Here is a 55,224-nt window from a genome sequence, read left to right as displayed (position 1 = left end):
GGATAGCTTTCCGACGATGCCATAGGGCGTCCTCCGGTTGATAGGGGCGGTCTCTTCAGAAAACCGTGTTCAGGGAACCGTGCTCAGGAAACCGTGCTCAAGAGGCGTTCGCCGTGAGCTTCTTGGGGTCGACGACCTCCCCCGCGGGCGGGGCCGTGGCCTTCACCTTCTTGTTGTAGTCGGAGAAGCGCACGGTGGACGGGGCATCGCCACCGCTCTGCACCGCTTTGAGGATGTACGGCTTGCCGTGGGTGGCGACGTACAGCGTGTTCGTCTCGCCGCTGCCCGTCTTGTTCTTGAGGACGGCGGCCTCCTGGCCGTCGACCGTGGCGTCGCCCTGCCGGGACATGTTCTTCCGCTCGGACTTGTCCTGGTCCATGCCCGCCATGAACGCCTGCTTGTTGCAGATGTTCTGCACACTGCTGTTCTGGGCGGGCACCTTCACCCAGTGCCCCTGCAGGGCCTTGGCCGTCTTGTCCGCGTCGGCGCCCGGCTGGGCCTTCGCGGCCCCCTTCCAGTAGGGGCCGTTGCCCTTGAGGTAGATGACCTTGCCGGTCTGCACGATGTCGGCGCGGGCGTCCTTCGAGGTGAGCCGGCCCGTACACACGCCACTGCCGTCCACGGCGAAGTCCAGGTCGGTGACCTTCCCCTGCCCGGACATCCGGCCGCGCACCCGCAGCGCGGTCGCGGACTTCGTCGCCGCCACTCCCTTGTCGGCGATCTTGTCCGCGCTCATCCCCTTGAACGCGTCGGAAGACGACGAACCGCCGCCGCCGGAACAGGCCACCAGGCCGGCGGCGCTGAGCGCACACACGGCGGTCACGGTGACGGATCTGCGTAAGAAGGTCATGGTCTTCCCCCTCGTTCCGCGAACCTGCCGCGGAAATCGGCTCCCCAGGTGATCAGTGATTCACCGCGTACCCCGAATCTCCACACATGCTCATGCCGAGGGGGTGCCGACTGCCGATGGCCGATTCCATACGCACGCGCACCGGCTCAGGGACGACCGCAAGTGCGGGCAGCCGGAGAAAATGAACTCGCCGATGTCCAGGCGGTGATACCCGGCGATACGGCCCGGCGACCTCGTCGGGCCGGTGCGTGTGCGGTGGTGGAGAAGAGGGTGGGGGGCGCCGGCCCCGTCACGGTCCGCTCCGCGGCGGACGGGGCCGGCAGGCACTCAACCGGCGACCGCCAGGCTCGGAGTGCGGTCCAGAGCGGTGGAGAACTGGTCGACGACCTGCTCCAGCGCGAGGGCGCTGGCCGGATCGACGGTCACCGTGTCGTCGGGTGCGACGCTGATGTGCCGGTCCAGCACGAACCAGCCCTGCACTATGTGCCCGGCTCCCATCGAGGAGAGCACCGGGCGCAGCGCGTAGTCGATGGCGAGCACGTGCGCCGTCGTGCCGCCGGTGGCCAGCGGCAGGACGGTCTTCCCGGTCAGTGCGTACTGGGGCAGCAGGTCGAGAAGGGACTTGAGCAGACCCGAGTAGGCGGCCTTGTAGACAGGGGTGCCGATCACCACACCGTCCGCCGACGCGAACAGTTCGGTGGCGCGGACGATGTCCGGGTGCGAGAAGTCGGCGCCCAGCAGGGCATCCGCGGGCAGGGTGCGCACATCGAGGGGTACGACGGTGTGGCCCTGGGCGGTGAGCCGGGCGTCGAGGTGTCGCAGCAGGCGGGCGGTACGGGACGTGGCGGAAGGACTTCCCGAGACGGACAGGACGGTGGCCATGGGCCCTCATTTCCGGGTACGACGTGGGTGGCGGTGCGGCCGGTGGTCAGGTCGGGCCGCCGTGGACGTCGAGGACGCGGAACCGGTCGACCGCCTGTTCATGGCCGCAGCGAAGAGCGCGCGACGAACGGACGGAGGGAGACAGCCGGACGCTTCGGGCGGCAGACGACGCATGGCAGCACGGCGGGCCCGAAAGGGCGCCCGGGACCGCAGGGTTCAGGCCCGGCCACAAGGCGGGCAGCGCGCGAAGGGGGGAGGTCTCCTCAGGCTTCGCGGCGACAGAAGGCACTGGAGACGCGGGCGAGGTCGATATGGCGGCGCTTGGTCAGACAGCTCATGCCGATCGCTCCTCTCGCGTTTCCGGGGTGTGCGTTCCAGGGCTCACAGTACGGCCGCCCCGGCGTCGCGGTCGAGTGGGCGACCACACACCGGACACCCGGCCCGCCCCGACCCTTCAACACAGCGCCTCCGGTGGGCAGAAGCCCTCAGGTCCGGGAGCAGGCCGAGAACAGCGTTCACGTGGGGCGGCCCCTGCGGGTATTTTGTGGGCAACTGTATGTGCGGACGGCATGACCGAGCGTCATGGGCGGGTGGAGGCAGACGTGCGCGGTGATCGGTCAGGATCTGACGGCCACCTACCGCGCACACCTCCCGGAAGGTGTGTCCCTGGCCCCGGACGAACGGCTGGTCGTCATCCCCGGCAACATGCTCATCGCGGCAAAGGCGGACATTCCCGATGCTTGACCTGCATGCCCCGGCGCTCCCGCCCGGCCTGGGGGAACGGCTCCCCCGCGAAGTCTACAAACGCGATTTCCGGCAGCGCGACGCCGAAATCCGCAACGGCAACTCATGGAAGCTGGAGCGTCGGCAGCACTTCGTGGAACAGGGCAGCGCCAGCTGGGAGGCGCTCTGCCGAGGTGACTGGGACGAGGCGCTGAGGCTGTTCGAAGAGCGGCGCGACACGCTGCGCAGGTCCGGCCTCGACGACCAGCAGCGCGGGTCCGCGTTCCATCGCGTACGCGTGGTCGAGCAGCCACTGACGCCCTACCTCCAGTGGGAGCTGCACTCACTCCGGCAACGCGCCCAATACGGGGAGCGCGTCCGCGTCGTGAGCGCGGAAACCGTCGCGCCTTACGAAGCACGCGAGAGGCTCCCGGAGTTGACCATCCTCGATGAGCGCACCCTCTACCGCGTCCTCTACACCGAGGCGGGCGTACCGGAAGGCGCTGTGCGCTACACCGATCCCATCGTCGTCAGCGACTGGGTGACCTATCTGCGGGGACTCCACGCAGCGGGCGAGGACGTGGCCTCCTACGTCGAACGCGAGGTGGCGCATCTGCCCCCGCCCGAGATCATCCCGTCCCGACCGGCCCGCTCGGAGTAACCCCATCAGAAATCCCGGAGAGCACCAAGAGCACGAAGAGCACCCCAGCAGCTCCCATGCCGAGCTGTCCGGGTCGTCCAATGAGGTCCTGCAGGCGCACAACATCCGGGGGGACATCCACTTTCACCAGCGCCCCGAGCCGGACCGAACCGGCCCGGCTCAGGTGAGGCCGCAGCAACTGCCCGCCGACACGCACGCCTTCGCCAACCGCACGGACGAACTGGGCAGGCTGGGCGCGGTCCTCACCGACCGGGCCGGGGATCCCGTCCTCGTCTCCGTGTACGTGATCGCCGGGACCGCCGGTGCCGGGAAGACCTCGCTGGCCCTGCGCTGGGCCCACCAGGTCAAGGACCAGTTCCCCGACGGTCAGCTGTACGTCAATCAGCGCTCGCCTGGCACGGCGCGGGCACCACGTACCGGCAGCTGCACCGGCATGCCGAGTCCGCCGACTTCCACCGAAGGGCCGCCACGGTCCACCGGGAGCTCGGTGACAGCTGGAACGAAGCCCTTGCCCTGGAGGGCCTGGGGCTCGCGCTGTGTCCCGAGGAGCCGCAGACGGCTCACCGTCACTGGACCGAGGCGTTGGGCCGGATCGCCGACTACCAGGACCTCCGGGCCCTGGGGGTACGCACGCGGCTCGAAGCCCGGCTCGCCGCAGCGGGCTGAACCTCGTCAGCAGGGCCCGCACGCGCTGCCCAGGACCGGGATCAGTGACCCACCGTCGACGCGGAATTCGAGGTACGGGCGCACGGACCACTCGGTCCACCGGCCACGGTGACTCAGCGAGAACCCGCACGCTTCACCCCGGTGCAGCGCGCCGATCGCACCGACGCAGCCACCGCCGTCCACCCAGCTCAGCGCGCGGTGGCGCTCGATGGGCGGAAGGGCGTGCGCCAGTTCGCGTACGTCCGCACGGATGCGCCGGATCGCTTCGGCCGGGGCGCTGACCGCGTACCGCGCCACGTCCGCCACGTCGTCGGCGTCCATCGTGCGGTAGGTGATCCGCTCGCACCAGAAGGCGCGGGTGGGGTGCGGGACACGCATGGTGGGGCCTCCTGACACGAGGGTCGGGGCCGCCCCTGCCCACTGCCGGCGTGACGAGCTGCGGGCGGAGGCGGCCCCTCTGCACCCCCTCAATCGGCGCAGAGTGAGGGGGAGTTGTTACGCCAGGACATGAACGCGCAGTAGGACCCGCACGGTTGGCGGCACACAGTGAAGCTAGCGCTTAATCCAGTCGCGCATCAAGTGTTGTACGTCTAACGAGTGAGGTATAGCGCTCCAACGAGTCGCGCACAGCGAAACGGGCGGCCTCCACCTGCGCCGGTGGAGACCGCCCGAGGGCCGGATCGTGGCGCGTCACGCCAGATCGTCGAACTCGCCTTCCTTGGCGCCACCGAGGAAGGCGCGCAGCTTGGCCCGACTGGTCCGGATGACCACGTCCGGGTTGTCACTCTCGCGCATCAGAATCTCGCCTCCGTGTTCGGCGAGCTCCAGGCAGTCAGAGCCTTCGGCATTGGACGACTTCGAGGACTTTCGCCACTGAATTTCCATCATTCTCACGCCTTCATACTTGTTGAGCTATTTTGCGGATGAAGTCCCGCGAGCTCTCCGGATCGAGCGCCTTCTCCTCGGTCCGCTCCAGAGCGACTCGCCAGTTCTCCAGGCTGGTCTCAGAGTCCAGGAAACCTGATCCGGTCGCCGTGTCCGTCTGCACCGTGTCGAGTTGCGGAACGACACCCCGCACGTAGTGTGCCGAACTGCCGGCATGAGGGAACCCACCCGCCGCGAACGGAATCGCACGGATCGTGACGTTGTCGCGGTCCGACTGCTTCAGCAAGTTTTCGAGCTGACTGCGGGCAACCGAGGGGCCGCCGAACGTCATCCGCAGCGCGGCCTCGTGAATGAGGAAGGTGCAGTCAACCAACTCCGGCCGGTCGAGGACATCACGCCGCTTCAGCCGATGGGAGAGCTGGCGCCGCTGGCGGGCAGGACTCGGCTGCGGAACGCTCTCCGCGAAAACGGCACGTGCGTAGTCCTCGGTCTGGAGCAGCCCAGGCATATACATGATCTGCACCGACCGGAAACCCACGGCATGGTGCTCCAGCTCGGCCAGATCGAGCGCCCCGCTGGTGAGGTGCCCCCGATAATCTTCCCACCAGCCGTTTATGCGCTCCGTCGCCATGCCGGCGAGGGCCTCGACGTACGCCTCGTCCGGGCACCCGTAGTGGCCGGACCACGTGCGCACCCGCTCCGCGCTCACACCGAACCGTCCCGATTCGATGTTGCTGATGGTGGTGCGATCCGTGCCGAGCATGGCCGCAGCCGCGGTGAGCGACAAGCCCGTGTGCTCGCGAATCCTGCGCAACTCGGTACCCAAGCGGCGCTGGCGCGCCGTGGGCGCCTTCCTCGATGGCATGGACCTCTCCTCTTGTCGGGTCCCAGTGTGGCCCGCTGTCCGGCACGGGTCCAGCACGTACATGACTTCGCACATTTATGTCTAACGCGTGAGGCGATGCGCTAGCGTGGCCTCAGCACCGCGCACCAGGTAGCCGGGTCCGAAGTTCAGCCAGCTCGCCGCGCGTTGAAAGACGCGCCGTGACACGGCCATCGCCACGGAACAACGAGCGGCGCCCCCGTTTCGGATCGCATCGCGTAGGGAGAACCACATGACCCCCGCCGCACCACGCCCCCCGCAGGGCGGCGAGCTGTACCGCATCGCCCTGCCCAACACCGCCAACGCACCCCGCATCGCGCGGGACTTCGTCGCCTCGGTGCTCACCGTCAGTCGTCACGGTGGCCTCGCCGACGACGCGCGGCTCTGCGTCGCCGAGGTGGTGACCAACGCCCACCGCCACACCCGCACACCCCGGATCCAGCTCTGCGCGACCGTCAACCGCAAGCAGGTCACCGTCTCCGTCGCGGACAACGCGCCCTGGTTCCTGCCCGTACTGGCCCCCGTGGGTGCCTACGATGAACTGGAGTGTGGACGGGGGCTGTTACTGCTCGACCGGGTGGCCCACGCCTGGGGCTGGACCATCCTCGGCGGGTGCACTCCCGACCGTAAGGCCGTGTGGTTCACGCTCGGCCGCGAAGGTACGTGACGGGGGACAGCCATGAACGGGTACGCCACTCTTGCCGGTCTTGCCCTGCCGGTTGCCGTGGTCCTCGCCCCCAGAAAGGGGCGGGGGCGGGGAAAGGTGCTGATCACTCTCGCCCTGCTGGTGACGGGGCTCCTCTCGCTACTCCTCGGCGAGGCGCCCGACGTGCTGCTGTTCGCCGCGACGGCGCTCGCCGGGGGGCTGCTCCTGCTGACGGAGATGACCGCCGCCGCCCGCTCCGCGCTCTCGGTGGCCTGGATCAGCTGCGCGGCCCTGCTCGCTGTGCTCAACTTGTTCCACGGCGAAGTGACGCGGTGGATGGCGGCCGAGCGGCTCTGGCTGGTGACCGCGGGCTGCGTCGCGGCGGGCGTCCTGACAGTGCTGGCCCGGCGTACCGCGCTCACCGCGCGGGACCGGTACGGCGGGATGGGGGTGTGATCCGGTGGGGCATGCGCCGTCGACCGTGATGCAGGTGATGCTGGTCGTCCTCGTGGTCCTTCCGGGCATCACCTACCAGTTCCTCCGGGAGCGCAGCCGCGGCCCCGTGCCCGGTGAACGCGACCTCGGGGAACGAGTGTTGCGGGCCGTGGGGGCCTCGCTCCTCCTCGACGCGCTGTACCTGCTCGTTGCCGGATCCCAACTGGTGCGCTGGGCGAGGGAGTCCGCGACCGGTGGCTGGGACGGCTTCGGACATCAGCCCAGGCAGGCGGCGCTTCTTGGCCTCGTGCTGCTGGTCGGTGTGCCGGCTGCGGCCGCCGCAGCCGTCTCCTGGTGGGAACGCGGGCGGCGGCCCGCTGTCCGCTACCGCAGCACCCCCACGGCATGGGACCGGATGTTCCACGGCCGGGGCTCCTGCTTCGTACGGATGAGGATGCGGGACGGGAGCTGGGTGGGCGGTTGGTACGGGTCCCGCTCCTTCGTGACCTCCTATCCCCAGCCCCCAGAGGTCTACTTGGAGTCGGCCTGGCTGATGCGCCCGGACGGCAGCTTCGTCCGGCCGATCGCGGGGAGCGCGGGGCTGCACGTCCGCGCGGCGGAGACCGACCTGCTCGAACTGCTCCTGCCGCCGTCCGTCCCCGAACCGGACCCGGGTCCCGGCGACCCGGACGGCCGGACCCCAGCCCCGCACACCCCAGCCCCGCACACCCCCGGATCGGAGCCGTCATGAAGAAGCCGCGCAAGGCCCAGCCCGAACTGACCCCCGCCGAAAGGGCACTGCTCGCCGATCCGGGAGAGCCGAGGGGCGGCTACATGCCGCACGACGGGATCCCCGAACCCGCACAGGGTCCCTCCGAGCCCGCCGCCGTCTCTGCGGTACCCGGTACGCCGGTGCGGGAGACACCGGAGGCCCCGGCCGAGGAGTGATCAGGCCTGACGTGCACCTGTGATCAGGGTCCGACGTGCACGTGACTCGCCCAGAGTCCCGGGAGATTCGGGTACAGGGCACGAGCGTTCAGCGTCGCCCGGTGCACAGCGGTGGCCGATGCCATCCCGCCGCCGTCCTGCGCGAGCTGCCCGTACACGTCGGTGGCGAAGGCCAGGGCGAATCGGTCGAAGACGGGCCAGAGGGTGGCGATCACATGGGAGAACCCCGCGAGCTGGAAGGACGAGGCGAGATGGATCGCCTCATCCGCATGACGCAGACCCGTCTGCGCGGAGCCACAGGCCGACAGATAGGCGAGCTCGGGACGGCCCAGGTCGAGCCCCGAGACATCCGCGAGGGTGAACGGGTGCAGCCGGTGGTCGTGGAGCAGCAGCCGCCCCCGTGACGGTGACTCCTGGTCGGTCACGGCGTGGCAGGCGAAGTGCGCCCATGTGTGCCGTGGCAGCTCCTCGACGAGCCGCTCCCGCGTCGCCCCGTCGTCGGCCAGGACCAGCGAGCCGGGGAACAGCCTGCGCACCGCCTCGGCCTCGGCCCCGGCCTGCCGCAACGGTTGGGCCCCCGGTGTCCGCGACATCGCGACGACCAGCGGGCGGGGCGGGACCGCCGGTTTCCGCCGCGCGCGGGCCGCGGTGAGGGCCCGAAGTGTCGGAGCGTACGACGGGACGGCCCGGTCGAGGAGCGAGCGGGCGCCGGTGCGGGCACCGGGACCGTGGTGCCCGGCGGCGTGAATCGGCAGCAGGGCCAGCGGCCCCGTGGGCACCCACCAGATGCGGGGCAGCGGCTCGCCGGGGGCCGGGACGCGCAGATCGAGGCAGTCCACCACCGGCTCGACGAGGGCGTCCCAGAGCCAGGCCAGCACCTGGTGGACGGGTTTCTGCAGGGCCGGGTCGAGGATGCGGTCCGGGTGCAGCGCGTCGAGCAGCTTCCGGGTCTGGCGGGTGGCTTCGTCCGGCCGGACATCGAGCGGCACCGTGCGGATCCGGCCGGCCTCCAGGATGATCGCGTCGGAGCGGAGTTCGCTGACGTTGAGGAACACGACGGGCCCCCGGTCTCCGTGGCCCGGCGTCGTCCGTCCGGACGTCGGCAGATCGGGCAGCGGCGCGCCCCCGAAACCGGCGAAGCCGTCCTGCGCGCGGATCTCCTCCAGCAGTTCATCCCAGCGCTCACTGAGCTCGCGCCTCGCGGCACGTCGCCGGTCCTCGTCGCCGCGCGTGGCGGCGGAGGGGCCCGTACCGAATCCTGTCGAGGTGGCGGCCGGCCCGTCGAGGGCCTCGCGCACCTCCTCGAACCTGGCGGCCAGAGAAGGGTGTTCGGCCCGCAGCGGGGTGAGGTCGGTCCGGACGTCGAGCGCCCGGGACAGAAGGACGCCCCGCCCCTGCTCCAGCAGGGTCACCGCCTTCTCCGGCTCTCCCGCCGCGAGGGCGCACGCGGCGGCGGCCACCGCGATGCCGGTCCACCGCCCGAGCCGGAACTCCTGGTCGGTGCGGCGCAGTTCGCGTGCGGCGAGCTGCGGGAGCAGCCCGATCACGTTCTCGAAGGACCGTACGGCCTGCGCGTACTGGCCGGCCGTGGCCGCCATGTCGCTCCGGGCGAGGCCCGCCTTGACGCGGGTCGGCAGATCCGCCGTGGGGTGGCGGGCCGCCTCGTCCAGCGCTGCCAGCGCCCGGTCGAGGTCCACCGCGTACTGATGACGGTCGTACCGGTAGCGGCAGTGCAGGGCGAGGGCGAGACCGAGCTGATAGCCGGCCCGTTCCGGGGCGTCGGCGGGTACCGCGCCCACGGCCCGGTGAGCCAGCCCGATCGCCTCGTCCAGGTCGGCGGTCGGGGCGCGGAGGCGGTACGGGTGGGGGCCGCCGCCCTCCTGGAGCCCCCCGGTGCGCTCCTCCACGCGCTGTCGCAGCTCCCAACGGGTGCGCAGCGCGAGGGCGAGGTTGTTCTGGCACAGCTCGAAGGCTCCCCGGCCGGGGGCGGTCTGTCCCAGAGCCGAGCGCCCGGCCTCGACAGCCGCGTCCAGGTCCGCCGTGCTCCCGCACGAATCCCCCCGCCGGGACAGGAGATGGCAGAAGGTGGCCAGGTCCGCCGTGCGTTCGTAGCCACGGCGCCGGGCGGCCTCAAGTGCCCTCCTCAGCTGTGTGACCGCACGATCGAGGTACGGCACCTCCTTCGTCCGCTCGTACTGGCTGTGCAGTACGGCCGCGAACTCGGCTCTGCAGAGGGGGAAGTGCACGCTGGTGTCCCGGATCAGCAGGACCGCTTCACCGCCCAGCTCCGCCGCTTCGTCCAGATCGGCCACGGCACCGAGATGGTCGTACCGCAGGCGAAGACACCCGCTCAGCAGGGACAGCAACCGGCCGCGTTCCAGGCTGCGCCTCCGGTCGCGCCTCCCATCGCGCCTCCCGTCGCGTTCGGGGCCGCCGCGTGTCCCGTCGTGTGTCCGGTCGCCGGGGAGCCCCGCGGCCACGCCCCGGCGCCCGGCGGTGACCGCCTCGTCCAGATCGGTCAGCGAGCGCGTCCGTTCGTAGCGCAGCCTCAACCCCCTGATCAGAGCGAGGACATGACCGGCGTGCCGGGGGTCGCCCACCGTCCCCCCGGCGGCGCTCCTCAATTCCTCGACCGCCCGGTCCAGCGCGGCCACGTCGCCCTGGCGCAGATAGCGGCGCAGCAGTCCTTTCCCCGAGGCCGACCGTTCGGCGGCGCTGTCGGGGGCGTACGCCGGGTCGGCGCGCTGCCGCCGTCGCAGGTCGGCGAGGCCCAGCAGGCGGCCGAGACCGGCCGCCGTCAGAGCGGAGGCGCCGATGACGGTGAACCACTGCGGGCGCGCGCTCCCCTCTGTGCCGGCCGGACCGGCCATCAGGACCCAGAGCAGGAAGCCGACGGCGAACCCCGGCGTGCGGTACCTGGCGACGAACGGCAGGCGCGTGTTGCTGCCCCAGAAGACGAACACGAGGAGCGCGCCGAACAGACCCACCGCTTCCCGCCACAGGGCCACGGGTCAGACCGGCCGCGGCGTGCGGACGTCGTCCCGGATCGCCAGGGCGGCGCCGAGGGCCGCCTCATGACCGGACGCCGCGTCGCGCAGAGCCGAGCAGAGCAGGACGCCCTCGTGCGCCAGTTTCCGCACCTCGGCATCACGGCCCAGACCGACGCAACTGGGGAGGACGCCATGGCGGTACTTCCTCCGGAACTGGAGGAACCCGTCGCGGCCGTCGCTTCCGACCGGCCACATCCCCTTCCTGTTCTTGTCGGCGAAGTCCGGGTGCCGCCACATCAGCCGCGCGAGAGTCAGCCGCGCGTCCGCGGCCCCCGCGATCCTGACCTCCGCCGTCAGCGGTCCGTCCCCGATGAGATCGAACGCGGCCAGAGAGCCCGGTGCGCCGCTCAGCGCGCCCCCGACACCCGCCGGATCGCCGCCGACGGGATCCGCCAGGTGCGAGGCGGCCAGAGCGACCCGGGCATGGTTCATCGCATGGGCCGGCGTCCGCACTCCCTCGATCACCGGGACGGCCTCACGCGCGGCGGTGCCCACGGCGTGGAACACCTTGACGCTTTCCGTCGTTCGCGCCGAGGTCCACCCCATGAGCTGGATGTACAGAAGCAGATGGCTGACGCCTCGCTGATAGGTGAGACCGGCCTGAACCTGCCGGCCCTTCTCCGCGCATTTCCGCGCCTCCTCCCAACAGGAGAGCCCTGCCTGGAGCCGTTCGTCCGCCCTGCCCACTACCGGACTCCCGACGGCCGGATTCCCGACGGCCGGGATCCTGACCTCATACCGGCGAGGTCCTTCTCGGCCCGCCGCGCGTCCGCCTCGTACTCCGGTGCGAACCGGCTCAACGCACGGTAGAGAAGAGCACTTTCGGCGGCCAGCTGCAGCATCTCGGCGTGGTCGTCCAGGCCGACGCAACTGGGCGACACCGCCTGAATGTACGGCTCCACCGCGCGAAACCCGCGCTCCCAGTCCCCGCTGTCGACCGGCCAGCCCGCCCTCTTCCTGGCCCTGACCTTGGGGTACTTCCGCAGCAGTCCCGCCAGGAGCGCACGTGCCTCGGCGCCCCCCGCGACCCGGACCGCGGGGGCGAGGAGCGGCCCCTGTCCCCCGCCCAGGACACGCTGGTGGACCGGCGCGGCGCGGGTGGCGTTCAGCACGCCCGGGATGCGCTGGGGGTCGCCCCCCGCCGGGTCGCCCAAGTGAGAGGCGACGAGGGCCATGCGGCCGTACTCCAGCGACTTCCGCTGCGCACCGGCGCGGTCGAGTTGCTGTGTCATCTCGCGGGCCATGGCGCCGAAGGCGTAGTAGATGGCCGCGGTGTCAAGAGAATGCACCGATCTGCGGTATCCGAGAAACCTGGTCAGCCCGCGACGGTAGGCGCTGATCGCTTTGTAGGGGCGTCCGGCGGCTTCGTGCGCGCGCGCCTCCTCCCAGGCGGCCAGTGCGGCCCGCACGAGACTCTCGGCGTCGAACGCCATCTCCCCCGCCCTTCCGCGCCGCCGGAACCGTCGGCCCCGTGATGCGTCAACTCCTTTGACCAGCAGTTCACTTCAACTTTGCGGCACGCTGGAGAGCGCCTGCAACCGCATTGGGGAAAGCCGACACCTACGGAAGGGAAGCTCAGCGCTTTGCCCACTTTCGGTAATCATTCGGATACTTTCGGCTACGAAACGGCCGTACGGACGGCCGTGCTTCCCGGAAGGATCTCTGCGCCCATGCGACGCGTCACCAAGATCGGCCTGCTGGCTTCGGCCCTGATGCTCACCCTCACCGGTGCCGCGACCGGCACGGCCGCCGCCCAGCCGGACAGCGCCACGACCCGCGCCGCAGCGGACGGGGCCGCCTACTTCGAGGTGGCGGACGGCCGGGACTACCGCAACACCTGGGTCATCAAGCTGACCAAGCCCGAGGACATCCAGCACGCCCGTGACCTCGCAAGCGGCAAGACGGACGAGAGGCCCCACGTCCTCGGGCGCATCGAGAAGAGGCCGCAGCCCTACAACCCCCGTTGGAGCTACAACCTCCGCCCGGACACCATCGGCTTCTTCGACGTGGCCATCGAGGTCTGCGACGCGACCCCCAGTTACACCGAGGACTATCTGGACGAGGCGGGCGGTCCGTTCCTGCCCGGCCTGGTCTGGTGCCCGTGGTCCTCGCACATCACCAAGGAAGTCCCCGCGCCCTGACCGCAGCCGTCAGCCACATGGCTGTGGCCCCCGTCCGCCGAGCGGGCAGGGGCCACAGCCATCGAGCGTGTGGAGACGGCTACTTGACGACCGTGATCCGGTCCGCCGCAGGCGTCGGGATCGGTGCGGAGGCCGAGGAGTTCGCCGCCAGGTAGGCGTTGAACACATCCAGGTCCGACGCGCCGACGAGCTTGTTCTTGCCCTGGCCCAGGGCCGTGAAGCCGTCGCCGCCGCCCGCGAGGAACTCGTTCATCGCGACACGGTAGGTCTTGGCCGGGTCGATCGCCGTGCCGTTCAGCTCGACCGTGTTCGCGACCACGCGGTCCGCGCCCGACTTCGTCAGGTCGAGGGTGTACGTGAGCCCCTTGGACACCTGAAGGATCTTCGGGGACGCCTCGTTGGGCCCGCTGACCTGCTGCTGGAGCGCGGTCAGGAGCTGCGCGCCGGTCAGGTCGACCACGTTCATCATGTTGGTGAACGGCTGCACGGTGAACGCTTCGCCGTACGTCACCACGCCGTCGCCCTCACTGCCGCTCGCCTTGTACACCAGGTCGGACCTGATGCCGCCCGGGTTCATCAGGGCCAGCTGGGCGCCGCCCTTGTCCGCCGGGGCGAGCCCGGCGAGCTGCCCGTCGGCGATCAGATCGCCGAGTTTGGTCTCCGGGGACGTGTCGCCGCGCCCGTTGATGTCCGCGGAGATGAAGCCCTGCGGCTTGTTGGCGATGGGGGCGGCCAGCGCGTTCCAGCGGGTGATCAGCGAGGTGATGTCCTGCGCCTTGGGCTGGTCGCGGCTGACGACGTGGTTGACGGGGCGCACGGGCGTGACCGGCCTGCCGTGCCCGCCCTTCGCACCGGTCGCGCCGGCCGCCGTCCGCACGATGTCGTGGGTCTTCAGGTCGTACGTGAGGGTGCTGTCCGTGTAGAGCCGCCCGAAGGACGCGGCCGACGTCACCATGCGCGGGTTGCCCGCGGGGTCCGGGATGTCACACACGTACGACTGGTGGGTGTGCCCGGTGACCAGCGCGTCCACCTTCGGCGAGATGCCCTTGGCGATGTCGACGATGGGGCCGGAGATCCCGTCGCCCGCACCCGGCGCGTCACAGTCGTAGTTGTACGAAGTGCCCGCGGGCATACCGCCCTCGTGGATCAGCGCCACGATCGACTTGACGCCCTGGCGGTCCAGTTCCCTGGCGTACTTGTTGACCGTCTCGATCTCGTCGTGGAACGTGAGGCCCTTGACGCCGTTCGCGGTGACGACGTCGGGTGTGCCCTCCAGCGTCACACCGATGAAGCCGATCTTGACGCCGTTCTTCTTCCAGACCGTGTACGGCTTGAGGATCGGCTTCCCGGTCTTCTCACTGGTCACGTTGGCGGCCAGGTAGGGGAAGTCCGCGCCCTTGAACTTCTTGCCCTTCTCGAAACAGCCGTCGGCCGGGTGACAGCCGCCGTTCTGCATCCGGGCCAGCTCGGTCGCGCCCTCGTCGAACTCGTGGTTGCCGACGGAGGTGACGTCGAGCTTGATGTCGTTGAGCGCCTCGATGGTCGGCTCGTCGTGGAAGAGCCCCGACAGCATCGGGCTGGCCCCGATCATGTCGCCGCCCGCCGCGGTGACCGAGTACGGGTGCCCCTTGCGGGCGGCCCGCAGCGAACTCGCCAGATACTCCGCGCCACCGGCCGGTATCGACTTCACCGTGCCGTCGGGCTGCGTCTCGGCGACGGTGCCCGAGGAACCGGCCGGGGGCTCCAGGTTCCCGTGCAGGTCGTTGAAGGACAGCATCTGCACATCGACGGTGGGGTCGGGCCGGGAGTGGTGCTGCCCGTGGCTCCCGTGCCCGCCATGGCCGTGGCTGTTGTGACCCTGCGCCTGGACCTGCCCCTGCGCCTGGGCCGGCATGGCGGCGACCAGCGCACCGACCGTCGCGAGCCCGGCAGCGGCGGCGAGTACCCGCCGGGTCGCACGGTCGCTCCGACGGCTGAGGGCTCTGTGAGATGTGGCTGACATTCGTCCCCTTGTGAGTTCTGTGTGAAGGGTGAGGGGTAGCGATCGGCAGCCTAGAGTCAACGCGCGTAGCGCGACAGGGGGGTGGGGTGACGAGGTGGGCAGCCGCCACGCAATCGCCGACTCCCGGCCGCAGCCCCGCCACTCACCCGATGACCCCCGTACGCTCGTCCGCATGACGAATGCGCCCGCATCCCCCGCACCCGGCCGGCAGATCCAGACCCTCGACACGCTCACCGCCGACCAGGAGCAAGCCGTGCGCGCGCTGCTCGCGGAGGCCGCGCGGACCGATGGGCAGCAGGCCGTCTCCGAGCAGGGACGGCTCCAGCTGCACGGCGAGCCACGCGAAGGGGTTCAGCACTTCCTGGTCGGCGTCGGCGACACGCTCACCGGGTACGCCCAGCTGGAGGCGGCCGACCCCGTCGAGGCGCCCGCCGCCGAGCTGGTCGTCCACCCCTCGCACCGGGGGCAGGGCCACGGCCGCGCGCTCGGTTCCGCGCTGATGGCCGCCTCCGGGCGGCGGCTGCGCGTCTGGGCGCACGGCGGACACGCGGCGGCCCGCCATCTCGCGCAGGTGCTCGGCCTGGCCATGTTCCGTGAACTGCGCCAGCTGCGGCGGCCGTTGGCCCCGCTGGACATCCCCGAGCCGGTGTACCCGGAGGGCGTCACCGTACGGACCTTCGTACCCGGTCAGGACGATGCGGCCTGGCTCGCCGTGAACGCCGCGGCCTTCGCCCACCACCCCGAGCAGGGGTCGCTGAACCAGCGCGACCTGGACGACCGGAAGGCGGAGTCCTGGTTCGACCCGAAGGGGTTCTTCCTGGCGGTACGGGACACGGGTGCGGACGGCGGCCCCGGCGAGGAGATCATCGGCTTCCACTGGACGAAGGTGCACGCCGACGAGCAGCTGGGCGAGGTGTACGTGGTCGGCATCCGCCCCGACGCCCAGGGCGGCGGCCTCGGCAAGGCGCTGACCGCGACCGGGCTGCGCCACCTCGCGGCCGAGGGGCTGCCCACGGCGATGCTGTACGTGGACGCCGACAACACGGCCGCCGTCACGGTGTACGAGCGGCTCGGTTTCAGCACGCACGAGGTCGACCTGATGTACCGCTCGGAGTCCTGACCTGCCAAAACGCCGCACGCTCCACCGCCCTCCCCGGCCTGCCGGGGAGGGCTTCCGCGATCACGGCGCCGGCACGGCTTGACACTCGGGCACCCGTGTATCACCCTTTCACTACTCAACTAGTGAAAGGGGGTTGGTGGGCACGTGATCGAGTTCCGTATCGACCGGCGCAGCGGCGTCTCGACGTATCTCCAGATCGCCCAGCAGACCAAACGGGCCCTGCGCCTGGGCCTGTTGCAGCCCGGTGACCAGCTGCCCACCGCACGGGCGGTCGTCGAGTCCACCGCCATCAACCCCAACACGGTCCTGAAGGCCTACCGCGAACTGGAACGCGAAGGGCTGGTCGAGGCCCGGCGCGGGATGGGCACCTTCGTCCGTAAGTCGCTCGGGCGGACCCCTCCCGAGCGACTTGCCGATTCCGCGCTGCGGGCCGAGCTGACCGACTGGGCCGCCCGGGCCCGTACCGCCGGACTGGAGAAGGACGACGCGGCAGCGCTCTGTGCCTCCGTACTCGACGACTGCTTCCAGGACACCGCCGGTACCACCGGCACCACCGCCACCACCACCGCAGGCCGCTCCAAGGGGGACACCCTGACATGACAGACACCGCCATCGAAGCCTTCGGGCTCGGCAAGACCTACGGGAGGCGGCACGGCTGGGCGCTGCGGGGCTGCTCCTTCCGGCTTCCCGCCGGGCGGGTCTGCGCACTCGTCGGCCCCAACGGCGCCGGCAAGTCGACGCTGCTCGCCCACACCGCCGGGCTGCTGCGGCCCACCGAGGGCGCCGTCCAGGTGCTCGGGACGTCCCCGGCCGCCGCCCGCGAGCGGATCGCGTTCGTCGCCCAGAGCAAGCCGCTGATCGGGCAGTTGACCGTCGCCGAGACCCTGCGCATGGGGTCCGAGCTGAACCCGGCCCGCTGGGACGCGGCGGCCGCCGACCGGATCGTCGCCGGAGGCAAGCTGAAGCCGGACGACCTCGTCCGCACCCTCTCCGGCGGCCAGCGCACCCGTGTCGCCCTGGCACTCGCCCTCGGCAAGCGGCCCGAACTGATGCTGCTCGACGAGCCGATGGCGGATCTCGACCCGCTCGCCCGGCACGAGCTGATGGGCGCCCTGATGTCCGAGGCCGCCCAGCACGGCACGACGATCGTGATGTCCTCCCACATCCTGGCCGAACTGGACGGCGCCTGCGACTACTTGCTGCTGGTCGACGGCGGCCGGGTCCGGCTGGGCGGCGAGACCGAGGACCTGCTGGCCGCCCACACCCTGCTGACCGGGCCGGTGGCCGCCCTCGACCCGCACACCGTCATCGAATCGCGCACCACCGGACGGCAGATGACCGCGCTGGTACGGCGGGACGGGCCCCTGTCGGGCGACTGGCAGACCATGGAGCCGTCCCTGGAGGAGCTGCTCCTCGCCCATCTGCGGTCACCCGGCGCACCCGCCCTGCTGACACCGAGCGCCGAACACCGTACGGAGGTCCCGGCATGAGCACCCTGCACCAGAACAGCGACACCGACACCAGCACCCGCGACGCGTCGAGCGCGCACTCCGGCGCGCGGACCGGATCACAGCGGCTGCGCGGTCCGTACTGGGTCGCCGCCCGGATGCACCGCTCCACCCTCCGGCGGGCCGCCGGGCTCCTCCTCCTGATCGTGGTCGTGCTGATCGCGATCCGCGTCTGGGGCGGCAGCCTGGCGGGCGGGTACTGGACGGACACCCGGATGGTGGAGAACGCCGCATCGGTGATCGGTCTGCTCCCCTATCTGATCGCCGCCTTCGTGGCCGGACCGGTCGTCGCCCGCGAGCTGGAGTCCGGCACCCACCAGCTGCTGTGGACGCAGTCCGTCTCCCCCGTCCGCTGGTTCGCGGCGAAGCTCGCCGTGCCGACCGCGCTGGCCCTCGTCGGTTCGGTCGTACTCGACGGCCTCTACCGATGGGTGTGGAGCACCAGCCGGCACGAGGACCCGGCTCTGAACTGGTATTCCGACAGCGTCTACCACGCCATCGGCCCCATCGGCATCGCCACCGCCCTGCTCGTGGTCCCGCTCGGCGCCCTGACCGGCTTGCTGATCCGCCGCACCGTGCCCGCCATCGTGACGAGCCTGATCGCCACCGCGGCCGTATCCAGTGTGCTTGGGGCCGTACGCGGCCACCTCTGGCCGGTCGTCACCGTCCGCACCGGCCTCGGCACGGGCTACCCGGCGATGAACGGCATGGTCACCGCCGAGGGCGCCGTCACGACCAGCGGCGCCCACGTCCCCGACCCGATCTGTGTGGACGACAAGCAGTGCCAGGCGGCCCACCACCTGGCGGGCTACTTCCGCTCCTCGCACCCCGTGTCCCACTTCTGGCCGCTCCAGCTGGTCGAGACCGGCATCCTGCTGGCCCTGGCCGCGGTCCTCACCCTGGTGGTGTTCCGCCTCGTGAAGCGAATGGCCGGCTGAACGCCGCCGCGCCGGGTCAGGCCTCAGGGGCCGGGGCGTAGCGCTGGAGGGTGATCCCACCGCGGAAGGCCCTCGACTCCAGGAGCCGCAGCCGCGGGATCCCGTACCCCTCCGGGAAGAGACGGCGGCCGCGGCCCTGGACCACGGGGTGGACGAAGAAGCGGTACTCGTCGACCAGGCCGGCCGCGATCATCGTGTGCGCCAGGGTGATGCTGCCCGTGAGCACGATGTCCTTGCCACCCTCCCGCGCCTTGAGCGCGGTCACCTCCTCGACCGGGTCGCCCTTCAGCACCGTCGTGTGCTCCCACTGCGGATCGGTGAGCGAGGCGGACACCACGTACTTCCGGACCCGGTTCAGGTAGTCGGTGACGCCGGTGGTGTCGTCGGTCTGCTGCGGCCAGTAGCCGCGGAAGTCCTCGAAGGTACGCCGGCCGACGAGCAGGGCGTCGGCCCGGCTGTCCTGCCGGTGGCTCTCCTCCATCAGGTCGCTCATGTCCACAGCGCCCTGGCCCTGCGGGTCGAACCAGTCCGTGAGCATCTCGACCGAACCGTCGACCGTGATGTTCTGGGTGATCGCGAGGGTGCGCATACCGGTCCTCCTGCTGCTGACGTGATGCCGATACTGATGTTGACCGCGCAGGAGGCGGAGAATCATCGGTGCGAACCGCCGGCACCCGCTCCCCGGACGTCATGGCGCGCTCCCCGGACGTCATGGCGCGCTTCCCGGACGTCATGTCCTCGTTACCCGTCATTCAGACGCGCTTGCGACCCTCACGGAATGCAACCCGTCACCGCGCCCGCCGACCCTCCCGCGCGGAACAATGGGCATATGAGCCAGCAGCCCAGTGCAGAGGTCCCGGTCAAGCACCTCCAGCCCTCCGTCGGTTCCATAGCAGCACACCGTCCGCACACCGTCGCGGCAGCCGTCCCCGACCTGGATCCGGGCATCGACGCCGACGTCGACGCGTACGAGGAGGACGGCAACAGCGGCGAGCTGCCCTCCGGCCGCTTCCTCGACCGCGAGCAGAGCTGGCTCGCCTTCAACGAACGAGTCCTCGAACTGGCCGAGGATCCGGCGACCCCCCTCCTCGAACGGGCTAATTTCCTCGCCATCTTCGCGAGCAACCTCGACGAGTTCTTCATGGTCCGGGTGGCCGGCCTCAAACGGCGCATAGCGACCGGCGTCGCCACCCGCTCCGCGTCCGGCTACCAGCCCCGCGAGGTGCTGGAGCAGATCTGGACCCGCTCGCGCGAGCTCATGGCCCGGCACGCCGCCTGCTACCAGCAGGACATCGCCCCCGCGCTGGCCGACGAGAACATCCACCTGATCCGCTGGGACGACCTGACCGACAAGGAGAAGGCCCGGCTCTTCACCTTCTTCCGGCAGCGGATCTTCCCCGTGCTGACCCCACTGGCCGTGGACCCCGCGCACCCCTTCCCGTACATCTCGGGGCTCTCGCTCAACCTCGCCGTGGTCGTCCGCAACCCGGTCAGCGGCCACCGCCACTTCGCCCGGGTCAAGGTGCCGCCGCTGCTCACCCGGTTCCTGGAGGCCTCGCCCCAGCGGTACGTGCCCGTCGAGGACATCATCGCGGCGCACCTGGAAGAGCTGTTCCCGGGGATGGAGGTGCTGGCGCACCACATGTTCCGGGTCACCAGGAACGAGGACCTGGAGGTCGAGGAGGACGACGCCGAGAACCTCCTCAAGGCCCTGGAGAAGGAGCTGATGCGGCGCCGCTTCGGGCCGCCCGTCCGGCTGGAGGTGGAGGAGTCCATCGACCCGTACATCCTCGACCTGCTGGTCCGCGAGCTGAAGATCACCGACGCGGAGGTCTACCCGCTGCCCGGCCCCCTCGACCTCACCGGCCTGTTCGGCGTCGCGTCGCTGGAGCGGCCCGAGCTGAAGTACCCGCCGTTCATCGCGGGCACCCACCGCGACCTGGCCGAGGTCGAGTCCGCGTCGGCACCCGACATCTTCGCCGCCCTGCGTGAACGAGACGTGCTGCTGCACCACCCGTACGACTCGTTCTCCACCTCCGTCCAGGCGTTCCTGGAACAGGCCGCGGGCGACCCGGACGTGCTCGCCATCAAGCAGACGCTGTACCGGACGTCCGGCGACTCCCCGATAGTGGACGCCCTGATCGACGCGGCCGAATCCGGCAAGCAGGTGCTCGTCCTGGTCGAGATCAAGGCCCGCTTCGACGAGCAGGCCAACATCAAGTGGGCCAGGAAGCTGGAGGAGGCGGGCTGCCACGTCGTCTACGGCCTGGTGGGGCTGAAGACGCACTGCAAGCTGTCGCTCGTCGTCCGGCAGGAGGGCGACACGCTGCGGCGCTACTCCCACGTCGGCACCGGCAACTACCACCCGAAGACGGCCAGGCTGTACGAGGACCTCGGGTTGCTCACCGCCGACCCGCAGGTCGGCGCGGACCTCTCCGACCTCTTCAACCGGCTCTCCGGATACTCGCGGCGCGAGACCTACCGGCGGCTGCTCGTCGCCCCCAAGTCGCTGCGCGACGGCCTGGTCGTCCGGATCGACAAGGAGATCGCGCACCAGCGCGCCGGGCGGCCCGCCTACGTCCGGATCAAGGTCAACTCGATGGTCGACGAAGCGGTCATCGACGCCTGTTACCGGGCGGCGCAGGCCGGGGTGGCCGTCGACGTGTGGGTGCGCGGCATCTGCGCGATACGCCCCGGTGTCACCGGCCTCTCCGAGAACGTCCGGGTCCGGTCGATACTGGGCCGCTTCCTGGAGCACTCCCGGGTGTTCGCCTTCGGCAACGGCGGCGAACCCGAAGTGTGGCTGGGCAGCGCCGACATGATGCACCGCAACCTCGACCGCAGGATCGAGGCGCTGGTCCGCGTCACCGACCCGGCCCACCGCGCCGCGCTCAGCAGGCTCCTGGAGACCGGTATGTCCGACACCACGTCCTCCTGGCACCTGGGCGCCGACGGCAACTGGACGCGCCACGCGACCGACGCCCAGGGCCAGCCACTGCGCCATGTGCAGGAAATGCTGATAGACGCCAGGAGGCGCCGCCGTGCGACCCCTTGATTCTTCCCGGAGGCGCCGTCGTGCCACGCCCTGACCCGACGGCGACCGCGGGCCAGCTGCTCGCCCGCTATCTGCACGACCAGGCCGCGGAGTTCCTGCGCAGCCTGCGCACGTACTCGGAAGGGGACGAGGAGGCCGCCCGCGCCCTGCGCCGGTCGGCCCGCCGCATCAGCGGCACCCTGCACACCTTCCGCGGCCACCTCGACGCGGCCTGGGCCGACCAGCTGCGCTCCGAACTGGCCTGGCTCTCCGGCACGCTGGCCCGCGAGCACGCGTACGCCGCGCGGCTGGCCCGGCTGCTCGAAGCGCTGGGCAGACTCCCGGACGGTACGGCTTCGCTGCCAGGACAGCGCGACGGGACGGCCCCGCACTCCGCGCTCGCCATGGGCGCGGCGCGGGCCGGCGCACTCCTGGAGCGGCAGCTGACCCTGGCCAGGACCCGCGCCCACTCGGCGGCGCTCCAGGCGCTGGGCTCCTCCCGTTTCCACGCGGTCGCGGACGCCGTCGCCCTGCTGGCGTCGGACGTGCCCTTCGCGCCCGCCGCGACCACCTACGCCACCGAGACGCTGCCGCCCGCGGCCGAGACGGCGGGCCGCAGACTCGCGGACGCGGTGGCCGCGCTGCCGCTGCACCGGGCCGCGCACCCGTACAACGCGGAGGGGCTGAGCGACGCCCAGGACGCGCCCTGGCACCAGGTCAGACTGCTGCTGCGGCTGCACCGCTACGCACAGGAGGCGCTGCACGCGGGCCTGGACGACCGGCCGGGCCCGGACCTGCGGCTGTACGGCGCGGGCCAGGCCCTCGACCAGCACCGCGAAGCGGCCGAGGCCGCGGGGGCGGCAGCTTCGGCGGCCCGTACGCCCCGGATCGCCCCGGCGACGGCGTACGCACTGGGGGTGCTCCACGCCGACCAGCGCCACGAGGTCGAAGCCGCCCGCTACACCTTCCAGCAGACCTGGCAGCGCATGGCGGTGAGCACCCCGTGACCAGCGGTGGCACGAGCGGGACGGACGGGGCGGGAGGCGCCGACCGCACAAACGGCACAGGCGGCGCGGACCGCACCGTACGGGCAGCGGGGTGTGTGCTGTGGCGGCGCGCCCCGGACGGCGGCGGCCTGGAGATCTGCCTGGTCCACCGGCCGAAGTACGACGACTGGTCGCACCCGAAAGGCAAGCTGAAACGCGGCGAGGACACCCTGGCCGCCGCGCTGCGCGAGGTACACGAGGAAACCGGCCACGACTGCGCCCCCGGCGCCCGGCTCCCCACCGTGCGGTACGAGACGAACGGGCGCCCCAAGGAAGTCAGTTACTGGGCCGCCGAGGCGACGACCGGAGAATTCACGCCGAACAGCGAGGTGGACCGCGTCTGCTGGCTCACCCCGGCCGGCGCCCGAGCCCGCCTCACCCAGCAGCGCGACCGGGAACTGGTCGACGCGCTGTACGCCGCCCTGCGCTGACCACGGGCCCAGCGGCCTGCGCCGGACGTCGCAGCGCTACATCACCGTGTCACCGCGTCACCCTCCGGTACACGCCCACGGAGCCGCACCCGGTCGTCCGCCGAGGTTCACTCTCCGTTCACTCACCCCCGTCGGCCGCTTCACCTGATCTGCCTAATTTCGGCCTTACACGGTGCACGGCACCCCGCCGTACCGGTCACCTCTTCGCACGCCGCCGTACAACGAAACGAAACCCGGCGGCTCCTGGAAGGAACACCCGAAGTGAAGCTTCAGCAGCGCAAGACCCGGCTTCGCGCCGCCGCGCTCGGCGCCCTCGCCGTATCCGGCGCCCTGGTCCTCACGGCGTGCGGTTCGGACGACAACAGCGGCTCGACCGGAGGCACCGGCACCAAGACGAGCGCCGCATCCGACGTCAAGTGCGACGGTGCGAAGGGCCAGCTGCGTGCCTCCGGTTCGAGCGCGCAGAAGAACGCGATGGACCTGTGGGCCAAGGGCTACATGGCCGCCTGTTCCGGCGTCGAGATCAACTACAAGTCGTCCTCGTCCGGCGAGGGCATCGTCGCCTTCAACCAGGGCACGGTCGGCTACGCCGGTTCGGACTCGCCGCTGAAGCCCGCCGAGGTCGCGGACTCCAAGAAGGTCTGCAGCGGCGGCCAGGGCATCGACCTCCCGATGGTCGGCGGCCCCATCGCGGTCGGCTACCACCTGGAGGGCATCGACAACCTCGTCCTGGACGGCCCCACGCTGGCGAAGATCTTCTCGACGAAGATCAAGACCTGGGACGACCCGGCGATCAAGAAGCTCAACCCCGGCGCGAAGCTGCCGTCCAAGGCGATCCAGCCCTTCCACCGCTCCGAGGACTCCGGCACCACGGAGAACCTGAGCAAGTACCTGACCGCGTCGGCGCCCGGCGACTGGAAGTACCCGATCGGCAAGTCGTGGCCCGCGCCCGGCGGCCAGGCCGCGGCCGGTTCGGCCGGCGTCTCCCAGCAGGTGAAGCAGGTCGACGGCTCGATCGGCTACTTCGAGCTCTCGTACGCCACCTCGCAGAAGATCTCCACGGTCAAGATCGACACGGGCGCCGGCGCCCCCGTCGAAGCGACCCCCGACAACGCCTCCAAGGCCATCGCGGCCGCCAAGGTCGTCGGCACCGGCTCCGACCTGTCGCTCAAGCTCGACTACACCACCAAGGCCGAAGGCGCCTACCCGATCGTCCTGGTGACGTACGAGATCGTCTGCGACAAGGGCAACAAGGCCGGCACCCTCGGCACCGTCAAGTCCTTCCTGAACTACACCGCGAGCGACGAGGGCCAGAAGCAGCTCTCGACCGCCGGTTACGCCCCGATCCCGGCCGAGATCAACGCCAAGGTGCGCAAGACGCTCGCCACGATCTCGTAACCGGCCTCACGGACTCCACACGCTCCACAGCAGTGACGGCGGCCGGCCCCGAGCGCCCCTCCGGGCCGGCCACCGCCCCCCATCCGGTGCACCGCCGCCAGGGGAGCAGCGGCTCCCCCACACAGACCGGAAAGACCATGGCTACCACCACACAGATAGACACCCCTCCACCGGAAACCCCCCTCCACACCCCGTCCGGCCCGTCCACCGGCCGGCTGGGAGACCGGGTCTTCCTGGGCCTCACCCGGGGCTCGGGCGTCCTGCTCCTCGTGGTGATGGCAGCGATCGCGGGGTTCCTCACCTACCGCGCCTCCATCGCCATCTCGAAGGACCAGGGCAACTTCCTCACGACGTTCGACTGGCTGCCCTCGCAGACACCGCCGGTCTTCGGCATCGCGGTCCTGCTCGTCGGCACCGTCATCAGCTCGGTCATCGCGATGGTCATCGCGGTGCCGGTCGCCGTGGGCATCGCGCTCTTCATCTCGCACTACGCGCCGCGCAGGCTGGCCACCACCCTCGCCTACGTGGTGGACCTGCTGGCCGCCGTGCCGAGCATCATCTACGGCATCTGGGGCGCCCTGATCCTGGTGCCGTACCTCGGCGGCCTCAACCTCTGGCTCGACCGGTACTTCGGCTGGACGTACCTCTTCGACCAGACGCAGCCCGGCGTCGCCCGGAACATGCTCACCGTCGGCATCCTGCTGGCGATCATGATCCTGCCGATCGTGACCAGCGTCAGCAGGGAGGTCTTCCTCCAGGTCCCGCGGATGAACGAGGAAGCCGCGCTCGCCCTCGGCGCCACCCGCTGGGAGGTCATCCGGCTCTCGGTCCTGCCCTTCGGGCGCTCCGGTGTCATCTCGGCCTCGATGCTGGGCCTCGGCCGGGCGCTCGGCGAGACGATGGCCGTCGCCACGGTCCTCTCGCCCAGCTACGTGATGTCGCTGCACCTGCTCGACCCGGGCGGCGGCACCTTCGCCCAGAACATCGCGGCGAAGTTCGACGAGGCCAACCCGCTGGGGAGGGACGCCCTGATCGCGTCCGGTCTGGTCCTCTTCGTCCTCACCCTGCTCGTGAACGGCGCGGCCCGGCTGATCATCGCCCGCCGCAAGGAGTACTCGGGGGCCAACGCATGAGTGACACAGCCGTAGAGACCGGGCAGGAGCAGTCCCCCCGGGTCCACACCGCACCGAGCCTCAGCGCACGCAGCCTCCCCCGCTGGGCGCCGGCCGGCTTCGCCGCCGCCGCGCTCGTGATCGGCGCGGGCACCGGCCTCGCCGCCGGCCTCACCAGCAAGGTCCAGTGGGGCCTGGTCGCCGTCGTCGTCTTCCTCGCGCTCTCCTACGTCACCACGGCGGTGGTCGAGAACAAGCGCCAGGCCAAGGACCGCTTCGCGACCAGCATCATCTGGGTCTGCTTCCTCCTGGCCGTCATCCCGCTGCTCTCGCTGCTCTGGACGACCATCGGCCACGGGGTGAAGGACCTCAGCGTCACCTTCCTCACGCACTCGATGGTCGGCGTCCTCTCCTCCGACCAGGGCGGCGGCGTCTACCACGCGCTGATCGGCACCCTGGAGCAGGTCGGCATCGCCACGGTGATCGCCGTCCCGATCGGCCTGCTGACCGCCGTCTACCTGGTCGAGTACGGCAAGGGCTCGCTGGCCAGGGCCGTGACGTTCTTCGTGGATGTCATGACCGGCATCCCGTCCATCGTCGCCGGGCTGTTCATCCTGTCGATCATGCTGATGACCGACACCGAGCCGTCGGGCCTGATGGGCGCGCTCGCGCTGACGATCCTGATGATCCCGGTCGTCGTCCGCTCCACCGAGGAGATGCTCAAGCTCGTCCCGAACGAGCTGCGCGAGGCCGCGCTGGCCCTCGGCGTACCGAAGTGGCGCATGATCCTCAAGGTGGTCCTGCCGACCGCGGTCGGCGGTATCACCACGGGTGTGATGCTGGCCATCGCGCGCATCGCCGGGGAGACCGCGCCGATCATGCTGCTGGTGTTCGGCAGCCAGATGATCAACACCAACCCCTTCAAGGACGGCCAGTCCTCCCTGCCGTACTACATCTTCGAGCAGTACAAGCTCGGCGAGCCGCCCGCGATCGACCGGGCCTGGGCAGCGGCACTGGTGCTGATCGCCTTCGTCATGATCCTGAACCTCGTCGCCCGCGGCATCGCCCGCTGGAAGGCCCCGAAGACCGGCCGCTGAGGCCGAGAGAAGAAGCTGATTTCCATGGCCAAGCGAATAGACATCAGCGGCCTGACCGCCTACTACAGCTCCCACAAGGCCATCGAGGACATCTCGATGACCGTGGAACCCCGCTCGGTGACCGCCTTCATCGGCCCGTCCGGCTGCGGCAAGTCGACCTTCCTGCGCACCCTCAACCGGATGCACGAGGTCACCCCGGGCGGCCGCGTCGAGGGCAAGGTGATGCTGGACGACGAGAATCTGTACGGGACCCACGTCGACCCCGTCGCCGTACGCCGTACGGTCGGCATGGTCTTCCAGCGCCCGAACCCCTTCCCGACCATGTCGATCTTCGACAACGTCGCGGCGGGCCTGCGCCTGAACGGCACGTACAAGAAGAGCGAGCTGAACGACATCGTCGAGAAGTCGCTCCGGGGCGCCAACCTCTGGAACGAGGTCAAGGACCGGCTCAGCAAGCCGGGCTCCGGGCTCTCCGGCGGCCAGCAGCAGCGGCTCTGCATCGCCCGCGCCATCGCGGTCGAGCCGCAGGTCCTGCTGATGGACGAGCCGTGCTCCGCGCTCGACCCGATCTCCACCCTCGCCATCGAGGACCTGGTCGGCGAGCTCAAGGAGCGCTTCACGATCGTCATCGTGACGCACAACATGCAGCAGGCCGCGCGCGTCTCGGACCGCACGGCCTTCTTCAACCTCTCGGCGGTCGGCAAGCCGGGCCGGCTCATAGAGATCGACGAGACCGAACGGATCTTCTCGAACCCGTCCGTCCAGGCGACCGAGGACTACATCTCGGGGCGCTTCGGATAGACGCCGCGGCTTGCGGTGCTGCATGGCGGTGCCACCGCAAGGCAGAAAAGGGCCCGCCCCCCTTGGATTCCGGGGGGCGGGCCCACTTTCCGTACGCAGCCGTACGGAGCCGTACGGAGCCGTACGGAAAGGCAGCCGCCGGGTGGCTCAGAAGATCAGCAGGACGACCCAGTAGGTGAGGGCGCCGACGACCGCGGCGGCCGGCATGGTGATGAACCAGCCGAGCACGATGTTCTTGGCCACGCCCCAGCGCACCGCGCGCGGGCGCTTGGTGGCGCCCACACCCATGATCGCCGAGGTGATGACGTGCGTGGTCGAGATCGGCGCCTGGAAGAGGTACGACGAGCCGAACATGATCGCGGCGCCGGTGGTCTCCGCCGCGAAGCCCTGCGGCGGGTCCAGCTCGATGATCTTGCGGCCGAGCGTCCGCATGATGCGCCAGCCGCCCGCGTACGTACCGAGCGACAGCATCAGCGCACAGACGAGCTTGACCCAGACGGGGATCGCGTCGTTGAAGGTCTCGTGGCCCGAGATGACCAGGGCCATCATGACCACACCCATGGTCTTCTGCGCGTCCTGGAGACCGTGGCCGAGCGCCATACCGGCGGCGGAGACCGTCTGGGCAATACGGAATCCGCGCTTCGCCTTGTGCGGGTTGGACTTACGGAACAACCACAGGATCGCGACCATCACCAGATAGCCGACCACCAGGCCGACGACCGGGGACAGGAACATCGGGATGACGATCTTCTCGACCACCCCGCTCCAGTGCACCATCGTGCCGCCGGCGAGCGCGGCGCCGACCAGTCCGCCGAACAGGGCATGCGAGGACGAGGACGGCAGCCCGAAGTACCAGGTGATCAGGTTCCAGACGATCGCGCCGACGAGCGCGGAGAAGAGGATTCCCATCCCCTTCTGCCCGGTGGGCGTGGCGATCAGCCCTTCACTGACGGTCTTGGCGACCCCGCTGCCCAGGAAGGCGCCCGCGAGGTTCATCACAGCGGCCATCGCCAGGGCCGCACGCGGCGTCAGCGCCCGGGTGGACACCGAGGTCGCGATGGCATTGGCGGAGTCGTGGAAGCCGTTCGTGTAAGTGAATCCGAGCGCGACAGCGATGGTCACGATCAGAGTGAAGGTGTCCACGAGGTTCAGGACTCCTTGACCGCGATGGTCTCCACCGTGTTGGCGACGTGCTCGAACGCGTCGGCCGCCTCTTCCAGCACATCCACGATCTGCTTGAGCTTCAGGACCTCCATGGCGTCGTACTTGCCGTTGAAGAGGTGGGCGAGCAGCTTGCGGTGGATCTGGTCGGCCTGGTTCTCCAGCCGGTTGACCTCGATCCAGTACTCGGTGAGGTTGTTCATGGTCCGCAGGCTCGGCATCGCCTCAGCGGTCAGCACGGCCGCCCTGGCCAGGACCTCGATCTGCTGCTCGACGCCCTTGGGCAGCTCCTCGACCTGGTAGAGCACGACGAGGTCGACGGCCTCCTCCATGAAGTCCATGATGTCGTCGAGACAGGAAGCGAGGTTGTAGATGTCCTCGCGGTCGAACGGCGTGATGAACGAGGAGTTGAGCTGGTGGAAGATCGCGTGCGTCGCGTCGTCTCCCGCGTGCTCCGCCGCCCGCATCCGCTCCGCGATCTCGACCCGGCCGGATGCGTCCGCGCCGAGCAGTTCCATGAGGAGCTTCGAGCCCGTGACGATGTTGTCCGCGGATGCGGCGAACATGTCGTAGAAGCTCGTCTCCCTGGGGGTCAGACGAAAGCGCACGTGGGGTCCTCGGGGCTCTGGATTCGGTCAGGCTGATGCTAGGCGCATCATCCGGCCACGGCTAACCGGCGTTGTTCAGTGTCGCCCATGGGGCACAGTGATCAGCACGGGGCCCGCCCCGATTTTCGGAAGGATCGGTACTATATACCCACGAGGGGTATCCATCACCTTTCTGGACAACGGGTCACCAGCATTCACAACGGTTCCACAACGGGAGGACGCGATGACAACCACCGAGGCGGCCGGCGCGCCCGACCGTACGGGCCAGGGGCCGGGCACCGAGCCCGTCGTGCACGGCTACCACAAGCAGAAGGACGAACACCTCAAGCGGCTGCGCCGGATCGAGGGCCAGATTCGCGGGCTCCAGCGGCTCGTGGACGAGGACGTCTACTGCATCGACATACTCACGCAGGTATCGGCCTCCACCAAGGCGCTCCAGTCCTTCGCCCTTCAGCTCCTGGAGGAACACCTGCGGCACTGCGTGGCGGACGCCGCGGTCCGCGGCGGCGAGGAGATCGACGCGAAGGTCGAGGAAGCCACCAAGGCGATCGCCCGGCTGCTGCGCACCTGAGCCCACCCGGGCCAGTGGTGACGGACGGCGGTGGCGGGCGGCGGTCAGGGGCGGTGGTCTCGGACGGCGGCCTCGCGCAGTGGCCGGTGACATGGCACTGAGCGGTGGCTGAAAATCGTCGGTCGGTACGAGTCTGAACGGGTCGAAAACGAGTCCGGACGGGTCGGTACGAGTCCGGAACGGTCGGTACGAGTCTGAACGGGTCGGTGCCGCCGGGGCACGCCCTGCGCTCCGCGCCCCGGCCGCACCGCGCTCCCGTCGCGGGGGCCCCTCAGTGTTCGCGGTCCCGGCGGGCACGGGTGCACCCCTCCGGGGACGCGGTCCGCGCGGACCGCGCGGTCCTCACCATCAGCACCTCGTCGATACGGGCCTGGCTGAGCCGCTCCTCCAGCGAGGCGGCTGCCGCGATCATCAACTCTCCGCACAGTTCGATCTCGACGAGGGCGATGCGGTCCTGGAGGGTCAGCGCTCCGGCCATGGCCATCACCCCTTTCTGAGCCGACTTACCAGCGTAGGGAAACGTGCCCACCCCGCGCATGGCACGGAAGGACCATTTCCCACTGGTTCCTGCCGGTTCCTACTCGACGGCCCCGGCGTAGATGTCGCCGAGGGGCGGCAACGTCACCGCCACCGGCGCGCCGAAGTCGTAGAGCAGCGTCGTCGACGCCACCTGAACGGTGTGCCCCTTGTTGGCGAAGCCGAACGTCTCGCGCACCTTGCGCAGCCGGCCCTGGGCGTCGAAGTAGGCGTCGAAGGGCACATCGGGTCCGGCGAACCCCTGCGCCGCCGCGGCCAGCACGGCCCTGACCTGCGGCGCCGCGTTCCGTGCGGCCACCGACAGATCGGCGGTGCCCTTGTAGTGCCGCACCCGCGTGCCGGCCAGCTCCTCCGTACCGGCGTACACCACCCCGCGCGCCCCGCGCAGCAGCTCGGCCGCTACCAGCGGATCGGTCGCCCCGTTGGTCACCAGATTCCCGTCGGAGAGCTTCGCGGGCTCGATGCGGACCCACTGGCCCGCGGGCACGTTGGCGCCCCGGTTCTTCATGTACACCACGGCGGGCGTCAGGAGTTCGGTGATGGGCGGATGTTCCTCGGCCCCTTCGGCGTCCGGGGGCAGGACGACCTTGAGCAGACCGCTGCGCCGCCGGAAGTCGAAGCCGCCGGTGCCCCGGATGGTCACCCGCGTCCCGCCGGTCGCCATCGTCATGGACGTGCTGGCCCGGGAGCTGCCGGCCCCCGCGAGGACGTGCGCGGCCTGCCGCACCGCCTCGGGCCCGCCGTGCCGGTCGTCGGCCGAAGCCCCGGCCCCGGCCGTACAGCCGGCGGCCCCCACCGCCCCCACCAGAGCGAACGCGGCACCGGCGAGCACCCTGGCCCTGCCTCTGTACTGCTCCACCATCGCCCGCCAATCCCCAACGCCTGGCCAGTCATCGTCCGCGCCCGCCTGCTTCGCCTAACGACTCCCGGGAACCGCCGTCACGCCCAACGGCCTCCCCCGTACCGTGGACGGGTGCGCGACGACGACCCCCCACGGAACACCCGGCAGCACGCCACTTCGACCTCCGAACGCGGCTCCTTCTGCACGGCCCGCTGCGTCTGCGGCTGGACCGGCCCGGCCCGCCGCTCGCGCGAACGCGCCCGTACGGACGCCACGGAGCACACGGCGGGGCGCGCATCGGAGGCCTGAGGCCCCCGGCCCGGCGGACGGCCCACCACCCTGACATGCCGTCAGCCGGGGTGGACCGGCCGTAGCGGCGTGCCCGGCGGCCGAAGGGGCAGGCGGGTCAGGGAACCCGTACACCCCTGCGGCTCGTCTCGTACGCCGGGAGGTCCACATGCAACGCCGCACTCTGCTCGCCGCCGTACCCGTCCTGGCCACCGCCGCCGCCTGCCGAAACTCCGGCAGTTCGGACAGTTCTGGAAGTTCCGACCAGAAGCCGCCAAGCTCCACGACCGGCTCCGGCGCCGGAGCCACGACCGGCACCGGCAGCAAGGCATCCGGCGCCTCCGGCTCCCTGCCCCGGGCCGCCGCCGACTGGACCGCGCTGTCCCACGGGCTCGACGGCAAGCTCGTCCGCCCCGGTGACGCCGATTACCCCACGGCCCGTCAGCTCTACAACACCCGGTACGACAGCCTGAAGCCCGCAGCCGTCGCGTACGTCGCGGGCGAGGACGACATCCGCGAGTGCCTGGCCTACGCGCGGGCGCACCACGTACCCGTCTCCATCCGCAACGGCGGCCACTCCTACGCCGGGTGGTCCTCCGGCAACGGCCGGCTCGTCATCGATGTGTCGAAGCTGTCCCACATATCCGCCGACGGCACGATCGGCGCGGGCGCCAAGCTGGTCGACATCTACGAAACCCTCGGCCGGAGTTCCCGCGCCATCCCCGGCGGCTCCTGCCCCACGGTCGGCATCTCGGGGCTCACCCTCGGCGGCGGCCACGGCGTCGCCTCCCGGGCGTATGGGCTGACCTGCGACAGCCTCACCTCCGCCACCCTGATCACGGCCGACGGCAAGCGTGTGACGGCCAGCGCGCGGGAGAACAAGGACCTGTTCTGGGCGCTGCGCGGCGCGGGCAACGGCAACTTCGGCGTCGTCACCGGCATGACCTTCCGTACGCACGCCGCACCGCAGACCGTCTCCGCCTATATGTCCTGGCCCTGGTCGAAGGCGCACGCGGTCATCGACGCCTGGCAGAAGTGGGGCCCCGACCAGGCCGACGAGATCTGGTCGTCGGCGCATCTGGAGGCGGCGCCGGGCGGAGGAGCACCGAGCGTCTCCGTCGCGGCGTTCTCGCTGGGCACGTACGGGGACCTCCAGAACGCCGTCGACCGCCTCGCCGACACGGTGGGCGCCCCGGCCCGCTCCGTATCACTGCGCAGGCGTGGCTACGAGGACGCGATGCTCGTCTACGCGGGCTGCGCCAGCCTCAGTGAGGACCAGTGCCATCTGCCGGGTCCGACGCCCGGCCGCCGGACCGGCGGAACGCTGCGGCGCGAAACGTACGCCGCCGCCTCGGACTTCTACGACCGGGCGCTGCCCGCGGCCGGTATCGACGCCCTGCTCTCCAGGACCCTGGCCTTCGCCGGTCTGAGCGCCGCCCAGGGCGCGGGCTCGGTCGCGCTCACCGCGCTGGGCGGCGCCATCAACCGGGTCTCCCCGTCGGCCACCGCGTTCGTGCACCGGCGTTCACGGGTGCTCGCCCAGTACATAGCGTCCTGGCGGCCCGGCTCCGCGGGCACCGCCCAGCAGTCCTGGCTCAAGGACACGCACCGGGCGATGGGCCCGTACGCGTCGGGGGGCGCCTACCAGAACTACATCGACCCGAAGCTGACGGACTGGCGGACGGCGTACTACGGGACGGGGGCGTCGAAGCTCGCCGGGCTCAAGAAGCAGTACGACCCGGAGCGGCTGTTCGACTTCCCGCAGGCGCTCTGAGGTTCCCACAGGGCTCCGACGGACGCGTCTCACGCGAATCCGGTGACCGTCACGCCGACCGTCACGGCCGTCGGGTCCGCGACCCCCGTGTCCGCGACCGCCCGCAGCACCGCCGCCCGGACGGCGCGCGTGACGTCGACGGCGCGCCGGCCCTGCCGCAGCACCACGAACACCTCGGCCGTCCAGCCGTCGCGGCCGTCCGCTCGGTCCGTCCGCCCGATCCGCACCCCGGAGGGCCCGCTGCGGCCCGCCGTACGCAACAGCCCCGAGAGGCCGGGCCGCAGGAACGCGACTCCGGACACCCCGAGTGCCGCCTCCGCGACCGCCGCCGACAGCTGCTCACGGATGATCTGATCCGTCATCGCACACCCCCGGTGCCGGTGTTTCCGGTGTTTCCGGTGATGTCTGTGATGTCTGTGGCATCCGTGACGTCCGTGATGCTCACATCGACCGAAGCCACCTCCATCCCCAGCGCGCTGTCCGCCGCCTCCGCGATCCGCTCCCGGATCTCGTCCGCCGCCTCCTGGAGGTTCCAGGTCAGCGCGACGGACGCCTCGACCCGGACCCGTACGGGACCGCGCGGAGCCGCCCCCACCGGCCGGGCGGGCGGCCCGGCCCGGTCGAGCGGGGCGATCCGGCAACTGCCCACCTGTACGCCCGGCACCAGCTCGGCGGCGGCCCGGAACGTCCTGGCGGCAGCCGCCTCGACGATCCACGCGTCCTCGTCCGGTTCGCCGAGCGGCAGGGTGCGGCCCGGCCGCAGTTCCAGCCGGACCACGTCCATCACCCGCTCGATGAGCGTGAAGGTGTCGGCACCGGTGGCCGGTTCGCCGCCTTCTGTGTCCCGGGCCTGCTGTACGGCGGCACCGAGCAGTTCGAGATCGCCCAGCGCGGCAGCGCAGTACGCACAGCTCGCGGTATGAGCATCCGCAGCGCCGGTGTCCCACTGTTCCCACACCTCGGACAGCAGCCGGCCGCAGAGCAGCCGCTCGTCGTCGGCGCCTTCGCCGTCCGCCGCGCCCTCCGGCGGCCCGGGGTTCGCAGTCACCGCCATGCGCCCATCGCCTCCGTCAGATAGCGCCGTGCGCGGAAGACCCGGGCCCGGACCGCCTGCCGGCTGATCCCGACCGTCTCCGCGATGGTCTCGTTCGACAGTCCGTGCAGCTCCCGCAGCACCCAGCAGGCGCGCTGCTCGGGCGAAAGACCGGCCATGGCGACCGAGAGCGCCTCCACCGCCGCGTGCGACTCGGCCGCCCGCGCGGGAGAGAACGCGTGCTCGGGGGCCTGCGGTTCCGGCACGGATTCGAGTCCCGCCACCGGCCGCCTCGCCCGCAGCGCGTTCAGACAGCGGTTGGTGACGATCCGGTACATCCAGGTCCTGAAGGCAGCATCCCGGCGGAATTCGGGCAGCTTGCGCCAGGCGGCGATGAAGGAGTCCTGCACGGCATCCTCCGCTTCGGTCCGGCTGCCGAGGAGCCGGGTGGCGAGTTGCAGCAGTACGGGGCCGTGTCTGCGCACCAGTGTCTCGAACGCTTCCTCGTCCCCCTCACCGGCCCGTACGGCCAGCAGCCCGTCGGCGCGCCCGGGGTGGCCATCGCCTTCGGCCGGCGTCTTGTCCAGATCTCCTGGGTATCCCGGCACGCGGCGGCTCCTCTCTCTGCTCACCGGGTTGGACACCGGCCGGGCGCCGGCGTTACGCGACCCGAGCACGTTATCCGCGGCGGCCCCGCCGGGAGCGGTGCGCGGCGCGCCGCCGGACCTGACTTTCGCCAAGTCGCGTAACGCCGTGCGGACGGCCGTGTCGAAGGGGGTGAGGGCATGCGACGTGAAACACACCGGAACCAAGCCGGGAAACGCCCCACCCACGAGGAGAACCCGATGACCACTCAGGAACTGTCCGCCGCGACGAGCAGCACGAGCAACACCCGGAAGACTCCCGGCTCCACCACGGTGAGCGGCGGCGTCAGCGGTGCCGCGGAACCGGCGTCCTCGCGCGGAAAGACGTCCATCGCCGACGTCGTGGTCGTGAAGATCGCGGGCATGGCGGCGCGTGAGATCCCCGGCGTGTACGACATGGGCGGCGGCCTGTCGCGCACCATCGGCGCCGTACGCGACCGCGTCCCCGGCGGCCGCCCGAACGTCGGCCGGGGTGTGAAGGTCGAGGTCGGCGAACGGCAGACCGCGATCGACCTGGACCTGGTCGTGGAGTACGGCGTGGCCATCACCGATGTGGCCCGCGACGTGCGCGAGAACGTGATCGCGGCCGTCGAGCGGATCACCGGTCTTGAGGTCGTCGAGGTGAACATCGCGGTCAACGACGTGCACCTGCTGGAGGACGACGAGACCGACACGGGCACGGACACCCGCGTGGCGTGAACGGGCCCGGAAAGGCGATCGAATCCGCATCGAGAGCGAGGTGAGCCGAGCCGTGAACAGATCCTTGGTGGGGCTGCTGGTGGGAATGGCGCTGGGGTTCGCCGGCTGGTTCGGCGGCTTCGGGGCGTTCCTCCTGGTCGCGGCGCTCGGCGCGATCGGCTGGGCGGTGGGCCGGATGTCCGAGGACGAGGGGTTCGACTGGCGGGAGTTCCTCGCCACCCGGGACCGCCGCGGCGCCCGCGACAGCGGAAGCTTCCGCGACAGCGGCAACCCCCGTGACCGGGACCGCCGGTGACCGCCCCCGCCGAACGCCGCGCGACGACAGTGACCGCCCCCGCCGAACGCGGCACGACGACGGTGTCCGACCGCGCGGTCCGCAGGATCGCCGAACACGCCGCCGGGGAGGCCCTGCCCCCGGGCGACGTACGGGTCACCCACGGATCGGTCACCGTCCAGGGCCGCCGCGCCCAGGTGGCGGTGGATGTCGCCCTGCCCTACCCGGCACCGCTGGACGAGGCGGGCAGCCTCATCCAGCGGCGCGTGACCGACCGCACCGCCGAACTGACCGGCCTCACCGTCCCGGACGCCCGCATCCGCATCCGCGCCCTCTCGGTCCGCACGGCGGTCACCGAGGACGTGGCCGACCGCACGCCGGTCACGGAAAACGCGACCGGCCGGGCCACGGGAGACGGCAGCGGTACCGCCGCCACCGTCGAGAGCACCAGCACCCGGAAGCCCCGCGCCGCCCACCGCCCGTGGGCACAGCGCCGGGTCCCGGCCGCCCTGCTGGGACTCCTGGCAGCGGCGGGCTGCGGACCGCTGCTGTACGACGTGATCCGGGTGCACGCCACGGACCGCGCCCCGGCCCGCTGGCGCACCGGACTTGTCGACTGGCTCGCCGGACACGGCCCCGGCGACAGCGTGGTGACCGCCGGTGGCGCGGTGGCCGTGCTGGCCGGACTGTGGCTGCTGCTGCTCGCCCTGACCCCCGGCGCACGCAAGCTGCTCCCGATGACCCCGCCCGCACCGGAGCTGCGCGCCGTACTGGAACGTCCGGCGGTGGCCGTACTGGTACGGGACGCCGTCGCCGCGGTCCCCGGTGTGACCCGGGTCCGGACGCGCGTGGGCAGGCGCCGGGTCACCGTGCGGGCCCGGCTGGGCTTCGGCGAGCGGCACACCGCCCGCCGCGAGGTGACGGAAGCGGCCACCAGAGCGCTCACCGGATGCGGCCTGGCCCGCCCGCTCCGCCTGCACACCACGGTGACCCCGGAACCGCACTGGCACGGGACCCCCCGGGCCCACACCCCCGGCTCGCCCTCACGGGAAGGCACGGCATCCGATGAGCCGACTCCGTAACGGAACGAACCGGGCCGCCCTGGCCTGTGCCGGTCTCGCCCTGGTCGCAGGGGGCGGCCTGCTGGCGGCGGCCGCGCCCGGCGTGCGCTCCCGGCTGCCGTCCCGGTGGCCGCGGACCGGGTACGACACCGTGCTGCTGGACCGCGGCGGTCTCGCCCGGCTGCGGGAGAACGGCTGGTGGACACCCGCCGTGATCGCCGCACTCGCCGTCGCCGTCCTGCTGTTCCTGTGGTGGGTCACCGCCCAGCTCCGCAGCGGCGCCCGCAGCCCCGTACCGCTGACCCGCCCCGGCGTCACCCTGCGCACGCGCGCGCTCGCCTCCGCGATGACCGAGCGGACGGCGGCGCTGCCCGGAGTGGACCGCGCCCACATCGCGCTCCACGGCCGCCCGCACCGCCTCACCGCACGCGCCACCCTGCTGCTCGCCCCGGACGCCGGGCCCGCCACCGTCCTGGACCGGGTCGCCGGCGACACCCTCGCGCAGGCCCGCGCGTCTGCCGCCCCCCGGCCGGTCGCGGCCGAGGTCCGTCTCGGCGTACCCGCACACCGCACCCGGCGGGCCACCTGACAGCTCCGCCCCGGCCGGGGTAAACCCCCAGGCCGGGGGCAGGAACCAGCTGCGACCACCCACACCACCCATGACCGGCGCCGGCACCGGCGCACTGACACCGATTCACCGATTCACCAGCGCCGGTGTACCGGCACCGGTGTACCGGCACCGGCCGGCAGAGAGGCACGCATGGAGCGACGGACCACACCGGAGCCCAGCGAGAACCCGGCCCTGCCGTGGATCCCCCGCCCGGGCCGCCGCGCACCGCACCTCCGGCCGTCGTCCGACGCCTGGTCACGCGGGGGTACGGCGCTGCGCCGCACCCCCGTCTCCATGTGGAACGACGACGTCTCCGACTGGGCCGCCGCCCTCACCTACTACGCGATCCTCGCGCTGGTCCCCGCGCTCCTGGTCACCATCTCGGTCATCGGCCTGGTCGCTCCCGCGACGACCGACGAGCTCATCGCGGACGTCAGCGCCTGGGCCCCCGCCGAATCCGGCGCCGCCCTGCACCAGGCGCTCAGCCACGTGGCGGGCCAGCGTTCCGCCGCTCTGACGGTCCTGATCGGCGGGGCCTTCAGCGCCCTGTGGTCCGCCTCCAGCTACCTCGCGGTCTTCCGCCGCGCCCTGCACTCCATGTACGCGATCAAGGACGAACGCCCCGCCCTGCGCAAAGCGCACCGCATCGTGCTGACGGCCGTGGCCCTGCTCGGGCTGCTGGTGGTGAGCGCGCTCGTCCTGGTGCTCAGCGGCTCCCTGGCCACCTCCCTGAGCCGGGCCCTGGGCCTGGGCAACGCGGGAACCGACGTCTGGGACCTGCTCAAATGGCCGACACTGCTGTGCTGTGTGGCCCTGCTGGTCCTGCTCCTCTTCCGTTCCGGCCCACCGGTGGCCCGCGCCACCCACCGCGGCCTGCCGGGCGGTGTGCTGGCCGCCCTGCTCTGGCTGACGGCCTCGGCGGGCTTCACGGCGTACGCGGCAGGGTTCGGCACCTACAGCAGGCTGTACGGATCACTGGCGGGCGTCGTCGTCTTCATGGTCTGGCTCTGGGTCTCGAACCTGTCCCTGCTGGCAGGAGCCCAGTTCAACGCGGAACTGAGCGCGGCGAAATCAAGGCCGTCCGGCGATTGAGGACCAGGGACCGGGGCCTGCGGCCCGGGGCAGAGCCCCGCAGCACGCAGCCGACGTCCCCAGCCCGGAACCGTGTCACGCGGCCAGATCACGCGGCCAGATCGTTCCGCCCCGACTCGGACCGCGCCTCAGGAATCTCCACCGCGGCGGCCGCCACCGTCCGTACCCGCCGCGACCGCACCAGCACCCGTCCCCGGTCGGACCGCGCGACGGCCCGCACCACGGGGGTGAGCAGCGCCATGGCGAGCGGCGAGAGCAACAGCGTCACCGCCGTCCCCAGCGCGAACCCGCCGACCACATCGGTCGGATAGTGCACGCCCATGAAGACCCGGCAGAACCCCTCGGCCAGCGCCAGCCCGATCGCGGCGAGCCCGAACTTCCGGTGCGCGACGAAGAGACCGGCCCCGATCGCCATCGCCAGCGTCGCGTGATCGCTCACGAACGAGAAGTCGGTCTTGCCCTTCACCAGGACATCGAGCCCGTGATGGTCGACGAACGGCCGGGCCCGCCTGACCAGTCCCCGGATCGGTACGTTCACCAGAACCGCGATCCCGGCGGCCAGCGGCGCCCAGACGATCCCCGCGACAGCCGTCACGGCGGACTCGGTGTCCGGCCGGCTGCGCACACTCCACCAGCACCCCAGCACCAGCAGCACCACCGCGAGCAGGATCCCGTACTCGCCGACGAACTCCATGGTCCGGTCCGCCCAGCCGGGGGCCGACTTGGCAAGGCCGTTGATGTCGTAGAGCAGCCGGACATCAGGGTTCGACCCATCACTTGCGAGCCCAGCCATTCGCTGCCCCTTGCCTTTGCCTTCGCTCCACTGCGCGGCGTGCGTCCGTGCAAGCCGCCGTACCAACCCCCGCGGTCAGTGCGCACTCTTGTCGGTCTCCCGGACAAGGGAACGCCCGGCGCACCCGCGGCGTTCCGCTCTCCACCGAAAGATCACCAGGACGTTATCGAAGAGTGACTCATCGTCGCAGCTCAGAGAGTTGGGGTAACAGTCGGTTCAAGCCAGGCGACGCAGTGTCTCAGGCTTTCGAGGGGTTTTTGGGGAGTGATTTCGCGCCATCCTGAGTGACGCGCGTGGCCCCGAAGTAGTCGGGCGAGTCGATCTTGTCGAAGCGGATCACCGACCCGGTGTACGGCGCGTCGATCATGTAGCCGCCGCCCACGTACAGCCCCACGTGGTGAATGGCACGGGAGTTGGAGAGGTCGTTCGAGAAGAACACCAGGTCCCCCGGCAGCAGCTGATCGCGCGACGGATGCTCCCCGGCGTTGTACTGGTCGTTGGCCACCCGGGGCAGCGTGATCCCGACACTGCGGTACGCGGCCTGCGTCAGCCCCGAGCAGTCGAACCGCCCGCCCTGCCCCGCGGTGCCGGTCCCGCCCCAGAGGTACGGCGTGCCGAGCTTCTGCTGCGCGTAGTAGATGGCCGCGGCCGCCTGCTGCGAGGGAGCCACCCCGTTGACCGGCCTGGCGAAACTCTTCTCCAGGGTGCGGATGACCTTGACGTAGTTCTGGGTCTCCCGGTACGGCGGGACCCCGCCGTGCTGGATGACGGCGTACGACCCCGCGTTGTACGCGGCGAGCATGTTGTCGCTCTGGTCGCCCGGCACGTTCTTCACGTATTTGGCCAGTTCGCAGTCGTACGACGCGGCTGACGGGATCGCGTCGGCCGGATCCCAGATGTCCTTCTTGCCGTCGCCGTTCCCGTCGACACCGTGCGTCGCCCAGGTGCCGGGGATGAACTGGGCCATCCCCTGCGCGTTCGCCGGGCTCTTGGCCGTCGGGTTCCAGCCGCTCTCCTGGTACAACTGGGCGGCGAGCAGCGCGGGGTTGAGCGCGGGGCAGAGGTTGCCCCACTTCTGCACGGTCGCCTGATAGGCGGCCGGCACGGCGCCCTTGGCCAGCGCGACAGTGGAACCGGTGCTGCCGATTCCGGCCGCGGCGGAGTACGTACCGACCACGAGCAGGCCGATGAAGCCCAGGCTCGTCCCGACCCCGATCCCGCCCATGACCAAGACTTTGCGCATCCCTCAACCATCCCCCATTCGGGCCCGGTTCACCGCCCACTTCACTCGGAAGCCCGAACATGTGATGCAGGCGTAGTCCCCTTCTCCGCCACCGGGCCCGGCCCCTCCGCGCTCGCCGGCCAGGTGGGAGGCGCGGCCGGCGAGGCGTCGATCAGGTTGGCGGTGTACGCACCGCGCACCGCCCGTGAGGTCCGAGTGCGTCCACCGGGCCCACTGTTTCAGCCGACCCGGCGCCAATCAAGGGGCGTTGGCCGCACTGCCGCCCCGTCAGCGGCCGCCCGCGCCGCCCTGCCGCAGCTTCTTGAAGGTGTACGCGCCCCCGCGCACGGCAGGCACGGAGGTGCACCTGACCAGCGACCGCTCGCTGTCCGTACGGCCGCGGCTCCGGCCGGGCCGCCGGTACTCGACGAGGTACGTCCCGTGCAGGACGACGCGGCTGTCCCGGTCCAGTGAGCAGGTGATCGTCGTACCGGTCTCGGTGCCGGTGCCGGCGGCTGCGGCCAGGGGACCGGCCGCGGCCCCACCGGCAGCGGACTCCGGTTCGGCGCCCGCGGATCCGGGCTCCCGCACCGCCCGCACCGTGATGCCGCTGACCCGCGTGCCGCTGCCCGCACCACCGCCCAGCCGGCCGCCCGGCGCGGGGTGGACGAGCGCGGGGACGAACCCGCCGCCCGGGACCACCGCGGCGAAGTCGCCGTCCCAGGACCAGCCGGAGTCGACGTCGTACGACAGGTCGGCCGGGCTCATCCGGTCCAGGTCGACCTGGACCGCGGGCCCGGGAGCCGACTCCACCACCGACCCCGGCGCCGGGGCGTCGGCCGCGAAGGCCAGAACCACCTGCCCGATCGGGAAGACGACGTTCTGACCCTGTCCGGCCAGCGGCAGCGAACAGACCGGCACGGGGGCGCCCCCCTCCGGAGCGGGCTGCGCCAGACCGCACGAGAGCGGAATCGCGGTGGTGTCCGAGATGGTGACCGCCCCGGGCGTCCCCCCGCCGATGACCGTGCCGCGTGCCCCCGGGCCGACATCGAGGGTCTGCCCCGGCGCGACCCGGGTGAGGTCCACCCCGGCGAGCCGGGCACCGGCCGGAGTCTCACCGGCCGTGACGAAGGCGTAGTACTGCTCGGTCCAGGCCAGTTCGGTCCGGGTCGTGTAGGTGCTCGTGGAACTCCACAGGACGGGCAGCCCCCCGGTGCTCTGCTCGCTCTGCACGGCCTTGAACATCAGCAGCCGGTGGCCGGCGGCAGTCAGCTGACGCACGGTCGCGGCGGGCATGTTGACCCGGACCGCGTACCGCACACCGGGAGCGGCGAACCGGTGGGCCGCGGTCCTGGCGGGCCCGGCGTGCGGGACGGGGCGGACGGACGGGGCCGGCCGGGGGGACGCGGCCCCGCCCGCCCGGCTCAGCAGCGCGGGCACCAGGGCGGCGGCACCCGCTACCGCGCCGCCCGCGGAAACCTGCCTGAGAAAGGTGCGCCGGGACTGCTCAGCCATGGGATGTCCTCCGAGTCTCGCGGTGACAGGGCCGCCGGACCGGTCAGCGGGACAGCCCCGCGGGCACCTCAGCACACCCCCGCACAGCACGGTGCGAGGCACACGGCCCGAACGGGACGCCTGCACCCGCACGGCCGAAGAACGGGACGGAACACGCCCGCCGTTCGAATCCGGCGGAAACAGGACGCCGCCCTCCACCGCAGCGGCGTCATTGCCCGGCGTCACCCCCCGTGATACACAGAGTAACCATGCATGTTCGACCGAAACCGCGTCCGCACCGCAGGTCAGAGCAGCATGTTCGGACAAATGTGCGGGCATGTGCGTAAAGAGAGCCGCCGGGTTACACACGGGGGCGGTTTCATCAGCGAAGATAGGGCGTGACCCGTGCACCGGAGCATGGGCACGAACTACCCGATAGGGGCGGTGAGTTACATGAACCTGGCAGCCGACAAGGGCGACATCAGCACCATCATCGGCGGAATCGCCCCCAACTGGGGGCCGTTCGGCAGCCTCGGCAACGAGGCACGGATCATGGTCGAGGTCGTGATGGCCGTCGCCATCCTGCTCTGCCTCGGCATCGCGATCTGGGGTGCGGCCAAGCAGCGTATCGGCGCCACCGCACTGCGGGACACCTTCAGCGCGGAACAGGGCAAGGGCCTGATCGTCGCCGGACTCACCGGCGTCTTCATCATCGGCTCACTGGGAACCGTCTTCACCATCGTGTACGGGATGGCCGTCTGACCCCGCATCATCCGTCCCGCAGTCCCCGGGCGTGCCCGGCCCACCCAGAGGTTGCGCATCCCTGATGTCGAGTCACCACACCCCGCCCGCGCGGGAGCCAGCACAGTTACCGTCGTACTGCACGACGACACGGCAAACGGTTGAGGGGGCGTCCGCGGCATGAGTCTCGGAGACGAGAACAACTACGGCAGCGACGCGGGCCGCTCCGACGGCATGGGCGGCTCGGGCCAGACCCGTACACGCCTGCCCGAGGGCGAGGGCGACCCGTACGGCGGCGGCAGACGACCCGTACGCACCTCGCGCTCCCTCATCACGGTCGTGGGCGTCGTGGTGCTGCTCATCGCCGCCATCGCCTTCGCCAACCGCGGCAACGGAAGTGGCAGCGACTCGTCGGCGGACAGCAACGGAGCGGCGAAGCCGGGCTCGAACGCGACAGCCGCCTCCGGCGTCAAACCGGTCACGGGAAGCACCAGCGGCATCGCCTCGGGCTTTCCCCACACCGGCCAGGGGGCACAGAGCGCGGCGGCGAACTATGCGGTGGCACTGGGCTCCGACGGCATGTTCAAGAAGGACACCCGTCACAGCATCGTGAACGCGGTGTACGCGCCCGACGTGGCCTCCGCCCAGCTGAGCGATCTCGACAAGGTCTACTCGGGCCGGAAGTTCCTCGCGAGCATCGGGCTCAAGGCAGACGGCTCGGCTCCCGCGGGCATGACCTTCGTCTCCCGCACCGCCCCCGTCGGCACCAAGGCCGTCAAGGTGGCGGCGGACACAGCCAGCGTCTCGGTCTGGTACTCCTCTCTGTTCGGACTGGCGGGCCAAGGCTCGACCAACCCCGTATCCGAGAGCTGGTACACGAACACCTTCGAGCTGAAGTGGGTCAATGGCGACTGGAGAGTCACGGGCTCCAGTCAGAAGGACGGTCCGGTGCCTGTCGGCCGTGACCAGACCGCTTCCAGCGCCAAGGACATGGCGGACGCCGTGAAACAGTTCGGAGGGTTCACGTATGCCAGGTAAGCACTCCCGCCGCGCCCTCTCACTGGCGTCCGTGGTGACAGCCGCACAGACTGCCGCCGTCCTGCTGGCGACCCGTGCCGCCGCCGCGCCGTCACCGACTCCGAGCCCGAGCAACGGCGCCTGCGACCTGATCCGCGGCCGCGCCCACGACATCTGCGAAGGCGACGCAGGCACCGGCGCGAACACCAGCAACACCCCCCCGGCCGACTCCCTCGACCCCCTCTCCTCCCTCGCCAAGGGCTGCGCCGACGCCGCCGCCTGGATCGTCGGCAAGCTCTCCGACGCGGTGAAGGGCACGGCCAACGTCGACTTCACCAACAGCTCCTTCCTGCGCCAGTACGCCGTCGTCTTCGCCGCCTCCACCATCCTCACGCTCGTCCTCTGGCTCCTCGCCGTGGCCAAGCGCGCCGTGCGCGGCGTCCCCCTCACCACCGCGCTCTCCGAGGCCATCGGCTTCCTCTGGCTGACCGTCATCGCCTCCGCCTTCACCCCGCTGATCCTCTACACACTGGTCTCGGCCACCGACAGCGTCACCGAGGTCATCGCATCAGCCACCGGCGGCAAGAACGACGTGTTCTTCGGAGCCTTCGCCGAGGCCCTCAAGAAGGGCTCCGACATCGGCGGCGGCCCGATCATGCTGATCGTCACCTCGCTCGTGTCGATCCTCGCCGCCGGTGTCCTCTGGCTCGAACTCGTCATCCGGGCCGCCCTCCTGTACGCGGGCGCCCTGCTCGGCACCGTCGTCTACGCGGGCCTCGTCGACAAGAACATGTGGGGCCACGTCCGCCGCTGGGCCGGGATCATGATCGCGGTGATCATGATCAAACCGGTCATCGTGATCGTGCTCGGCCTGGCCGGCGCGCTCTCCTCCGGCAAGGGCCCCGACTCCTTCTCCGCCGTCGTCTCCGGCCTTGCGATCATCCTGCTCGCCATCTTCGCCAGCGGCATGATCTACCGCTTCGTCCCCGGCTTCGGCGACGAGGTCGCCGCCTCCCGCACCAACCGCAAGTCCGCGACCGACGGCGCCCAGGCCGCCGCCATGATCAGCTCACCCGCCGCGCTCGTGTCCCAGGGCATCAAGACCCACAGCAGCCGCGGTGGGGGCGGGGGCGGAAACGACAGCGGGAGCGGGGGAGGCGGCGGCGGGCGCCCCGCCAACCCCGTCTCCGGAGGCGTGGCGGCCCACAGCACCCGCGGCGGCTCCGGAGGACAGGGCGGCCAGGGCGGCGGCGGAACCGGCGGAAAGATCCCCAACGCCGCGTCCCCGCCCCGTAACAAGCCCAGCAGCACCGGAACGCACAGCACACGCAACAACGGCACAGGAGGAGGAGGGCGTTGACGACCCAGTCCCAGCCGGTCGCGCCCCGCCGCACGTATCTGATCGGCCGCGCCCGGCCATCGGCGATCGTCGGCAAGAACCGCGAGACGGGCGAGATCGCACTGATCATCGCGGGCGCCTTCGTCGGCATGATGTGCGGGCTCCTCGTCCCCGTCCTGCCCCTGCGCATCGTGACGCTGACCGGCTTCCCGATGCTGGCACTCGCCGCGGTGTACGTCCCGTACAAGCACCGCACGTTCTACAAGTGGTTCGAGATCAACCGCAGCTACAAGCGCTCCCTGCGCCGCGGCACCGCCTACCGCTCCCCCACCATGGAAGCGGGCATCGCACTCGACGGCCGCGAGGTCGAGATCGGCCCGCCCCCCGGTATCGGCCGGATCAACTGGCTGGCGGCCCCCTTCGGCCCCGACGAGATCGCCGTACTCCTGCACGCCGACCGGCGCACCGTGACCGCCGCCATCGAGATCGAGGGCCCCGGCGTCGGCCTGCGCGACTCGGAGGACCAGGAAGCGCTGGTGGACCGGTTCGGCACCCTGCTCAAGCACGTGGCCAACGGCGACGGATTCGTCACCCGCCTGCAGATCCTCGCCCGCACCCTCCCCGCCGACCCGGACGCGCACGCCAAGGACGTCGCCCAGCGCGGCGACCCCCGCGCCCCCGGCTGGCTCCAGGACTCGTACGACCAACTCGCCTCCATGGTCTCCACCTCCAGCGAGCAGCACCGCGCGTACCTGGTGGCCTGTATGCACTTCACGCGCGAACTGGCGTCCGAAGCCCACGCCATGGCCCGCGCCGCCCGGCCCGCCGCCGGCCGCAGGCTCGACAAGGACGCCGGCCTCGCGGTCGTCATGGCCCGCGAGCTCACCGACATCTGCGCCCGCCTCGCCGAGGCCGACATCCGGGTACGCCAGCCCCTCGGCCAGGGACGGCTCTCCTCGCTCGTGCACTCCATGTACGACCCGGACCACCCCATCGACCACATCCAGGCGATGACGAAGCGCAACGCCTGGCCCGCCGAGCTCGACGCCATGGAGCCCACCTACCTCCAGGCCAAGACCCGCGAGTCCTCCACCCGCGCGCCCTGGTGCCACGCCACGGCCTGGGTGAAGGAGTGGCCGATGACCCCCGTCGGCGTCAACTTCCTCGCCCCGCTGCTCGTCCACACCCCGGACGTCATCCGAACGGTCGCGGTCTGCATGGACCTCGAACCGACCGAGGTCGCCATCGAGCGCATGCTCACCGAGAAGACCAACGACGAGGCCGAGGCCTCCCGCGCCGCCAAGATGAACCGGACCGTCGACCCGCGCGACGTCGCCACCCACGGCCGCCTCGACCAGCGCGGCGAGGACCTCGCCAGCGGGGCGGCCGGCGTCAACCTGGTCGGGTACATCACGGTCTCGTCCCGCTCACCCGAAGCACTGGCCCGCGACAAGCGGACCATCCGCGCATCGGCCGGCAAGTCGTATCTCAAGCTCGAATGGTGCGACCGCGAGCACCACCGGGCCTTTGTGAATACGCTGCCGTTCGCGACCGGCATCCGCCGATAGGGGACCTGTGATGCGAGATCCGATGTCAGCCGTCACCGACGCCTTCTCCGCGTTCCTCTTCGGCAAGGTCGAGACGACCCGCCTCCCGGTCCGTACGTCGACGGGCCAGGCCCAGGCGGTCTACCTGCCGACCGCAGCCCCCGGCCTCGGCGACTCCGGCGTGATCATCGGCCGCGAGGTCTACTCGGGCAAGGGGTACATCTACGACCCCTTCCAGCTGTACGGACAGCAGCTGCCCGCCCCGCACTGGCTGGTGCTCGGCGAATCCGGCAACGGCAAGTCCTCCCTGGAGAAGACCTACGTCCTGCGCCAGCTGCGCTTCAAGGACCGCCAAGTGGTGGTCCTGGACGCCCAGGGCGAGGACGGCGCAGGTGAATGGGCCCTCATCGCCCAGCAGCTGGGTATAACCCCCATCCGGCTGGACGCGATGGCCGCGCTCGACCACGGCATCCGGCTCAACCCGCTGGATCCGGCCATCGCCACCACGGGCCAGCTGGCCCTGCTCCGTACGATCATCGAAGTCGCCATGGGCCACGGCCTGGACGAACGCTCCGGCTTCGCCCTCAAGGTGGCGCACGCCTACGTCAACGAGACGATCACCGACCGCCAGCCCGTACTCACCGACATCGTCGAACAGCTCCGCCACCCCGAACCGGAGTCGGCGGAGGCGATGAACGTCGGTATAGACGATGTACGGGCCTGGGGCCTGGACGTCGCCCTTGTCCTGGACCGCCTGGTGGACGGCGACCTGCGCGGCATGTTCGACGGACCCACCTCGGTCGGCATCGACCTGGACGCCCCGCTCATCGTCTTCGACCTGTCGCACATCGACCGCAACTCCATCGCCATGCCCATCCTGATGGCGATCGTCGGTGTCTGGCTGGAACACACCTGGATCCGCCCGGACCGCAAGAAGCGCATCTTCCTGGTGGAAGAGGCCTGGCACATCATCAACAGCCCCTTCGTGGCGCAGCTCTTCCAGCGCCTGCTGAAGTTCGGGCGACGGCTCGGCCTGTCGTTCGTGGCGGTGGTCCACCACCTCTCGGACGTGGTGGACGGGGCAGCCGCCCGGGAGGCCGCGGCCATCCTGAAGATGGCATCGACCCGGACGATCTACGCCCAGAAGGCAGACGAGGCCCGGGCGACGGGCCGCGTCCTGGGCCTGCCGCGCTGGGCCGTCGAGATCATCCCGACCCTGACCCCGGGCATCGCGGTCTGGGACGTGAACGGCAATGTCCAGGTCGTCAAACACCTGATCACCGAGGCCGAACGCCCGCTGGTCTTCACCGACCGCGCGATGACCGAGTCGTCGACCCCCGACGCGGACGACGCGCTGACCCTCCAGCTGGAGACGGAGGCGGAGGAAAGGGCGGCCAGGATCGAGCGGCAGCTGAACGAGTCCTCAGAGTCGACGGTGGCCTGACATGCGCGACACCCCGCACCACGGGCTCCCCCAGCCGCACGAGCACCACAACCGGCGCCAACCGCCGCACCGGCAGCCGTCCCAGCCACCGTCACCGTCCCAACCACCGTCGCCGTCACCGTCACGCGGAATCCCGGACGGCCTGCTGCTCGCGCTGATCGTCTTCCTGCTCGGCCTGACCTTCCTGGTCTGGCTGGCGACCGGCCTCGCCGCGCTGTTCGCCCACGGCGCCTGGCCGGACGGCGTGACCATCTCGCACACCCCGGTGGCCATGCGCGAACTGGCCGCGTCCCCGCACGATCTCGCCGCGGCCTGGCCGGACACCCCGCCGGGCGGGCTCTCGGGGTACGGGCTGTTCTGGGGCCTGCTCATCAGCGAAGTCCTGATCCTGCTGGTGCTGACCGTGTTCGTCCTGGGCACGGTGACCCGCTGGCGCGCGGTACGCAGCGCCCGGAGGTACGGAAAGGCGCCGGACGACCGCACCGGCACCAGCCCGGAGCCCACCGGCACACCACGCGTCGCACCCCCGAGGTCACCGGAACGCAGCACGGCAGAACCACCCGCACCACAGGAGCCGTACGCACCGCACGAGCCGTACGCACCGCACGAGCCCCGCGACACCGTACTGTTCGAGCAGGCCGGACAACCCGAGCCGCCTGGGCAACCCGAACAGCTAGGGCACCACGGGCTCCTCGCCGGTGCCGCCGCACCCGCACCACCCCCGGCCGCCACAGCCGCACCCGACCCGATCGCCCCCGTCCCGGCCGCCGCCGAAGCCCTCCTCCCGGTACCCCTGCTCCACTTCGGACCCGCACCGGTCCGCAGGGCCGCCGCGGTCCGGGCCGTGAGCGACGCGGCGGGCCCCGCGCTCGTCGTCACCTCCTCACCCGCCGTCTGGTCGGAGACGAAGGACGCCCGGGCCAAGCTCGGCCCCGTACTCGTCTACGACCCCGGCCACCTCTGCGACACCCCCGCCCGCCTCCACTGGTCCCCCACCAGCGGCTGCGAGGACGCCGACACCGCGGCCGCCCGGGCCGTCGCGCTGCTCGCACCGGTCCGTCCGGCCGCCCGCATCGACACCACCATGGCCGACACCGCCGAGACGCTCCTGCGCTGCTGGCTGCATGCCGCAGCCGTGGACGGCCGCCCGTTCCGGCAGGTCCACCGCTGGGCCCAGGGCGCCGGTCAGGCCCATGAGCCGGTACGCATCCTCCGCACCCACCCCAGAGCGAGCTCAGGAACGGCGGGCCTCCTGGAGAGCGCCCTCACCGCACACGCCGAACGCCGCGATGTGGCACAGGAGCTGACAGTACGTGCGCTGACTGCGCTCTCCTCGGTCCACATCCGCGAAGCCTGCACGCCGAACCGAACCGATACGGTCACACTGGAATCATTCATCCACGAGGGGGGCACTCTCTATGTGGTGGGTGAAGCAATCGAGGACCCGCGTACGCGCCCCGGCGCCATGCCGTTGCTCACCGCACTCGCCTCCAGCGTGGTCGAGCACGGCCGCCGCTTGGCCGCACGGTCAACTGACGGTCGGCTCGACCCACCAATGACGCTCGTCCTGGACGACATCGCCGCCGTGGCCCCGCTCCCGCAGCTGCCGAAGCTGCTGGCAACCGGTCAGGAGCAGGGCCTGCACCCGCTGGCGCTGCTCCGCTCCCGCGAACAGGCACGCGCCCGCTGGCCGCACCAGGAACTCCCCGACGCCGCCCCCTTCTGACGGCGCCGCCGGGGCAGCCAAAGCCCCACCCCGTCCCGTACGGCAGCCGCTACTCCCAGTCCCAGTCGATTCCCACCCGCCCCGGCCGTACCTCCTGCTCCACGGTGTGGACCGACCGGTACAGACCGCTGAGCGTCAGATCCCGGCGGGCGCCCCGTGCCGTCCCCGCCGTGGCCTGCGCGAAGCGCCGGCACCGTACCGGGAGCGCGTGCTCGTCGAAGCGGACCTGCAGGACGTACTGCCCACCGGCGAAGCTGAATCCGCGCACGTACTCACTGCTCGGCCCGCCGGTGCCGTCCTCGAACCCGTACCCGAAGACATACGTCTCCCCCGCCCGCAGCCGGGCGTCGAACAGCAGCTCCGCGACGACCACCCCGGTCTCCCGCTCCCACCGCACCCGCCCGGTACGGCAGTTCTCCCCGGCCAGGACCTCGACCCGCCCGGGATCGCAGCCGGGATCCCCGTGGTGGATGGCCACATAGCGGTCGACCCCGTCGCGGTGCGCGCGGACGACATGCTGCGACGAGCGGCCGACGAGGCGCCGGTCCGCCCCGATCCGCACGGACTCGTGGTGGCCCACCGTGTGCAGCCCACCGTCCGCCGGACTCTCCATCTCGGCGAGCAGCCCCTCAAGCACGGCCGCACCCGCCACCAGCGAACGGTACGGGCGTCCGGCGGGCCGCTCACCGGCCCCGCGCGCACCACCGCCCCCCGCAAGCCCCCCGTCCCCGTCCGCGAGCAGCCGCACCAGTGAGCCGGGAGGCAGCCGCAGTACCTCCTCCAGCGCACTCACCGCTCGCAGCGACTCGGCCCGCCGGGGCCGTCGCACCCCCTGCTGCCAGTAACTGAGGCTCGTCACACCGACCTTGATCCCCCGGTTCGCCAGATGGTGCCGCACCCGGTGCAGCGGCAGTCCCCTTACGGCGAAGGCCGTACGCAGCGCGAGGTGGAAGGGCCCGGTGTGCAGAGCCCGGGCGAGTTCGGTCCCGGCGGACAGCGGATCCGGCCCGGTGATCCGTTCCATCAGCACCCCTCCGGTTCCGGTGAACATTCACGGCGGCCGGTGGAACAGCGCAGCGGACGAAGCCGGCCGTGCAGGTGGCGAGGGGGGCCGTTCACAACCGGCCACGCGCCGTTCACAGTGCCGTGCCCCCGCGTATTCAACCGCGTTGACCCGCACGCAACAACACCCGATGCTCACCACAGCGTCCGGACGCACTCCTCCAATCCACCCCCACCCCGGGAGGAACGCGATGCGCACCCACAGGAGACGGCTGACCCTGGCCGCCCTCGGCACAGCGGCGGCCCTGTTCGCCCTGCCCACCGCCACAGCAGCGGCAGCCACCCCCGTCGCAACCACCCCCGCTGCCGTGGCCGGCAGCACCGTCACCGCCAGACCCGCCACGGCGGCGGCGCCGGGAGCCAAACGCCTCGACATCACCATGCAGGAGCAGCAGCAGACCAACTGGTGCTGGGCTGCGAGCGGAAACACCGTCGCCGGCTGGTACGGACGCGACTACAGCCAGAACCAGTTCTGCAACGCCGCCTTCGGCCGCAGCCAGAACGGCAACTGCCCCAACGACCAGGCCACCCTCGCCAACGTCCAGGACGGCCTCGACTGGGCCGGTATCAGCCCGGGTTCGTACGTCACCGGCTGGCTCCAGTACTCCACCGTGCAGACCGAGATAAACGCCGGCCGCCCGATCGCGGACCGCATCCAGTGGTCGAGCGGCGGCGGGCACATGAACGTGATCTACGGCTACGACACCGCCAGCGACTGGGTCTACTGGGGTGACCCGTGGCCCTCGGACAACCGCTACAACTGGGCGGCCCACGACTGGTACGTCAGCAACAACGAGTTCTCCTGGACCCACTCGCTCTACCGGATCGGGGCGTGACCACCATGCAGAGACGCCACACGCACCCCGCTCCGCACCATCGAGCCGTCCTGCGCGCGGTCCTCGCCGGGGCAGCGGTCACAGCGGTACTCGCCCTCGCCCCGAACGCCTCCGCAGCCGACCACTCCACTGACCCCGCCGCGCCCACCGCGCACCTCACCGACTCCGCGGCCGGCCGCAGCGCGGCACAGCGGGCAGCGACAGCTCCCGCCACGCTCACCACCCTGGCGCGCTTCTTCGCCAGCTCCGGCACCCACCCGCCGACAGCAGCAGCCTCCGGCCCGGCCCCGCGGATCAAGGGCCAGACCGTGCCGGTCTACACACTCTCCCCGGACTTCGTCGCAGCCCGCTCCGGTGCCCCGGTCGCCCGGCTGGACTTCCTGGCCAGTACCGCGGTCGCCGCCGACGGCCGGAAAGCATCGGTGTGGACGGCGCCGCAGGGGTCGTCCTGGCAGGTGGTGAACATCGCCACCGGCGACGACGAGACGCGCTACGCGAGCCGGGGCGCCGAGAAGCTGCCCGGCGGCACCGTCTTCCGCGAGCCGCAGATCAACGCCTGGTACGTCATGAAGGGGACCCGGATCCTCCCCCTGGACGCCGAGGCCGTACGGGCGGTCGGCGCAGACGGAACGACGCTGGCCGCCTACCAGCACCGGGTGCACCAGGCCTACGGTGACAAGCTGCCCGGCTCTGCGTACGCGAAGAAGGGCGAGGCGGGCGGCTATGCCGACAGCACCGGCACTCACCGCACCGCGGCCCCCACGACCACGGCGGCCGGGTCAGCCGCATCGACGCCCCTCTCGGCCGGGACGGCGCTGTGGGCAGGCGGGGCGGGAGCACTGGTGCTGGGCCTCGGTGCCCTGTTCGTACGCCGCACTGCCCGTCACACCGGCCGGCCGACCGCCATCTCCAGCTCGCGCGCCGCTGCGTCACCGGGGGTCGGGACCGAATAACCGGTCGGTACGAAACCGATCTTGCGGTAGAAGCCGGCAGCCCGGTCATTGGCCTGGTGCACGAAGAGCCGCACCCGCTCGACCCGCGGTTCCTCCAGCGACCAGGCCCACTCCATCGCCGATCGGAAGAGCTCCTGGGTGAGACCCACTCCACGGGACTCGGGCCGTACATACACACCGACCAGATGCGCCTGCGGTACGGAGTTCACCTCGCCGAAGATCCCCTCGGCCCCGACGGGCTCGACCAGCACGACCACCGTGCCGGACCACGCCCCGTCGGGGCCCTCCGCGATGAACTGCCGGGCAGCGCCCCCGTGCGAGGCCCCGGCCGCCCGGTCCTGCCAGAAGGAATCGGGGCGGGCGATGGCCGCTTCATGGGTTTCGAGATAGGCAATGGGTGCTGCGGGGTCCTGGAGGGCGGTCAGCCTCAGCTCCTTGACCTTGCGCCACTCATCAGCCCGCACAGGTCGTATGACGTCATCCATGCCGGGATCCTGCCAGACGGCCCCACGGGACCGCACACGGATTTGAAGTACGTAGACATGTGAACTGCATGTGGACGCAAAAATGCCTCAGCCTCGGACCATAACGGTCCGGGGCTGAGGCTAAAAATTGTTCGGCGGCGTCCTACTCTCCCACAGGGTCCCCCCTGCAGTACCATCGGCGCTGAAAGGCTTAGCTTCCGGGTTCGGAATGTAACCGGGCGTTTCCCTAACGCAATGACCACCGAAACACTATGAAATTAACCAACACCGGATAACAACACGGTCGTTCGTTATTTCAGAACTAACACAGTGGACGCGAGCAACTGAGGACAAGCCCTCGGCCTATTAGTACCAGTCAGCTCCACCCGTTACCGGGCTTCCACATCTGGCCTATCAACCCAGTCGTCTACTGGGAGCCTTAACCCCTCAAAGGGGGAGGGAATACTCATCTCGAAGCAGGCTTCCCGCTTAGATGCTTTCAGCGGTTATCCTTTCCGAACGTAGCCAACCAGCCATGCCCTTGGCAGGACAACTGGCACACCAGAGGTTCGTCCGTCCCGGTCCTCTCGTACTAGGGACAGCCCTTCTCAATATTCCTACGCGCGCAGAGGATAGGGACCGAACTGTCTCACGACGTTCTAAACCCAGCTCGCGTACCGCTTTAATGGGCGAACAGCCCAACCCTTGGGACCGACTCCAGCCCCAGGATGCGACGAGCCGACATCGAGGTGCCAAACCATCCCGTCGATATGGACTCTTGGGGAAGATCAGCCTGTTATCCCCGGGGTACCTTTTATCCGTTGAGCGACAGCGCTTCCACAAGCCACTGCCGGATCACTAGTCCCGACTTTCGTCCCTGCTCGACCCGTCGGTCTCACAGTCAAGCTCCCTTGTGCACTTACACTCAACACCTGATTGCCAACCAGGCTGAGGGAACCTTTGGGCGCCTCCGTTACTCTTTAGGAGGCAACCGCCCCAGTTAAACTACCCATCAGACACTGTCCCTGATCCGGATCACGGACCGAGGTTAGACATCCAGCACGACCAGAGTGGTATTTCAACGACGACTCCACAACCACTGGCGTGGCCGCTTCACAGTCTCCCACCTATCCTACACAAGCCGAACCGAACACCAATATCAAACTGTAGTAAAGGTCCCGGGGTCTTTCCGTCCTTCTGCGCGAAACGAGCATCTTTACTCGTAGTGCAATTTCACCGGGCCTATGGTTGAGACAGTCGAGAAGTCGTTACGCCATTCGTGCAGGTCGGAACTTACCCGACAAGGAATTTCGCTACCTTAGGATGGTTATAGTTACCACCGCCGTTTACTGGCGCTTAAGTTCTCAGCTTCGCCACACCGAAATGTGACTAACCGGTCCCCTTAACGTTCCAGCACCGGGCAGGCGTCAGTCCGTATACATCGCCTTACGGCTTCGCACGGACCTGTGTTTTTAGTAAACAGTCGCTTCTCGCTGGTCTCTGCGGCCACCCCCAGCTCACCAAGTAAATTGGATCACCAGAAATGGCCCCCCTTCTCCCGAAGTTACGGGGGCATTTTGCCGAGTTCCTTAACCATAGTTCACCCGAACGCCTCGGTATTCTCTACCTGACCACCTGAGTCGGTTTAGGGTACGGGCCGCCATGAAACTCGCTAGAGGCTTTTCTCGACAGCATAGGATCATCCACTTCACCACAATCGGCTCGGCATCAGGTCTCACCCACCATGTCATCCGGATTTACCTGGACAACGGGCTACACCCTTACCCCGGGACAACCACCGCCCGGGCTGGACTACCTTCCTGCGTCACCCCATCGCTTACCTACTACCACCTTGGTTCAGCGGCTCCACCACTCCCCTTTGCCCGAAGGCTCCAGGACGGCTTCACGGCCTTAGCATCAGAGGATTCAGTATTGGGCGTTTCAAAGCGGGTACCGGAATATCAACCGGTTGTCCATCGACTACGCCTGTCGGCCTCGCCTTAGGTCCCGACTTACCCTGGGCAGATCAGCTTGACCCAGGAACCCTTAGTCAATCGGCGCACACGTTTCTCACGTGTGTATCGCTACTCATGCCTGCATTCTCACTCGTGAACCGTCCACAACTCGCTTCCGCGG

Annotated in this window: 59 protein-coding genes and 2 rRNA genes (2 of these 61 running past the window's edge); 34 read left to right on the top strand and 27 right to left on the bottom strand. The window is 70.4% G+C overall.

Annotation, left to right across the window (positions count from 1 at the left end):
- The 4 genes from OG285_RS18690 to OG285_RS18675 form a co-directional block, all read right to left on the bottom strand.
- A protein-coding gene (locus tag OG285_RS18690) for a DUF4190 domain-containing protein (RefSeq protein ID WP_371791616.1) crosses the window boundary here: on the bottom strand, positions 1-23 show its start. 403 nt of this gene lie to the left of the window's left edge; 23 of the gene's 426 nt are visible here — the first part of the coding sequence; the start codon lies at positions 21-23; the stop codon falls past the left edge of the window.
- 74 nt (positions 24-97) lie between these two features.
- A complete protein-coding gene (locus OG285_RS18685) occupies positions 98-850 on the bottom strand; it encodes a hypothetical protein (RefSeq protein ID WP_371791615.1) in 753 nt (250 codons plus the stop codon).
- A 327-nt stretch (positions 851-1,177) separates the two neighbouring features.
- On the bottom strand, positions 1,178-1,732 hold the full coding sequence (ssuE, locus tag OG285_RS18680; protein ID WP_356827535.1) for an NADPH-dependent FMN reductase: 555 nt from the start codon (positions 1,730-1,732) through the stop codon (positions 1,178-1,180).
- 263 nt (positions 1,733-1,995) lie between these two features.
- Positions 1,996-2,070 carry a putative leader peptide gene (locus OG285_RS18675; RefSeq protein ID WP_356828300.1) on the bottom strand — a complete coding sequence of 25 codons (75 nt, stop codon included), beginning with the start codon at positions 2,068-2,070 and terminating at the stop codon, positions 1,996-1,998.
- 271 nt (positions 2,071-2,341) lie between these two features.
- Between OG285_RS18675 and OG285_RS18670 the strand changes: the two genes are divergently transcribed.
- Together OG285_RS18670 and OG285_RS18665 are read left to right on the top strand one after the other, a co-directional pair.
- Positions 2,342-2,476, top strand: a complete 135-nt coding sequence (locus OG285_RS18670) for a hypothetical protein (RefSeq protein WP_371793692.1) — start codon at positions 2,342-2,344, stop codon at positions 2,474-2,476.
- Entirely contained in the window at positions 2,469-3,116 is a 648-nt protein-coding gene (locus tag OG285_RS18665) for a DUF6879 family protein (protein ID WP_371791614.1), read from the top strand. Before OG285_RS18670 ends, OG285_RS18665 begins: the two co-directional genes overlap by 8 nt.
- Positions 3,117-3,497: 381 nt before the next feature.
- Here OG285_RS18665 and OG285_RS18660 read toward each other — a convergent pair whose 3' ends face one another.
- From OG285_RS18660 to OG285_RS18645, 4 genes are all read right to left on the bottom strand, one after another.
- On the bottom strand, positions 3,498-3,686 hold the full coding sequence (locus OG285_RS18660; protein ID WP_371791613.1) for a hypothetical protein: 189 nt from the start codon (positions 3,684-3,686) through the stop codon (positions 3,498-3,500).
- Positions 3,687-3,788: 102 nt separating this feature from the next.
- The gene (locus OG285_RS18655) at positions 3,789-4,160 is read right to left on the bottom strand and encodes a hypothetical protein (protein WP_371791612.1); all 372 of its coding nucleotides are present in this window, start codon (positions 4,158-4,160) and stop codon (positions 3,789-3,791) included.
- A gap of 312 nt (positions 4,161-4,472) precedes the next feature.
- Positions 4,473-4,667, bottom strand: a complete 195-nt coding sequence (locus tag OG285_RS18650) for a DUF397 domain-containing protein (RefSeq protein WP_328335502.1) — start codon at positions 4,665-4,667, stop codon at positions 4,473-4,475.
- 13 nt (positions 4,668-4,680) lie between these two features.
- Entirely contained in the window at positions 4,681-5,532 is an 852-nt protein-coding gene (locus OG285_RS18645) for a helix-turn-helix domain-containing protein (RefSeq protein ID WP_371791611.1), read from the bottom strand.
- 250 nt (positions 5,533-5,782) lie between these two features.
- Between OG285_RS18645 and OG285_RS18640 the strand changes: the two genes are divergently transcribed.
- The 4 genes from OG285_RS18640 to OG285_RS18625 are packed head-to-tail and all read left to right on the top strand — an operon-like array spanning position 5,783 to position 7,579.
- Positions 5,783-6,217: an ATP-binding protein gene (locus OG285_RS18640; protein ID WP_371791610.1), complete on the top strand. Its 435-nt coding sequence runs from the start codon at positions 5,783-5,785 to the stop codon at positions 6,215-6,217.
- A gap of 12 nt (positions 6,218-6,229) precedes the next feature.
- Positions 6,230-6,652 carry a hypothetical protein gene (locus OG285_RS18635; protein ID WP_371791609.1) on the top strand — a complete coding sequence of 141 codons (423 nt, stop codon included), beginning with the start codon at positions 6,230-6,232 and terminating at the stop codon, positions 6,650-6,652.
- Between the two features lie 4 nt (positions 6,653-6,656).
- The gene (locus tag OG285_RS18630; protein ID WP_371791608.1) at positions 6,657-7,382 is read left to right on the top strand and encodes a DUF6338 family protein; all 726 of its coding nucleotides are present in this window, start codon (positions 6,657-6,659) and stop codon (positions 7,380-7,382) included.
- Entirely contained in the window at positions 7,379-7,579 is a 201-nt protein-coding gene (locus OG285_RS18625) for a hypothetical protein (protein WP_356827519.1), read from the top strand. Before OG285_RS18630 ends, OG285_RS18625 begins: the two co-directional genes overlap by 4 nt.
- A 23-nt stretch (positions 7,580-7,602) precedes the next feature.
- Here the strand turns inward: OG285_RS18625 and OG285_RS18620 are convergent, their stop codons facing one another.
- Genes OG285_RS18620 through OG285_RS18610 form a run of 3 tightly spaced genes read right to left on the bottom strand, consistent with a single transcriptional unit; the run spans position 7,603 to position 12,062 of the window.
- Complete coding sequence (locus tag OG285_RS18620; protein ID WP_371791607.1) at positions 7,603-10,587, bottom strand: CHAT domain-containing protein; 2,985 nt, start codon at positions 10,585-10,587, stop codon at positions 7,603-7,605.
- Positions 10,588-10,590: 3 nt separating this feature from the next.
- Positions 10,591-11,316, bottom strand: a complete 726-nt coding sequence (locus OG285_RS18615) for a hypothetical protein (protein WP_356827515.1) — start codon at positions 11,314-11,316, stop codon at positions 10,591-10,593.
- Complete coding sequence (locus tag OG285_RS18610) at positions 11,316-12,062, bottom strand: hypothetical protein (RefSeq protein WP_371791606.1); 747 nt, start codon at positions 12,060-12,062, stop codon at positions 11,316-11,318. The genes OG285_RS18615 and OG285_RS18610 overlap by 1 nt, the downstream gene beginning before the upstream one ends.
- A gap of 237 nt (positions 12,063-12,299) precedes the next feature.
- Here OG285_RS18610 and OG285_RS18605 point away from each other — a divergent pair, with 237 nt between their 5' ends.
- Positions 12,300-12,770, top strand: a complete 471-nt coding sequence (locus tag OG285_RS18605; protein WP_356827511.1) for a calmodulin-binding protein — start codon at positions 12,300-12,302, stop codon at positions 12,768-12,770.
- A 79-nt stretch (positions 12,771-12,849) separates the two neighbouring features.
- Here the strand turns inward: OG285_RS18605 and OG285_RS18600 are convergent, their stop codons facing one another.
- Positions 12,850-14,772 carry a bifunctional UDP-sugar hydrolase/5'-nucleotidase gene (locus OG285_RS18600; protein WP_371791605.1) on the bottom strand — a complete coding sequence of 641 codons (1,923 nt, stop codon included), beginning with the start codon at positions 14,770-14,772 and terminating at the stop codon, positions 12,850-12,852.
- A gap of 172 nt (positions 14,773-14,944) precedes the next feature.
- On the opposite strand from OG285_RS18600, the gene mshD reads away from it, so the two are divergent.
- The 4 genes from mshD to OG285_RS18580 all read left to right on the top strand — a co-directional run bounded on the left by mshD (position 14,945) and on the right by OG285_RS18580 (position 18,338).
- Complete coding sequence (gene mshD, locus OG285_RS18595; protein ID WP_356827507.1) at positions 14,945-15,892, top strand: mycothiol synthase; 948 nt, start codon at positions 14,945-14,947, stop codon at positions 15,890-15,892.
- 144 nt (positions 15,893-16,036) lie between these two features.
- Entirely contained in the window at positions 16,037-16,492 is a 456-nt protein-coding gene (locus OG285_RS18590; RefSeq protein WP_356827505.1) for a GntR family transcriptional regulator, read from the top strand.
- The gene (locus OG285_RS18585) at positions 16,489-17,382 is read left to right on the top strand and encodes an ABC transporter ATP-binding protein (protein WP_371791604.1); all 894 of its coding nucleotides are present in this window, start codon (positions 16,489-16,491) and stop codon (positions 17,380-17,382) included. Before OG285_RS18590 ends, OG285_RS18585 begins: the two co-directional genes overlap by 4 nt.
- Positions 17,379-18,338: an ABC transporter permease gene (locus OG285_RS18580; RefSeq protein WP_356827501.1), complete on the top strand. Its 960-nt coding sequence runs from the start codon at positions 17,379-17,381 to the stop codon at positions 18,336-18,338. Before OG285_RS18585 ends, OG285_RS18580 begins: the two co-directional genes overlap by 4 nt.
- Before the next feature lie 16 nt (positions 18,339-18,354).
- On the opposite strand, the gene OG285_RS18575 is transcribed toward OG285_RS18580, so the two are convergent.
- On the bottom strand, positions 18,355-18,927 hold the full coding sequence (locus OG285_RS18575) for a dihydrofolate reductase family protein (RefSeq protein WP_356827499.1): 573 nt from the start codon (positions 18,925-18,927) through the stop codon (positions 18,355-18,357).
- A 240-nt stretch (positions 18,928-19,167) separates the two neighbouring features.
- On the opposite strand from OG285_RS18575, the gene OG285_RS18570 reads away from it, so the two are divergent.
- The 7 genes from OG285_RS18570 (at position 19,168) to pstB (ending at position 27,257) form a co-directional block, all read left to right on the top strand.
- Entirely contained in the window at positions 19,168-21,393 is a 2,226-nt protein-coding gene (locus OG285_RS18570) for an RNA degradosome polyphosphate kinase (protein ID WP_371791603.1), read from the top strand.
- A gap of 20 nt (positions 21,394-21,413) precedes the next feature.
- Positions 21,414-22,379: a CHAD domain-containing protein gene (locus OG285_RS18565; RefSeq protein ID WP_356827495.1), complete on the top strand. Its 966-nt coding sequence runs from the start codon at positions 21,414-21,416 to the stop codon at positions 22,377-22,379.
- Entirely contained in the window at positions 22,376-22,849 is a 474-nt protein-coding gene (locus tag OG285_RS18560) for an NUDIX hydrolase (RefSeq protein ID WP_356827493.1), read from the top strand. The genes OG285_RS18565 and OG285_RS18560 overlap by 4 nt, the downstream gene beginning before the upstream one ends.
- Positions 22,850-23,110: 261 nt before the next feature.
- Positions 23,111-24,247, top strand: a complete 1,137-nt coding sequence (gene pstS, locus OG285_RS18555; protein ID WP_371791602.1) for a phosphate ABC transporter substrate-binding protein PstS — start codon at positions 23,111-23,113, stop codon at positions 24,245-24,247.
- A gap of 137 nt (positions 24,248-24,384) precedes the next feature.
- Positions 24,385-25,380 (top strand): phosphate ABC transporter permease subunit PstC, encoded by a 996-nt coding sequence (pstC, locus tag OG285_RS18550; protein ID WP_356827487.1) that lies wholly within the window; start codon positions 24,385-24,387, stop codon positions 25,378-25,380.
- Positions 25,377-26,456 (top strand): phosphate ABC transporter permease PstA, encoded by a 1,080-nt coding sequence (pstA, locus tag OG285_RS18545; RefSeq protein ID WP_356827485.1) that lies wholly within the window; start codon positions 25,377-25,379, stop codon positions 26,454-26,456. Before pstC ends, pstA begins: the two co-directional genes overlap by 4 nt.
- Positions 26,457-26,480: 24 nt before the next feature.
- Complete coding sequence (gene pstB, locus OG285_RS18540) at positions 26,481-27,257, top strand: phosphate ABC transporter ATP-binding protein PstB (protein ID WP_356827483.1); 777 nt, start codon at positions 26,481-26,483, stop codon at positions 27,255-27,257.
- Between the two features lie 147 nt (positions 27,258-27,404).
- Here pstB and OG285_RS18535 read toward each other — a convergent pair whose 3' ends face one another.
- Both OG285_RS18535 and OG285_RS18530 read right to left on the bottom strand, forming a co-directional pair.
- Complete coding sequence (locus OG285_RS18535; protein WP_356827481.1) at positions 27,405-28,400, bottom strand: inorganic phosphate transporter; 996 nt, start codon at positions 28,398-28,400, stop codon at positions 27,405-27,407.
- A gap of 5 nt (positions 28,401-28,405) precedes the next feature.
- Positions 28,406-29,026 (bottom strand): DUF47 domain-containing protein, encoded by a 621-nt coding sequence (locus tag OG285_RS18530; RefSeq protein ID WP_164266361.1) that lies wholly within the window; start codon positions 29,024-29,026, stop codon positions 28,406-28,408.
- A gap of 223 nt (positions 29,027-29,249) precedes the next feature.
- On the opposite strand from OG285_RS18530, the gene OG285_RS18525 reads away from it, so the two are divergent.
- On the top strand, positions 29,250-29,597 hold the full coding sequence (locus OG285_RS18525) for a metal-sensitive transcriptional regulator (RefSeq protein ID WP_356827479.1): 348 nt from the start codon (positions 29,250-29,252) through the stop codon (positions 29,595-29,597).
- 271 nt (positions 29,598-29,868) lie between these two features.
- Here the strand turns inward: OG285_RS18525 and OG285_RS18520 are convergent, their stop codons facing one another.
- Positions 29,869-30,081 carry a hypothetical protein gene (locus tag OG285_RS18520; RefSeq protein ID WP_371791601.1) on the bottom strand — a complete coding sequence of 71 codons (213 nt, stop codon included), beginning with the start codon at positions 30,079-30,081 and terminating at the stop codon, positions 29,869-29,871.
- A gap of 93 nt (positions 30,082-30,174) precedes the next feature.
- Positions 30,175-30,996 carry a hypothetical protein gene (locus OG285_RS18515; RefSeq protein ID WP_356827476.1) on the bottom strand — a complete coding sequence of 274 codons (822 nt, stop codon included), beginning with the start codon at positions 30,994-30,996 and terminating at the stop codon, positions 30,175-30,177.
- A gap of 111 nt (positions 30,997-31,107) precedes the next feature.
- On the opposite strand from OG285_RS18515, the gene OG285_RS18510 reads away from it, so the two are divergent.
- Together OG285_RS18510 and OG285_RS18505 are read left to right on the top strand one after the other, a co-directional pair.
- Positions 31,108-31,284: a hypothetical protein gene (locus OG285_RS18510; protein WP_356827474.1), complete on the top strand. Its 177-nt coding sequence runs from the start codon at positions 31,108-31,110 to the stop codon at positions 31,282-31,284.
- Between the two features lie 148 nt (positions 31,285-31,432).
- Entirely contained in the window at positions 31,433-33,037 is a 1,605-nt protein-coding gene (locus tag OG285_RS18505; protein WP_371791600.1) for an FAD-binding protein, read from the top strand.
- A gap of 29 nt (positions 33,038-33,066) precedes the next feature.
- Here the strand turns inward: OG285_RS18505 and OG285_RS18500 are convergent, their stop codons facing one another.
- From OG285_RS18500 to OG285_RS18490, 3 genes are read right to left on the bottom strand one after another with little or no spacing between them, the layout of a single operon-like run.
- Positions 33,067-33,399 carry an Asp23/Gls24 family envelope stress response protein gene (locus tag OG285_RS18500; RefSeq protein ID WP_371791599.1) on the bottom strand — a complete coding sequence of 111 codons (333 nt, stop codon included), beginning with the start codon at positions 33,397-33,399 and terminating at the stop codon, positions 33,067-33,069.
- Positions 33,396-34,091: a hypothetical protein gene (locus tag OG285_RS18495; protein ID WP_371791598.1), complete on the bottom strand. Its 696-nt coding sequence runs from the start codon at positions 34,089-34,091 to the stop codon at positions 33,396-33,398. Before OG285_RS18495 ends, OG285_RS18500 begins: the two co-directional genes overlap by 4 nt.
- Entirely contained in the window at positions 34,082-34,657 is a 576-nt protein-coding gene (locus tag OG285_RS18490; RefSeq protein WP_356828294.1) for an RNA polymerase sigma factor, read from the bottom strand. Before OG285_RS18490 ends, OG285_RS18495 begins: the two co-directional genes overlap by 10 nt.
- 258 nt (positions 34,658-34,915) lie before the next feature.
- Here OG285_RS18490 and OG285_RS18485 point away from each other — a divergent pair, with 258 nt between their 5' ends.
- From OG285_RS18485 to OG285_RS18465, 5 genes are all read left to right on the top strand, one after another.
- A complete protein-coding gene (locus OG285_RS18485; RefSeq protein ID WP_371791597.1) occupies positions 34,916-35,413 on the top strand; it encodes an Asp23/Gls24 family envelope stress response protein in 498 nt (165 codons plus the stop codon).
- Between the two features lie 52 nt (positions 35,414-35,465).
- Positions 35,466-35,708, top strand: coding sequence for a hypothetical protein (locus OG285_RS18480; protein ID WP_371791596.1), 243 nt, complete (start codon positions 35,466-35,468; stop codon positions 35,706-35,708).
- On the top strand, positions 35,705-36,769 hold the full coding sequence (locus tag OG285_RS18475; protein WP_371791595.1) for a DUF6286 domain-containing Asp23/Gls24 family envelope stress response protein: 1,065 nt from the start codon (positions 35,705-35,707) through the stop codon (positions 36,767-36,769). The genes OG285_RS18480 and OG285_RS18475 overlap by 4 nt, the downstream gene beginning before the upstream one ends.
- Positions 36,753-37,337: a hypothetical protein gene (locus OG285_RS18470; RefSeq protein WP_371791594.1), complete on the top strand. Its 585-nt coding sequence runs from the start codon at positions 36,753-36,755 to the stop codon at positions 37,335-37,337. The genes OG285_RS18475 and OG285_RS18470 overlap by 17 nt, the downstream gene beginning before the upstream one ends.
- A 171-nt stretch (positions 37,338-37,508) precedes the next feature.
- Entirely contained in the window at positions 37,509-38,450 is a 942-nt protein-coding gene (locus OG285_RS18465) for a YihY/virulence factor BrkB family protein (RefSeq protein ID WP_356827458.1), read from the top strand.
- A gap of 88 nt (positions 38,451-38,538) precedes the next feature.
- On the opposite strand, the gene OG285_RS18460 is transcribed toward OG285_RS18465, so the two are convergent.
- The 3 genes from OG285_RS18460 to OG285_RS18450 all read right to left on the bottom strand — a co-directional run bounded on the left by OG285_RS18460 (position 38,539) and on the right by OG285_RS18450 (position 41,980).
- Positions 38,539-39,243, bottom strand: coding sequence for a phosphatase PAP2 family protein (locus OG285_RS18460; RefSeq protein ID WP_356827456.1), 705 nt, complete (start codon positions 39,241-39,243; stop codon positions 38,539-38,541).
- A 238-nt stretch (positions 39,244-39,481) separates the two neighbouring features.
- A complete protein-coding gene (locus OG285_RS18455; RefSeq protein WP_371791593.1) occupies positions 39,482-40,486 on the bottom strand; it encodes an NlpC/P60 family protein in 1,005 nt (334 codons plus the stop codon).
- A 267-nt stretch (positions 40,487-40,753) separates the two neighbouring features.
- Positions 40,754-41,980, bottom strand: a complete 1,227-nt coding sequence (locus OG285_RS18450) for a hypothetical protein (protein ID WP_371791592.1) — start codon at positions 41,978-41,980, stop codon at positions 40,754-40,756.
- 432 nt (positions 41,981-42,412) lie between these two features.
- Here OG285_RS18450 and OG285_RS18445 point away from each other — a divergent pair, with 432 nt between their 5' ends.
- From OG285_RS18445 to OG285_RS18420, 6 genes are all read left to right on the top strand, one after another.
- Positions 42,413-42,721: a hypothetical protein gene (locus OG285_RS18445; protein ID WP_164265700.1), complete on the top strand. Its 309-nt coding sequence runs from the start codon at positions 42,413-42,415 to the stop codon at positions 42,719-42,721.
- 159 nt (positions 42,722-42,880) lie between these two features.
- Positions 42,881-43,738: a hypothetical protein gene (locus tag OG285_RS18440; RefSeq protein ID WP_371791591.1), complete on the top strand. Its 858-nt coding sequence runs from the start codon at positions 42,881-42,883 to the stop codon at positions 43,736-43,738.
- On the top strand, positions 43,728-45,077 hold the full coding sequence (locus tag OG285_RS18435) for a hypothetical protein (RefSeq protein WP_371791590.1): 1,350 nt from the start codon (positions 43,728-43,730) through the stop codon (positions 45,075-45,077). Before OG285_RS18440 ends, OG285_RS18435 begins: the two co-directional genes overlap by 11 nt.
- Entirely contained in the window at positions 45,074-46,624 is a 1,551-nt protein-coding gene (locus OG285_RS18430; RefSeq protein WP_356827446.1) for an SCO6880 family protein, read from the top strand. The genes OG285_RS18435 and OG285_RS18430 overlap by 4 nt, the downstream gene beginning before the upstream one ends.
- Before the next feature lie 10 nt (positions 46,625-46,634).
- Positions 46,635-48,047 (top strand): ATP-binding protein, encoded by a 1,413-nt coding sequence (locus tag OG285_RS18425; RefSeq protein WP_356827444.1) that lies wholly within the window; start codon positions 46,635-46,637, stop codon positions 48,045-48,047.
- 1 nt (position 48,048) lies between these two features.
- Positions 48,049-49,773, top strand: coding sequence for a type VI secretion protein (locus OG285_RS18420; RefSeq protein WP_371791589.1), 1,725 nt, complete (start codon positions 48,049-48,051; stop codon positions 49,771-49,773).
- A gap of 49 nt (positions 49,774-49,822) precedes the next feature.
- On the opposite strand, the gene OG285_RS18415 is transcribed toward OG285_RS18420, so the two are convergent.
- The gene (locus OG285_RS18415) at positions 49,823-50,797 is read right to left on the bottom strand and encodes a hypothetical protein (protein ID WP_356827440.1); all 975 of its coding nucleotides are present in this window, start codon (positions 50,795-50,797) and stop codon (positions 49,823-49,825) included.
- 229 nt (positions 50,798-51,026) lie between these two features.
- Between OG285_RS18415 and OG285_RS18410 the strand changes: the two genes are divergently transcribed.
- Together OG285_RS18410 and OG285_RS18405 are read left to right on the top strand one after the other, a co-directional pair.
- Positions 51,027-51,671 (top strand): papain-like cysteine protease family protein, encoded by a 645-nt coding sequence (locus tag OG285_RS18410; protein WP_371791588.1) that lies wholly within the window; start codon positions 51,027-51,029, stop codon positions 51,669-51,671.
- A gap of 5 nt (positions 51,672-51,676) precedes the next feature.
- Positions 51,677-52,624, top strand: a complete 948-nt coding sequence (locus OG285_RS18405) for a hypothetical protein (protein ID WP_371793563.1) — start codon at positions 51,677-51,679, stop codon at positions 52,622-52,624.
- Here the strand turns inward: OG285_RS18405 and OG285_RS18400 are convergent.
- The 3 genes from OG285_RS18400 to OG285_RS18390 all read right to left on the bottom strand — a co-directional run.
- Positions 52,555-53,109: a GNAT family N-acetyltransferase gene (locus OG285_RS18400; protein ID WP_356827436.1), complete on the bottom strand. Its 555-nt coding sequence runs from the start codon at positions 53,107-53,109 to the stop codon at positions 52,555-52,557. The genes OG285_RS18405 and OG285_RS18400 overlap by 70 nt on opposite strands.
- A gap of 129 nt (positions 53,110-53,238) precedes the next feature.
- Positions 53,239-53,355 (bottom strand): 5S ribosomal RNA (rrf, locus tag OG285_RS18395).
- Positions 53,356-53,434: 79 nt separating this feature from the next.
- A 23S ribosomal RNA gene (locus OG285_RS18390) occupies positions 53,435-55,224 on the bottom strand; it runs 1,335 nt beyond the window's last position.

This window comes from Streptomyces sp. NBC_01471 (assembly GCF_041438865.1).
Taxonomy (GTDB): Bacteria; Actinomycetota; Actinomycetes; order Streptomycetales; family Streptomycetaceae; genus Streptomyces.
Note: the sequence above shows the minus strand (reverse complement) of the source record. Positions and strands in the feature narration are given on the sequence as shown.

Coding starts and splice junctions, on each gene's coding strand:
- OG285_RS18605 (WP_356827511.1), top strand. CDS start 12,300: ATGCGACGCGTCACCAAGATCGGCCTGCTGGCTTCGGCCCTGATGCTC.
- OG285_RS18655 (WP_371791612.1), bottom strand. CDS start 4,160: ATGCGTGTCCCGCACCCCACCCGCGCCTTCTGGTGCGAGCGGATCACC.
- OG285_RS18635 (WP_371791609.1), top strand. CDS start 6,230: ATGAACGGGTACGCCACTCTTGCCGGTCTTGCCCTGCCGGTTGCCGTG.
- OG285_RS18650 (WP_328335502.1), bottom strand. CDS start 4,667: ATGGAAATTCAGTGGCGAAAGTCCTCGAAGTCGTCCAATGCCGAAGGC.
- OG285_RS18515 (WP_356827476.1), bottom strand. CDS start 30,996: ATGGTGGAGCAGTACAGAGGCAGGGCCAGGGTGCTCGCCGGTGCCGCG.
- OG285_RS18500 (WP_371791599.1), bottom strand. CDS start 33,399: ATGACGGATCAGATCATCCGTGAGCAGCTGTCGGCGGCGGTCGCGGAG.
- ssuE (WP_356827535.1), bottom strand. CDS start 1,732: ATGGCCACCGTCCTGTCCGTCTCGGGAAGTCCTTCCGCCACGTCCCGT.
- OG285_RS18415 (WP_356827440.1), bottom strand. CDS start 50,797: ATGGAACGGATCACCGGGCCGGATCCGCTGTCCGCCGGGACCGAACTC.
- OG285_RS18580 (WP_356827501.1), top strand. CDS start 17,379: ATGAGCACCCTGCACCAGAACAGCGACACCGACACCAGCACCCGCGAC.
- OG285_RS18585 (WP_371791604.1), top strand. CDS start 16,489: ATGACAGACACCGCCATCGAAGCCTTCGGGCTCGGCAAGACCTACGGG.
- OG285_RS18450 (WP_371791592.1), bottom strand. CDS start 41,980: ATGGCTGAGCAGTCCCGGCGCACCTTTCTCAGGCAGGTTTCCGCGGGC.
- OG285_RS18495 (WP_371791598.1), bottom strand. CDS start 34,091: ATGGCGGTGACTGCGAACCCCGGGCCGCCGGAGGGCGCGGCGGACGGC.
- OG285_RS18505 (WP_371791600.1), top strand. CDS start 31,433: ATGCAACGCCGCACTCTGCTCGCCGCCGTACCCGTCCTGGCCACCGCC.
- OG285_RS18485 (WP_371791597.1), top strand. CDS start 34,916: ATGACCACTCAGGAACTGTCCGCCGCGACGAGCAGCACGAGCAACACC.
- OG285_RS18625 (WP_356827519.1), top strand. CDS start 7,379: ATGAAGAAGCCGCGCAAGGCCCAGCCCGAACTGACCCCCGCCGAAAGG.
- OG285_RS18455 (WP_371791593.1), bottom strand. CDS start 40,486: ATGCGCAAAGTCTTGGTCATGGGCGGGATCGGGGTCGGGACGAGCCTG.
- OG285_RS18410 (WP_371791588.1), top strand. CDS start 51,027: ATGCGCACCCACAGGAGACGGCTGACCCTGGCCGCCCTCGGCACAGCG.
- pstA (WP_356827485.1), top strand. CDS start 25,377: ATGAGTGACACAGCCGTAGAGACCGGGCAGGAGCAGTCCCCCCGGGTC.
- OG285_RS18640 (WP_371791610.1), top strand. CDS start 5,783: ATGACCCCCGCCGCACCACGCCCCCCGCAGGGCGGCGAGCTGTACCGC.
- pstC (WP_356827487.1), top strand. CDS start 24,385: ATGGCTACCACCACACAGATAGACACCCCTCCACCGGAAACCCCCCTC.
- OG285_RS18440 (WP_371791591.1), top strand. CDS start 42,881: ATGAGTCTCGGAGACGAGAACAACTACGGCAGCGACGCGGGCCGCTCC.
- OG285_RS18465 (WP_356827458.1), top strand. CDS start 37,509: ATGGAGCGACGGACCACACCGGAGCCCAGCGAGAACCCGGCCCTGCCG.
- OG285_RS18575 (WP_356827499.1), bottom strand. CDS start 18,927: ATGCGCACCCTCGCGATCACCCAGAACATCACGGTCGACGGTTCGGTC.
- OG285_RS18425 (WP_356827444.1), top strand. CDS start 46,635: ATGCGAGATCCGATGTCAGCCGTCACCGACGCCTTCTCCGCGTTCCTC.
- OG285_RS18645 (WP_371791611.1), bottom strand. CDS start 5,532: ATGCCATCGAGGAAGGCGCCCACGGCGCGCCAGCGCCGCTTGGGTACC.
- OG285_RS18435 (WP_371791590.1), top strand. CDS start 43,728: ATGCCAGGTAAGCACTCCCGCCGCGCCCTCTCACTGGCGTCCGTGGTG.
- OG285_RS18570 (WP_371791603.1), top strand. CDS start 19,168: ATGAGCCAGCAGCCCAGTGCAGAGGTCCCGGTCAAGCACCTCCAGCCC.
- OG285_RS18685 (WP_371791615.1), bottom strand. CDS start 850: ATGACCTTCTTACGCAGATCCGTCACCGTGACCGCCGTGTGTGCGCTC.
- OG285_RS18610 (WP_371791606.1), bottom strand. CDS start 12,062: ATGGCGTTCGACGCCGAGAGTCTCGTGCGGGCCGCACTGGCCGCCTGG.
- OG285_RS18405 (WP_371793563.1), top strand. CDS start 51,677: ATGCAGAGACGCCACACGCACCCCGCTCCGCACCATCGAGCCGTCCTG.
- pstB (WP_356827483.1), top strand. CDS start 26,481: ATGGCCAAGCGAATAGACATCAGCGGCCTGACCGCCTACTACAGCTCC.
- OG285_RS18400 (WP_356827436.1), bottom strand. CDS start 53,109: ATGGATGACGTCATACGACCTGTGCGGGCTGATGAGTGGCGCAAGGTC.
- OG285_RS18460 (WP_356827456.1), bottom strand. CDS start 39,243: ATGGCTGGGCTCGCAAGTGATGGGTCGAACCCTGATGTCCGGCTGCTC.
- OG285_RS18520 (WP_371791601.1), bottom strand. CDS start 30,081: ATGGCCATGGCCGGAGCGCTGACCCTCCAGGACCGCATCGCCCTCGTC.
- OG285_RS18470 (WP_371791594.1), top strand. CDS start 36,753: ATGAGCCGACTCCGTAACGGAACGAACCGGGCCGCCCTGGCCTGTGCC.
- OG285_RS18600 (WP_371791605.1), bottom strand. CDS start 14,772: ATGTCAGCCACATCTCACAGAGCCCTCAGCCGTCGGAGCGACCGTGCG.
- OG285_RS18445 (WP_164265700.1), top strand. CDS start 42,413: ATGAACCTGGCAGCCGACAAGGGCGACATCAGCACCATCATCGGCGGA.
- OG285_RS18665 (WP_371791614.1), top strand. CDS start 2,469: ATGCTTGACCTGCATGCCCCGGCGCTCCCGCCCGGCCTGGGGGAACGG.
- mshD (WP_356827507.1), top strand. CDS start 14,945: ATGACGAATGCGCCCGCATCCCCCGCACCCGGCCGGCAGATCCAGACC.
- OG285_RS18420 (WP_371791589.1), top strand. CDS start 48,049: ATGCGCGACACCCCGCACCACGGGCTCCCCCAGCCGCACGAGCACCAC.
- OG285_RS18525 (WP_356827479.1), top strand. CDS start 29,250: ATGACAACCACCGAGGCGGCCGGCGCGCCCGACCGTACGGGCCAGGGG.